The sequence below is a fragment of the Spirosoma jeollabukense genome, assembly GCF_054777855.1.
Genome location: NZ_BAAHAD010000002.1, coordinates 115344 through 173014, shown reverse-complemented (window position 1 = coordinate 173014; position 57671 = coordinate 115344). Strand labels below are relative to the sequence as shown.

Here is a 57671-nt window from a genome sequence, read left to right as displayed (position 1 = left end):
TTAATTGCGGCCTGGCTTGGCTGGCAGTGGGTATTTTTTATCAACGTACCAGTCATTCTGCTCACACTGATGCTGGCCTATCGCTACTTACCCAAAGACACCGCCCGGACGGAGCCGCTGCCCGACATCCTATCGGGATTACTGCTGACACTGGTCATTACGGCTTTGTCCTACGTAGTGCATGAGGTAGGCGACTGGGCGAATCAGGGCGAATTATTGCTCCTGCTGACCTTGCTGGTGGCTGGGGGTGGCTGGCTCTTTGCCAAGCGAAACAGCGCTCAGCCTTTTCCGTTGGTTTCGTTTCCGGTCCTCAGGCGCTCTCTGACCCCAATTGCAGGTATGGCAATGCTGGGGGCCACGTTTACGGGCTACCTGTTTCTAATTTCACTGGTTTTGCAACAGGACCGACAACTGGACGCAGCGCAGGCAGGCTTGCTACTTTTCCCCTTCAGTATCCTGTCAGCCTTAACGGGCAAATACCTGTTACCGGTGCTCCTGAAACGCTTTTCTGTATATCAGACAGCTATTTTAGGGATGGCCTCCTTACTGGTTGGCACCCTGTTTCTGGCCTATTATATCCAATCGACAGCTCATCCGCTCATTGTCTTGCTGATTTCCATTCTGGGGGTAAATAGTGTTGGCATTGCGTTGAGCTTTTCTGCCCTGACGGTGCTCTCTCTACAACCGGTCCCCGAAACTCATCATGGATTGGTATCGGGGGTGAACACTACGGCTTATTTCGTCGGAGGTGGCTTTGGCTTGTCGATCGTATCGCTGTTTCTGGGCGAATCCCAGCCGGGTGGACGGGGTATGGGAGTCCTTCCAGACGTTATTTTGGGGGTATATGCGCTGCTTGGACTAGCCACGCTTCTGGTCAACTCCCGAAACAAACCTGGCAAGCAGTCGCTACCCAAATCGTCCAGCAACGTACCGAATGACCTGCATCCTGAGCGAGCTTAGCCGCTGTGCACTGGTGTTCTATCATCGCTGGCAGCAGATTGAAATTAACCGGAATGGCGTTAACAGGCTCTACATTCAGAATTTTCGGAAGCTGAGCGAATCGGGCAATTTCGGCGAATCTGAATAGTAAAAACCAACCTTCACTCGCTTTTCAGACAAGGTAGAAAGTTAAGTTTTACCGTACCCTCTCCTTTGCAGTCAGCGGGGTCTTTCTGTTCCTTAAACCTTTATTAAAGATTAGTTATGAAACCGTCAAGACGTAATTTCTTACAGTCACTCGGCGTTGGCGTCGCCGGTTTGGGCGTAACGCAACAAGCCTCTGCGACTACGTTGCTTCCGCCAAAACTCGCAAAACCAACTGGCGATGATCAAATTCTATTTGTAGGCGACAACATTGCTATTGCCAACACGGAACATGGAAAAGTCAGGGGGTTTATTCTTCGGGGTATTCACCAGTTTCTAGGGGTTCCTTATGGCGCCGACACGTCGGGCAAGAATCGGTTTATGCCCCCACAAAAACCCACGCCCTGGACCGACATTCGGCCTACCCTTTGGTGGGGAAACTCCGCTCCCCAGATTATGGAGAAACGATACGCCAATGTCTATGCCTCCTTCGTTGACCACTGGAACTACGACGATGTTTCGGAAGACTGTCTGAAGTTAAATGTATGGACACCAGCGCTGGATACCCAAAAACGTCCGGTAGTGGTCTGGTTGCACGGCGGTGGCTTCGTCAATGGCAACGCGATTGAACAGGATGGGTATCATGGCGAAAACCTGTCTCGTCTGGGTAATATCGTTTTCTGTTCCATCAATCACCGACTTGGTTCGCTGGGCTATACCCATCTGAAAGCGGCTGGTGGCCATGCGGCATCCGGCAACGTAGGAAATCTGGATATGGTGGCCGCCCTTGACTGGGTAAAGGATAACATTGCCAATTTTGGTGGAGATCCCAACAACGTAACCATCATTGGCCAGTCGGGTGGAGGAGCCAAAGTGACCACCCTGATGAATATGCCATCGGCGAAAGGGTTGTTTCACAAGGCGGTGGCGTTGAGCGGTAGTTCGCTGTCGGGTGTCAACAAGGAGTATGCCGAGAAATTAGGTCTGAAAGTGATGGAAGAGGCTGGCCTGAAACCCGGCGAAATCGACAAACTTCAGCAGATCCCGTGGCGTCAGTATATTGACATTGCCAACCGGGCCGTCGAAAAAATGGCCGATGAAGCCAAACGGATGAATATCCAGCGGGGCGGGTTTGCTCCGGTAGGCGACGGCGTAACCATGAACGAAGGGGCTTTTTTCACGGACCCGACCCATTTCTCAGCCGACATTCCCCTGATTCTCTGCACTACGTTTCATGAACAAAACCCCGATCGGACGGATGCTACGTTAGAAAGCATTTCGCTGGCCGAAGTGAAAGAGAAAATCAAGCCCCGCTTTGGCGATAAGGCTGGCGAAATCGTGGAGGCTTACGCCAAAAACTTCCCCAAGGCCCGCCCCATTGAAATCTGGGCGCTCATTGTGTCTAACCGGAAGAATGCCGTTGCCACCGCTGATGCCAAAGTAGCGAAACAAAAAGGGCCGGTGTACGTGGCTTGGTTTGGCTGGCAGCCGCCCCTGTTCGATGGTCGGATGCGGGCGTTCCACTGCGATGATATTTGTTTCTGGTTTTACAATACGGATTTGATGCTCACCCATACAGGAGGAGGCAAACGGCCCAGAGCCTTATCAGATAAGATGGCCCACTCCTTTCTCAGCTTTGTTAAAACCGGCAATCCAAACGGGGGCGGCTTGCCCAACTGGAAGCCGTACACGACGCAAAATGGGGAAACCATGATTCTGGATGATACCCCCGCCCTGGCCAATGATCCCGATCGCGAGGCCCGCAAAGCGCTGGCCTAACGTAGCGATTCCCATTTGTTAAGAACCAGTTAATTTGTTGTCACGCCTGAAAATTGGCGGACACAAAGTAGCTGGTTCTTTGCGTCCTAATGCTGCATAGACTCATCAGAGAAGCCTTTCTCACTAGTCGATTCGAATTCACATTGAGACTGTCCGAATTCACATTGATCTCCATTGGCGCCAGAAAAGAACCTTTTTTTGATGTCATAATGTCGACAACATGAAAAAGGCAGCCTTCTTACTTATTGGCGGAATACTTACCTTTGCTGCTGCACAGGCGCAAATCAACTGGGGCGACTACTCGCAAAGTTTTGCCCACAAGGTCAAAGAGAACCCATCAACGGTGGGGTTAATTTTAGCGATTCGCAAAGAGAATAACGCCTTTTGGGACCTACGGGAGACGAGTAAACACTTCCACACGCTTGAGCATGATGCGACTTTTCGACGTTTACGGCCCGCCCAAATCCTAGCGCGCACCACCTTCGATACGGCTCGTGCCCAATTCTTTTTGCAGGGAGTTGGTCCACAAAATGCCAACCTGTTCCAGTTTCGGGTGACTGAATACCCCAGCAAACGCATTTTGGTCCCCTGGCATAGCCTTAACCAGTTTACGGATTCAACCCTGATCCACCAGTCAGGCTTGCCCAGAATGGCCTATCTGGGCGGTTACAGAACCGGCTTAGGCAGTATGCTGATTATGGACGTAAGGAAAACGGCAACGGACCAGATTGTGGCCACCTCAATGGTTGCCTGGGAGCCGATTAAGCCGGTTATAACGAATATCTACACGTCCGAAACTTTCGACAAATTCCTTCAAAAACTGCAGTCGCCCTGGCTACCCGACAACCAGCCCGTTGGTGCAATGCCGCCTGTTCTGAACATATCGTCTACGAATACAAACCTTGTGTTTTTACTGGGAAATGGCCATTTCAGCAAAGAGCAGATACAATACGAACTGATCCGGAATGGCAACAAGTATATACCCTGGCGGTATAATGAGTATGACAATAATGTTGTCTGGATTAAAAATTATCCGCCAGGCCAGTATATGATAAAAATCCGCTATTCGGCTCAGCCACAGAACATTGCCGAATACCGATTCGACGTAGCACCTGTCTGGTATCAAACGAACCTGTTCCGCATTTTAGCGGGCATTTTCGTTGCTGCTCTACTGGGTGCCTGCCTGTTCGTATTATTATTTTTTGCACAACGCCGAAAAACCAGACAGGAAGAAGTTAATAAAACCAAGTTGCAACTCGAATTAAAAGCGATTTACGCGCAGCTAAATCCTCACTTCGTCTTCAATGCGCTCAGCTCAATCCAGGGGCTTATCAATAAACAGGATATTAACGGAGCTAACAGCTACCTGTCAGACTTTGCCCGGCTGATGCGGGAGTCGCTCAACCATAGCCACCAGGATGAACTGTCCCTTCACGAAGAGATCCAGACGCTAGACACGTATTTGAAACTGGAGCAACTTCGGTTCGGGTTCCAGTATAAAATCACGGTCGACCCGGCGATCAATGTGTATGAAACGGACATACCCCTGCTGCTTTTACAGCCTTTGGTTGAAAATGCGGTGAAACACGGGGTCGCGTCACTACAGGAAAAAGGCTATATTGACCTTAACGTGAGCCGATCTGACAACGCGATGATCATCACGATAACTGACAATGGGAAAGGCTTTACCGACGATCAGCTAACCCCTGGTTTAGGGTTACGACTAACCCGTGATCGGATTGACCTGTTAACTAAACTTCGCTCCGAATGTCCGATTGCCTTATCTATGCGTCATTCCAGTCCGGCGGGCACGCAACTTATTCTTACGTTTGACCACTGGTTTTGATGGGAACGAAAGCACTTTTAATCGACGATGAGCAGCCTAATTTAGACAACCTGCAAGCGCTGCTAAAGACGTACTGTCCCCAGGTGAACGTATGTGGTACGGCACTGAATGGTGAGGCTGCTAAACGCTTGCTTTATGCGCATCAACCCAATTTGCTGTTTCTGGACATCCAGATGCCACAACAAAATGGATTCGACTTTTTGCGTAGCCTGCCTGAATACAACTTTGAAGTAATTTTTGTAACGGCTTATGGTCAATACGTGCTACAGGCGTTGCGGTTTGCAGCAGTTGATTACCTGTTGAAACCCGTTGATATCAATGAATTACAGGCAGCTGTCGAGCGAGCCACCAAACAGCACCGTCTGAAAGAACAGAATCAACTCCTTCATAACCTGATGCAGGTATTGAAAACTGGCCAGAGTCAGGACGAGCCGCGTATTGCCCTGGCGACGGCAAAGGAAACGCGTTTCGTAAAAACCAGCGAAATCATCCGGTGCGAATCGTCTAACAACTACACGACCTTTTACCTGGCCGATGGCGAAACACTGCTGGTATGTAAGCCCATTTATGCGTACGATGACGTATTAACTCCGTATGGTTTCATCCGCTGCCATCAGTCGCACCTGGTCAACAAATCATTCATCAAGAGCTGGAAAAAGGAGTTTGGCGACTTCCTGCTATTGACCGATGGTTCCGAAGTGCCGATATCCAGAGGGAAGAAAGAAGACCTGAAAAAGGCGCTGCATGTATAATAAACTAGGCAGTACTATAATAGCGTTTAGGATAGCTGAAAATCAGGCTATCAAAATACAGCAAAAGGGCAGTAACTGTAAGTAAGCAGAGCAGGAATATTCCCACATAGACGAGTCCGTGTTTCCTCAGGAAAACCAGTTGACTTACAACCAATATCAATAATAGGACGCTGCAAACCAAGCCTAAAAAAGGATTCAGGTTTGGTATAAAATGATTGATGCATAAGGTAAGAAAAACGCTCCAAAGTAGAATTTGAAGCCCTGGACGTAGCCGATCCTTAGTCATAATAATGGTTATTTATATATAGGTAATAGTATGAATGATCCTTACTTTGCCCTGGTCCAATATCTGTTTTTAAGTATATAGCCCCACTTGTCAGGCGGGAGCGAAAACACGATTTGCAGGCGTAAATTGCCCTGCTTAACGCGCCCATGACGGTAGGTCACCCTGGCTTTAGCATCGTAAAAGTCACTAGTATACAGCTGATTAATTTCCCCTCCAGAAGGCTGAAGTTCACCGGCTCGGGCGGGTGGTTTGGTACAATCAATCAGAATGGAGGCCGTTGAATCATCTAACTCACCCGTTGCTAACAAAGAAATATAACCCATTCTGCCTCCGTCACTTTCGGCTCTTCCGACGTAAAACGTAGTATCTCTAGCCACACTCGTTAACTCCATGTCCGTATCAGGAACGTGATGGAAGAACAAAACGACAGTTAAAGCCATTATCGCCACGACTACAAGGATAAGCAAGGCTCGCAGTGCGCTTATAGCCATTTTACCAGCGGTCTGAATAGGGGGCTCGGTTTCCATGCTACGTCAAAAGCGGCTCAATATTCACCCAGCATAAATATACACCTTTAGTCTTAACTAGCGCCTGTTCGATGACCTGCGTATCGAGCAGGCGTGGAAGGCTACTATAACCTTGAGGCCCCACTATTTACTAGTCCCAGCCTCACGGGTCTACATGCTAAGCTACTGGACAAAACTTCTCTTACTTCGTCGATAACCAATCGCATGCGTATGCGGTGATTTGACCCCATTTTTCACATTTTCATGCGATTGATGAGCATCAGTCAAACGGCCAATTTTGCCTCATCAGTAAACACAACATACGATGAGCAATCAACAACCTTCCTCCCCCATTATGGCTGACCTGTACTCTCCCATCGCGTCCCTTCCTTACTACTGGGTAGTCGTTCTGCTGTTAGCCACCAGCCTGTTTACCAGCACCGTTTACGCGCAAAACCTGGCGCGTATAACCGTATCAGGTCAGGTTCGAAACGCAACCGGAAAGCCGGTCGAATTTGCCACGATGGTTCTGTTACGTGCCGATTCCTCTATGGCAAAGGGCGCCGTTACCGACACCGCCGGACACTATGTTTTCGAGAACGTAGCGTCAGGTACGTACCGGGTAGCCGCCACGATGGTTGGTTATCAACGTGTTATTTCACCGCCATTTACGGTCAAAGATGACCAGCTTACGGTTCTGGTTCCAAGCTTGCTGGCGCGGGAAGACAGTCACACGCTTGGGGAGGTAAACGTGACCGCGAAAAAACCGTTTATCGAACAATTGCCGGACAAGACCGTCCTCAACGTCGAGAACAGCGTCATTGCCAGCGGTGGTACAGCGCTCGAAATCCTCGAACGAGCACCGGGTGTGCTGGTCGACTCGCAGAATGAACGAATCACGCTCAAAGGTCGTGAGGGAACGCTCGTCATGATCGACGGCAAACCCACCTATCTCTCCGCTCAGGAAGTGGTCAATCTACTACGTAATACGCCCTCGAACAGTATCGAGACCATCGAACTGATTACGAACCCGTCAGCTAAATACGACGCGGCCGGAAACGCGGGTATCATCAACATTCGGCTCAAACGAGGCAGCCGCGTAGGTGGAACCAGTGGCAACGCCAGTGTTGGCGGAGGGTATGGCCGCGTTCCGAAAGCAACCGTTGGCCTAACCGTAAACCATCGAGCGGGGGGCTTAAGTCTGTTTGGGAACTACAATTACGACTACCGCGAAAACTTCGGGTCGATCGATGCGACCCGCCGGTTTGGCTCGGGTGATACGTTGACCTCAGTACGCAACCTTGGCTATCGGCCCAGCACCGATCGCAACCACACGTTCAAAGCGGGCGCTGATTATGCGTTCGGAAAACGTACATCGCTAGGCCTGATGTTCAATGGCGCCGTAAATAACAACAATGCCCGAATCGACAACAGTAATCTGGTTTACGACGCCAACGGGCAGCTTCAGCAAACCGTTACGATGGTCAATGCCTCTACGCGGGCTATGCAGCGGTTGTCGGCCAATGCCAATATCAAGCATAGTTTCGATACGTTGGGCCGAGAACTGACGGTGGATATGGACGTATCGCAGGTGAGAATCCAGCCGCAGGACAACATGCGTACCAGTTACATGAACGCACTGGGTGAAGAGGTTCGGCCTATGGTAATCCAGCGAAATCTGCCTCCTTCAACGGTCACGATCCGGGCGGCCAAAGCGGACTACGTGCATCCGTTGGGCAAAAATGCCAGACTCGAAGCGGGTGGTAAAATCTCCTACGTAACGTCGGATAATGACGTGCGTTTCGAAACGCTCACCGAAAAGGGCTACGTCCCCGATCCGCAACGGACCAATCATTTTCTGTATGACGAAACCATTACGGCTGCCTATCTGAACGGTAGCCGCGACTGGGGCAAATGGTCGGTGCAGGGGGGCTTGCGAGCCGAACATACGCGATCGCTGGGCAACTCCGTGACGCTCAACAAGATTGTGGATCGCAACTACCTTAACCTGTTTCCAAGCGCGTTCGTCACCTACAACGCCAGCCCGAACCATCAGTGGCGAAGCTCGTTCAGCCGACGTATTGACCGACCTAACTATCAGGATCTCAATCCCTTCATCTATGTGATGGACCCGTACACGTATCGCGAAGGAAACCCGTTTCTGCGGGCTCAGTACACGAATGCGTTTCAGGTTGGCTATACCTACAAAGGCGAAACGAGCATCAGCCTGAGCTACAACCACACCACCGATGTCATTACGGGGGTCAACGATCCACAAGGGCAAACACTACGTGCCACTACGGTCAATCTGGCAGCTCTCGATAATGTCAACCTCGCCATCAGCCTGCCTATCCAGCTCACCAGGTGGTGGACTATCCGCCCCAGCGCGAACGTATTCTGGAATGCCTACGACGCCGAATACGCCGGGCAACGACTCGATTACCGGCAACTGTCGGCCAACCTGACCATGAATCAGAGCTTCGTGCTTCCTCACGGTTTCATAGCCGAGTTATCCGGTTTCTACAACTCGCCAATGGTCTACGGACAAATGCACTTTAAAAGTCAGGGGCAACTTAGCGTAGGTGTCCAGAAAACCCTTTGGAAAAAAGCCGCTATGGTACGGATGAACGTTAGCGACCTGCTGCATACGATGCGGGGGGCTGGGTCTGCCAACCTTCCCAACACCCGGCTTGACTTTGTCAGCCGGTGGGAAAGCCGCGTCGCCCGACTGACCTTTACCTATAATTTCGGCAACCGTAACCTGAAGGCCGCTCGCCAGCGCCGGTCGGGTGTGGAGGATGAGCAGGGACGTATTGGCGGGAATTAATTTTGATGTAACTTTTACGTCTTACCCCCAACCCCCTAAAGGGGGCTTAGGTTGAGAATAGTCGAGCTAAGCCCCCTTTAGGGGGTTGGGGGTAAGACACAAAAGCGCAGCAAATGATTAATACGTTGTAGAAAATGTACCTTTTATAGGCTAATGCCGTAGCAGTGACTGCTACGGCAATAACTCATTATATGTCAGCTCTAGCGACTCTTTTATCGAATTTCGCTTCCAAATCTTTCTTTTCCAGTACTTTACCCCTCTCCGCATAATATTTCGAGAGATTGATTAGCAGCACACTACCCAGTATGATGACCAGTCCAGTGATCTGCAACAGGGAGATTGGCTCATGCGCAAACAGCACCCCGAGAATAACCGCAATAACCGGATTCACGTAGGCATACGTACTGACCTGCGTGGCAGGGCGCACCTGCAACAGCCAGACATAGGCACTGTATGCCGCAATTGATCCAAAGAGGATAAGATACCCCAGCGCCAGCCAGGCCTGCGTCGGTATGTGTGTCCACTGCACCCGGGCAAATTCGTCGTTGAGCAGGCTACCGGGCAGAAACACCAGCCCGGCGATGATCATTTGCCAGGCTACATTTACCGTTGGTGAACCTTCGGAAGGGTGGTGTTTTGAGTACAGCGACCCCGACGACCAGGCGATTGACCCGATAACCAGCAGGCCCATGCCTATAAGTTTAGATTTGTCGGTGTTGCCCGCAAACAGATCGTTCAACTGCTCACCAAACAGCACGAGTACCCCTATAAACCCAATGACAAGCCCCCCAATCGTGGCTTTGCTTTTGAAGTTGACGCCCCAGTTCGGCTTATCGAGCAGGACAAACCAGATCGGTGCCGATGACACTAAGATGGCCGCCAGGGCACTGGGTAAGGTTTGTTCAACCCAAATCACGACACCATTGCCGACCACGAGTAGCAAGATGCCAACCACAGCCGAGGTAATAAGGCTGCTTTTTATAAAGATCCGGTCTCCTCTGCTAATGCACCAACCCAGCAGCAACGTACCGGCCATTAAAAAGCGAACGCCCCCCAACAACAGCGGAGGGAAACCGCTCATGGCCATTTGTATGAAAAAATAGGTAGATCCCCAGACAATATAGACCGTGGCGAACGCCAGAATAACCAGGGCTGGGGAGGCTGCTGGGCCGCTGGTTTGTGTTAAATCCTTTTTCATGTTCAGGGTTGATTAGTAGAGACCCGTCTACCGGTGCGACAAGCCATTTCGTCTCTACATGACATGGATTAATCAAAGGTAATATACCGCTGTGATTCAACGGTTGGAATGTTTACTACTTCGACCCGGCGAACGATTTTATGTTGATTATCAGTGATTTCAAACTCATATACACCCGATTCGATTTCAGATTTGTCGAATTTAAACTTGCGTCGGTACGTAGTCGTGTTCTTCCTCAGGTACTCTCTATAAAGTACGACTCTTTTTTCATTCCGTAGCGTAATCATGATCCGCTTCGGCTGATGAACGGCCAGCATCAGGTTTATCGTCCATTCAGCTTCCATAAATATACCTACCTCAAACGAACGCTCTTTCGGCGTTGACTCATCCGGGTTCTGGATAGCAGCTTGCGCATTAATTCCACTGACTGTCATGAGCAGGCTCACCAGCAATACGTTCATTATGTGTTGTGTAGTAGTTTTCATTTTGTAGTGTTGTTTTTTATTGGGTGATTGATCAGGTCAAAGGTGAGACGTTTTGATATATTAGCAAAACGAATTATTTTTGACCAAATCATGAATATTATTCATCATGGAATTACGACATCTCCAGATGGTAAAGGAAGTAGCGACCGTCGGCAACCTGACCAAAGCCGCCGACCGACTCTTTCTGACCCAATCGGCGCTGAGTCATCAGCTGAAGGAATTGGAAAGCTATTTTGACACGCAGCTTTTCATCCGTGACAAAAAACAGATGCTGCTGACTCCGGCGGGGGCGGTCGTCTTAGAGGCTGCCGATAAGATTTTGCAGACTGTGGCCGAAACGAGGGCTAAAGTCCGATGCCTGGCAGATAAAGAAGCTGGTGAAGTGCGGCTTTGTACGCAATGCTACACGTCCTACCATTGGCTGGCGGGGTTTCTGCGGGAGTTTCAGAGCCTTTATCCAAAAGTGGATGTCAAGGTTGAAATGGAAGCCATTACCCATAATGCGAACCAGTATCTCCTGGATAACAAGATCGACGTCGCTATCACGGAAGGCAATGAGAATCCTAAGTTTAATTACACATCGCTTTTTCAGGATGAGTTTATGGCCATCGTTCCTCCCGATCATCCCTGGGCCAATCAGCCGTGGGTCGAAATCGATCAGTTTGCTGAGTATAACTACGTTATGTACAATATTCCTGACGAGGAAAGCGAGAACTTCATGATGCTCTTTAAACACCGCCGACCCGCGAAGGTGTATAAAATCACGCTGACGGAAGCTATTCTGGAGATGGTAAAAGCGGGTCTGGGGGTGGCCGTACTACCCAACTGGATAGTCAGACCGTACTTGCAATCGGGTCAACTGACAGCCGTCCCGGTTACGAAGGATCGAATACTGCGGACATGGTACGCAGCTATGCTCAAGACAAAACAACAACAACCGTATACAACCGCTTTTATTGAGCAACTGGCCTGTTACATGAAAGAAATGGATGGTTACGCGTGTCCTGTCTAAGTTTATGCTCTTTAACCTAGTGGAGTTTGATTTTAACAGCCATCAGCACCAACGCACTGCCTATTAGAGCTATCTAATATCGTTCAACTTACGCCTGATACAACTTGAAAGGCAGGTACTTGTCCATTTGCAAGTACCTGCCTTTCTGACATGTTTACCAAACATTGCCTCCTACTATTACCCGGCGAGTCATCAGCCATTTATCAGTTGCTCACTCGGCCCGGTTCGCGCACGTTAGCGCCGGTACGTTTCTGAATATCATCGCCCAGATCAGCGCGGGCTTCTTCGGCCAGTTTTTCCAGCTTGGCAACGAGTTCAGGATGTTGTTCCCGCACATCATACCGCTCGCCCGGATCACGACGGAGATCATAGAGCGCGACGGGGAATTCGTGCGTTTCGGTGCTGGGGCCCGGCTTGCCATTCTGGCCCGGCAGGAAGCCTTCATACGTTCGGCCAGGATGCGCGAACACCAATTTCCAGTCGCCTTGACGAACAGCTTCCAGGCTGTTTTTGCGGTAGTAATAATAGAAATGATCGCGGGGTGTTACGGTATTATCGCCTTTCAGCAACGCAATCCAATCAACGCCATCGATACGTTGTTTGGGCAATCGGGCCCCGCAAAGTTTGGCTACCGTCGGCAGAATGTCCATCGTGGTCAGCAGTTTGTTACTCACCCGGCCGGCGGGCACTACGCCCGGCCAGCGTACTAGGCAGGGAACGCGGTGCCCACCTTCAAACGAGGTCCCCTTTCCTTCCCGGAAACCACCCGCCGATCCCGCATGATCGCCATAATTCAGCCAGGGACCGTTGTCGCTGATGAAAATGACCAGCGTATTTTTCTCCAATCCCTGCTGCTTCAACTCGTCCAACACTTTCCCAATCGACCAGTCCAGTTCGGTTAGTACGTCGCCGAAAATACCCCGCGCGCTTTTCCCTTTGAACTGGGCCGAAGCGGCCAATGGTACGTGGGGCAGCGGGTGCGGTACATACAGGAAAAACGGTTTCTTCTTGTGGTTCCGAATGAAGGAAATCGCCTTTTCCGTAACGGTCGACGTAATGTGACTGGCGTCATCTAAATTCTTGATCTCTTCCTTCTGTTCATTGCCCTCGATCCAACGGAGTGGCGGGTAATTTGCCTGGGCCTGAGCGGGATGCAACGGCCACATGTCGTGCGAATAGGGTACGCCGTAATACTCATCAAAGCCTTGTTGTAAGGGCAAAAACTGCTTTTTATCGCCCAGATGCCATTTGCCAAAAATACCGGTTGCATAGCCCCGTTCTTTCAGCAGATCGGCCAGGGTTTCTTCGTTTGGATTCAGACCGATCGGCGAATTAGGCCCCAGCGCGCCCGAAATACCTAAGCGATTAGGGTAACAACCCGTTAGTAAAGCCGCCCGCGACGCGCTGCACACGGCCTGAGCCGCCAGAAAATTCGTAAAACGGGTTCCTTCGGCGGCCATGCGGTCCAGATTGGGTGTCGTGTAGTCCAGCGCACCCGTCACAGACAGGTCGCCGTAGCCCAGGTCGTCCATGAAAAACAGGACGACGTTGGGCGGTGATGCTGGAGCCGGTTTCCCGATCCAGGAACTGATCAGCAAGCCAAGGCCAATCAGGGAAAAGATACTCAGTACAGTACGCGACGAACGTTGGGGAATAAATGCCATACAATCTATTTTAAAATATAAGCGGCTGCTTCTTGAAAATTATGCGCGATGATTTCTGTCCTGCTGACGAAAGGAAGCATCTTAAAGTGTCCTGATTCATTTACAAGGAAAACCTAAGATGCTTCCTTTCGTCAGCAGGACAAAAATGTGTCCAGCAGGACAAAGTAGAATCCGTTACCAGCCCGGATTCTGGGTGAGCGTTGGGGTTAGGTTTCGCTCCCGCTGTGGAATTGGCCACAGATAGTGACGGGCTTTGTCAAACGTCCGGTTAACGGCCGTTACCTGAATCGTCGCCAGCGCGCCAGTCGCATCTTTGTAGGTGATCCCGTAAACGGGGCCGGGCACTACAGTTTCGGCTGTTTTCCAGCGCCGAATATCGAACAGATGAACCCCTTCAAAAGCGAGTTCAACCGTACGCTCCCGACGAACGATAGCCCGCAAGTCGGCCTGGGTTGCCGTGCTGCTGACGGCTGGTTGCTTTACGTCTGTTCGTCCATTACGTACTGTATTGATGGCTGTTATCACACTCGCATCCAACTGGTTCAGTTCAATTTTTGCTTCGGCATAGGTCAGCAAAATCTCGGCATACCGTTGCAAAATGATATTAATTCCACCGTTGACGGGGTTGGCATAATCCTCGGCATTGATGTATTTTTTAATATTGAAACCCGTCGTTGAAGCAATGTACGTATTCCCAACGGCATCCGCCGTCCCGCTGTTGGGCGCGGGTTGAAACGTAATACCGCTGGGCAAGGGATCGCCCGCCAGAAACACCGAAAACTTAAGCCGGGGGTCCCGATTCACATACGGATTTGCCGGATCGTAGCCACTGGTCGGATCAGTAATGAGCTTGCCCGCCGTCGTTTCATACATGTCCACAAGAGCTTTTGTTGGCACATACGTACTCTGGGCGTTTTTCTGACTGTAAGGTCCCAGCAGGTTAAAGACGTTGATTGGGTACGTGTCTTTAATGAACTGCCGATCCAGCAGGACTTCTTTGTTGTTTTCAGCCGCTACAGTGAACAGCTTTTCGTACGTATCGTTTAGCCCATAAATACCCAGCTTCATCACCTGATCGGCGGCATCGGCAGCTTGCTGATACCGCCCGGCAAACAGATTGGCCCGCGCCCGTAAACCAAGCGCTGCGCCTTTAGTCACCCGACCTTTGTCGACGGCGGCATAGGTGGTGGGTAAAAGGGCAGCCGCGTCAGCCAGTTCCTTGTCGACAAAATCCCAGATCTGCGAAACTGGTGCACGGGTCAATGTGCGGCTTTCGTCCAACGTAATAGCGGTAGTAATCAAGGGGACATCGCCAAACATAGCAGCCAGTTTCAGATACTGATAGGCCCGCAGCGCCTTGGCCTCGCCCTTGAACTGGTTGATGAGTGCGGTATTGGTCGACGTCACTTTATCGACGTTCTCCAGGTAGTAATTGCAGGCCCGGATTCCTTTGTAAGCGCGTGTCCATTCGCCAAAAACCTTCGAACTGGTAGCGTCATACTGACCCAGTTCGACATACGCCTGCACATCAAACGGCTGGTTGGTGTGGGCAATGTCTGTCATGGCATCCCAGCTGATGATGTTGGTACTGTCGAGATCCGTATAGAGGGAATTCGCGGCCAGTCGGGCATCGTTCTCCGTTTTCCAGAACAGACTTTCCGACAAGCGATCGTTGGGAACGGTCTCCAGCAACTCCCGATCGCAGGAGGTGAATGCTATTCCCAAAAGAACAACCAAACCAGGGAATACAGGAAATAATAGATTCTTTATTCGTTTCATGATCGTCAATGTGAATCGAGGTGGGTCACGTTAGAAATGCAGGTTGAGCCCGAGTGTATACAGCGCCGTTTGCGGATAATAAACGCCCCGCCCCGATCCGGCTTCGGGGTCCAGATGCCACTCATTCAGTTTCGAAATGGTAAATATGTTCGTCGCCGATACGTAGGCGCGAATCCGATTCAGCCGCACTTTATTGGCCAAAGCCGTCGGTAGCGAATACGCCAGTTGAACGTTCTTCAACCGGACATACGAGCCGTCGATAACCAGCCGGTCGGAGGTTGCTACGTTCCGCAGATCAAACTTGAGGGGTCGGGCAAAGCGAGCGCCGGTGTTCTCAGGCGTCCAGTAATTGTTGGCGTAAATCGACGCCGTAAACCCTTCCTGATTGCCCATCTCGGCCAATGCTCCAGCCAGCCGGGTATCTACTTTGGCGGCTCCCTGAAAGAGCAGGCTCAGCTCAAAATTCCGGTACGAAAAATTGGAATTGAGCCCGAAGGTGAACTTGGGAAACGAGTTACCAATGTTGGTCATGTCATTGGCGTCGATCTTGCCATCCCCGTTTAGGTCCACGTATTTCACGTCGCCGGGTTTGGTGTTGGCGGCATAGGTCGCTTTGTATTCTGTAATCTGCTGCTGCGTCTGAAACAGCCCGTCAGTCTTGTAGCCCCACAACGTATTGATAGGCAAACCTACGGCGATGATGTAGCGGGGATCAATATCTGAGCCCGTGATGTAGGGACCGGTCCCTTTCAGGTCAACGACTTTATTTTCGTTGATACTGAAGTTGGCACCCAGATTGTATTGCAACGCCGACGGATTCTTACCACCCCGGTAGCTGAGGCTAAATTCCCAGCCCTTATTCTCCACAGAACCCGCATTTTGCGGAGGGGCCAGCAGGCCAACCGTCGCCGGAATATCCAGGTTTAGAAGGATGTCTGAGGTGAGCTTTCGGTAATAATCGACCGTCAGATTCATCCGCCGGTTCAGGAAAGAAGCATCTAACCCCAAATCCAGTTGCTTTGTCGACTCCCATCCCAGGCTGGTATTAGCGAGGGTCGTCTGGCGATAGCCTTGTACCGAGGCTCCGTTGAAATTGTAGCCACTGGCTGCGAGTGCGGCATAGTAACTGTACAAATTAACGGACTGATTCCCCGTTACACCCCAGGAACCGCGCACTTTCAGGTCGTTCACTGTCGATTGCAATCCCTGCCAGAAGTTCTCTTTCGAGAGTCGCCAGCCAGCCGAGAAGGACGGAAAGAAACTGTACTGTTTTTCGCCGGTAAACTTGGACGAACCGTCGTAACGGCCGTTGACTTCAACCAGGTATTTTCCATCGTAGTCGTAATTGATACGTCCGAAATACGAGCGTAATCCATAAATAGCATCACTCCCGCTGTTGCTTTTCGTGCCGTCGTTGGCGCCCTGGCTGATGGACTGAATGTCGTTGTTATAGAACCGTTCCCGATAAGCAGTCAAAAACGTTTGTGTGTTGCCAATCTGCGAATAACCCAGAAGTCCTTTAAAATTGTGGCTACCCAAACTCTTCTCGTAGGTGAGCAGGTTGATCAGCGTGTATTCCCGTAACGTATTGCGCACTTCGGTCAGGCTATTGTTGGCCACCGTTTTGGTGATATTCGTAATTTTATCGACGTTGGTAAAGGCGTTAGTGTAGTTTTTCTCCGACGTAAAAAATCCCCGACCCGCCAGTTGCGTCGAGAACGTCAAGCCGTCAACAATTTCCCATTCGGCCTTTACATAGCCCGCCAGATAGTCCGTGAACCGCTTGGAGTCCCCCCCGATTTCGGCGTTCATGAGTGGATTATTCCCCTGCGTACTCAATCCATACGTACCATCGGCATATTTGGGTACAGCCCAGAGCGACCCGTGGTACAGGCGATCGATCGGGTCGACCGTGGGCGCTACCGAATAGTTGTACCGGTAGTTAATGTCCCCACTGACGCGAATTTTGGGTGAAATCGTATAGTCCGTATTCAGGCGAATTTCGCCGATTTTGCTGGCGTAATGCGTAATGATACCCGCCTGGTCCTGATAGCGCAGGCTCAACCGGGTACGTATCGCTTCGTTGCCGCCCGACACGGCGATGGTATGATTTTGCTGCGGGGCCGCGTGCAGCACCGTTTGAAACCAGGTATTGGGTAGCGGGTACTTCTCACGGTCGGTAGCAGTGATATACGCCTGAATAGAGGCTTCTGTGAAGCGGGCGGGCAAGGCAGAGCCCGCGTTCGTATAGGCCGCGACCTGCATCCGCATGTAGTCTTCCAGCCCCATCATTTGCGGTTTATTGATCGAATTCTGAATGGCATAATAGCCGTTGTAGTCCACCTGAACCTTGCTACCCTTTGCCCGTTTCGTTGTCACGACGACTACGCCGTTGGTAGCTCTGGACCCGTAAATTGCCGTAGAGGCCGCATCTTTCAGCACCGTAACGGTTTCGATATCATCGGGGTTAATATCCGATAGCCGCTGCTCGATCCCGTCAACAATCACCAGAGCGTCGTTCTTGCTTAGGTCATAACTGCCGGTGCTCCCGCTGGTGCTGTTATTGATACCGTTGGAATTGGTGCTGCCGATATTGAACGTAGTGATACCCCGCACGCGGATCGCCGTGTTGGTACGACCGGGGGACCCACCCTGATCCAGTACCGTCACGCCCGGCATTTGCCCCTGCAAGGATTGCTGAATGTTGGAAACCGGTCGTCGGGCAATTTCTTCGGCCCCAATCTGTGAGACCGAATTGGTCAGGCTATTCCGTTTCTGAGTCCCATAACCCACCACCACAACTTCGTCAAGCTGCTTGTTGTCAGTCAGTAAGGCGACATCGAGTTTGCTACGTCTGTTGACGGAGACCTCCTGCGTCGTGAAGCCAATCCCCGAAAAAACCAGTATCGCATCGGCGGGCGCGTCGATCGTAAACTTACCGTTAGCATCTGTGCTGGTGCCTTTCGTCGTGTTCTTAATCACTACGTTAATGCCGGGCAGCGTTTCGCCGTTTTGCCCCTTCACGGTTCCGGTAATTGGGTCGGCTGCGACTTCCGTTCTGGTTACTGCCAGCAACGTAGCCGGTTGGGCTTTAGCGATGGATTCCGCAGATGGATTCGGTTCCTGACCGGACGTCGATTCGGGGAGTGGGCCATCAACGAACGCCACTTTCTTCGCTTTTTTGTCGCCCAGAATCAGGTAGGAGTTACTGTTTACTTTTTTGAAGCGTAGCCCCAGCGGTTGCAGTAAGTTGTCCAGATTCTTTTCAAGCGTCGCTTTCGAATTCAGGCTTTCCGGCGTGACAGAAATACCTTCCACCGTTCGCAACTCAAACATAATGTTGACACCATACTGCGTTTTCAGATCGTTTAATACGTCTTTTAGCTGACGACTGACCGCTTTCGCCTGTGCCATCTGGGTTGGCTGGACATTACTGGCGAGTACAACCGACTGCGACCAGCCCGGCTGAATACCGGCGAGTAACAACATCGACAAAAGACCCATAACTGGGGTTATTCGTAAAGGATTTCTCATAGAAGTGAAAAAAGTTAATTGATTGGTGTCCTTACAGCGGACATACGTAAGTTATCAGCAGGTAGGTCGTTGTGTGCTTTGCCTCCAGGTAGGCTTCAGGCAACAGAAATCCCTATTGTTTCCAGGGCAGCATGTACATTGGTGAGCGCATTGACATTGGCAGAAACACGATAAGTATTGTTAATTGATAGGCAAAGGTTAATAAGCGGCAGTAGTTTTCCAAGCAAAATTTAAAAAATTGACTATCAACTATTTACCCTTTAGTCTATCGAGAATTACTGTTATACATAACCCAATCCGTTACCTACCTGGACCAGGAGAACAGCATTCCAATGAGACTGAGGCTGTTAGTTCACAACCTACTATTTGTCCATGATTTGAACCTGATTCCCCTGCCGTACTACGTTGACGTCTAATAATTCGGAGATGGATTGCAGGAGTTGATCAACGTTATCTGCCTGGAATGAACCCATGAGTACCCGCTCGGCCAGGGCCTGATCGTTGATCTTAACCTGAAGTCCATAATTTTCTTCGAGCATATAAGAAACCTCTTCCAGTGTAGTTTCTTGGAAGACGAAACGCTTCTCTTTAGCAACGGGTTGAATAGTTTGCAAGTGCTTTACCGTTTTCAGCGCGATATGATTCTCGCGATCGAGGGTGACCAGATCACCGGGTTTCATGGTTAGCTGACGGGCAGTCTGGCCTTCCTGGTACTGAAGCTGTACTTTCCCCCTGTTCAGCACAACCCTTGCGCCCCGCTTCCGGGCAAAAACGGTGAATTCGGTGCCCAGCACCACAACCTCTAGCTGGTTGTCCGTTTTGACGACAAATTTCTGGTCGGTGGTCGTGTGCGTCACCGAAAAATTAGCTTCGCCCGTTAGCATCACGTCACGGGTTTTCTGCCCAAATCCCCACCGGGGCACACGCAGCGTCGAATTCGCCTGGAGCGCCACTGTACTTCCATCGGCCAGTCGAATGAAACGAGATTCGCCAAAGGGCGTTTGATAGGTCTGGTACAGAATCTGATGGCGAAATAGCAGCGCACCAAGGCCAAGGATCAACAACGCTGAAGCCGCTACCAGCCAGCTCCGATTATACCAACGTACTGGCAACGGGGCAATTGGCGGCTCAGAAATCTCTTCTCCTTCGGCCGTGTGTGGGTTCTCCGCTAAAAAACGGCTGTACCGCTGGAGACTCCGTTCTGGTTGAGTCAGATACTGGGGATGCTGAATTTCCCACTCTTCCAGCCATTCGTAGTATTGCTCTTCGTTCTCCCGCTGCTGAAGCCATTGCGCAATCAGCTCACGCTGTAGTGGGGATGTTTTCCGGGCGAAATGGCTAATTAGTAACTCTTTGTTGATTTCCGATTCCATGGCTGCGTCAGTCTGCTACTTGATAAGACAACTTTTAGGCGAACTCCCCTTATTCCGTTAAAAGGGGAACAACCGCCAGACAGCCACCATAACCATCAACCAATGGTCTTTCAACCCTTTCCGGACAATGCCCAGGGCTTTACCAATATGGACTTCGACCGTTTTAATGGAAATCCCTAACTCGGTGGCAATGTCCTGGTACTTTTTGCCTTCGAATCGGTTCAGCAGAAACACTTTGCGGCATTGCGGGGGCAGTGATTCGACCAGATCCTCGACCTGGTGAAACACTTCTTCAAACTGTAGAATCTGATCGGGCCGCTGGCTGAATGCATCCTCCCGAACGGCTGCGGTCTCGATATCGTCCAGTTGCTGAAATTCTAAACGGAGGTAGTTGTAGGCTTCGTTGCGAACGCTGCGGAACAAATAATACCGATAAGACGACGTAACGGTTTCGTAGGCTTTGGTTTTCCAGAACTTGCAAAAAACCTCGCTGACAAGATCCTCAGCCGTTTCTTTCGAGTAAACGAATCGTACGGCATGACTGCACAACGCCTGATAATACCGGCGAAAAAGCAGTTCACATCCTTTTTTGGGGCTTTCGGCAAACGTTCGCCGAATGAAAAGTTCGGTGTCGTTACCTGCGGGGTTTTCTTCGACTACCTCAACCGGTTCAGGCAAACGCTGACGGGTTAAGTTTGCCTGAGCCGGTTGATCAGCAGAATCAAGTAAGGATCGAAGTTGCATAGCCTGTGCCTACGTTGACAAGTCGCGAAAAAGTCAATCGTATACTATACAAGACAACTTTTGGTAAAAATCCCCTTAGTTGATTTTAAATTTTTCTAAAATAAAGTCAATAATTTTCTTTCAATCTAGCACGGGCCGGTCCGGCACCCGAAAAATAACTGAGTCAAGCGATTTCATCAGAAGCCCTTATCAAGGTTGTGTCGATCGAATGTTGCTCACTACCCGTTGAATCCGTTGGTCTTCGGCGAAACCAGTTTGCCAATGCCGAACCGGTTACGTTTTGTAGCGGACCAAATATGGCGGACGCAAGCCCTACGGTAGCGACTTTGCCCATCTGTAAAGCTAATCCTGTAGCCACTCCGCCGTTTTGCATGCCAACTTCGAAGGCGATGGTTCGGCGGTCTTTCTCAGGTAAACCCAGCAACCAGGCGATAAAGTAACCCACGCTGAAGCCGGTAAGGTTGTGCAGTAAGCAAGTGATGATCAGCAACCCGCCAACCTGAAGCAGATTGTCGCGACCCGACGCTGTAATAATCACCGTATTGACCACGATACCAAGCATGGCCACAAATGAGAGGCCATTTTCGATCATTGCCCGATTAACACCCGACCAGTTTTTCAGCAAAATAGCCGCCAGCATCGGCAGTATATAGAACCAAAAAAAAGACGTAGCCAGTGTTATCAGGAACGCGCTGGTGGAGCTGTTCATCACAAATTTCATCAGCACATTTGTTACAAGAATAATTCCTGCAAAAGCAAGTAGCTGTGCTGTTTTAGCGCGTCTGGTTTCCTGACCAAAATAAAACAAGTTAAAAATAAACCCGGCCACAATCGGGATGATGATCATGTTGGTGATGTCGATCATCATGTGTGAGATATCAATGTCAACGTACTGACCGGCCAGCCATTTCATCAGGAAAGGCGTGATGAATGGCGATAGTATGGTTGAGCAGGCCCCAATCGTGACTGCCAAAGCTAGATTCGCTCCTGATAGATAGGACATTACATTAGACGCCATCGCACTGGAAACACAACCAATCAGAATGACCCCCCCGGCGATTTCAGGCGAAAAATCAAAAAGATTCGACAACGCAAGCCCCACCAGCGGCATGATGATAAAATGACAGCTCACACCGATAAAGACGCCTTTCGGCATTTTGATGACGCCTTTGAAATCATCGAAACTCATGTGCGACCCCATACCAAACATGGTCAGTTGCACGAAAGGGACGATCAATCGTTTGAGTTGAAAATCGCCGACGGTGAAGAAATACGTCGGATAGAACATCGCTGCCGTCACCGCAGCCAATATCCAGATGGTGTACGAAAAACCCTTCAAGTACGGAAAGCCCCGAAACGCCAGCGCCAGCATAACCAGCGCGATTATCAGCAATGGGCCTGCTATAACCAGCCTATCAAACGCGTACAGGAGTCCGGCACTTAACAGGAGCAACGTAGCAAGAGTGAGCAAAAAGGGATAGACTCGATGCATAACGGGGAGAAAGTCAGTTGAATTAGGGTTGATTAGCAGTACGCATAAATAGCCTGGTTTGGCCATTTATACTTCCTAGCTCACGGTATCGATAAGCTCATGGCTGGCGTTGGGATACTCATGACACAGGTAACAGGCACGGGCTTCGTCTTCCTCTATTTCGGGGAATCGAATGCCATAATCGACCAGAAAAACGTTATCGTTCAGGTCATCGCAAACGCTCGAAATCTCAGCGCTGAGCGTATACCCAACCCCATCAATTTGCCAGCCGGTGCCTTCTTCGCCCCAGAACTGGTGAATGGTCCGCGGATGAATGGTCAGGCTCTCGCCCGGATGCAGGCGCACAATATCACCGGCCCCCAGTCGACGCGTACACCCGTCTACCTGCGTCGTAAACAGTTCGTTGGACGGATTGCCTTCGGGATCGGCTTTCGTGAGCTGAACCAGTACGTTTCCGCCCGCCCGACAGATAATATCTTCCCGTTTCGACAAATGAAAATGGGCAGGTGCCCGCTGATTTTCAGGGTCAATTAACCATTTTTCGGCGTATTGCTTTGGGTAATTGGGTTGGTTCATTCGGCCATTACGGACCGTAAATAACGTTCGGCCAATGTTGTGAAAATCCTTGCTACCGAAATCCGTTACGTCCCAGCCCAACATGCAATCCCGGATTTCATTGCAATCCGGTCCCATCTGGAGCCATTGCTCAACCGTCCAATGAGCGAAGGGCGGCAGGTGCATACCAAAATGAGCGATGACTTCCTTTGCCGTGTTGATACTGGCGTTTACAATGGAGCGTTTCAAGTTCATAAAAATGATTCGTTAAGGGGTGATTTTTTGACGAAGCGATGCCACAACTCCAGATTTGGGAGCTTGATCTATCGCGAAAAATAGGGTTGAACGATAAGTCAGGAAGGGGAAGAAAACTGTCACGCCAGTGGGTGACGTTTTACCGGTGACCTAATCCTATGATGTCTACTTACTAGTTCCGTGGTTTTATTGATTTTTCTGATAAGCGTTGTAATTGCCAATGGCTTCCGAAACGCGGATGGCCCGATCATAGACCGTCAGTTGTTGAACCGACCCGTTCAGCTTCGTACCAATTTGCAGCGTCGGAGCACCCGCGACGGATTTCAACTGCGGGTTGAACCGGCCCCAGCCAAATTGACGGGTATCGCCCCCGTCGTTCAAAACTCCATCGACCACGAAGGCAATGATTTTGGGACCACCATCGACAATAATGCTGACGTACTGTTTTTGATTGGCTTTCAGCAAGCCTTCGTCACAGGCCCAAACCGATTGGGTTCGCCCATCGTTGAGGACGATTTCCAGCGTTTTTTTATCGGTAGTACGTAGCAACCAGCCTTTCCCATCCGGCGTCCGCGTGTCGGCCAGTAGTTGATTTCCAGACAGATCACGTAGCGTATAGGCCATGTCGATCGTAAATCCGTTCGCTACACTCATGCCCGGCTGCTCCAGCCGCTGGGTGTCCCGTTTATAAAATTCGGGCAACACCGGGGCCGCTACCGATTGGGGGAAATTACCGTTTTTATTCGACCAGTTCAGGACAATGCCCGTTTGCGTTTTCGCCTGATTATCAAACTGATTCCAGAGTTGCGTCAGCAATGTTTCGTCCAGTTTATGGACGCGGGCAATGTCTTTCTGGGTTTCGGTAACGTAGTACGCGCCTTTGTCTTGGATCAAATCGGGGTAGCTCATCCGGATCAATGGATCATCGTCGTACAACAGAATTTCGGGTTGCGTCCATTTGATAATTTTGCCCTTTGGCGAATCTGCTTCGATGCCTCCCAGCACCCAAGCCGGATTTCGGTCTTCATACGCCATGCTACGGCGGTTCGGGTGCTCGCGAATAAACCGGCCGCCATGATTGTGAAACCAGTACAGGAATTTTCCATTTTCGCACTTCCAGGCAAAATTGGCAGCTCTCGGGTGCTTCACCAATCGCCCATTCGCGTAGCGCAAATACTGGGGCGCATCCCAGGTGTGGCCCCTATCCCGGCTATACGTGTAGGCCGGATGTCCATCGATGGTCCGGTAAACGCAGTAAAAAGACCCATCGCTCAGCACAGATACGCTCTGCTCTTCGGCAATGGGACCACCCACGTTGGGCGGAGTGCGTAGTCCAATTTCGCCATCCGGCAAAGTAGTCCACTTCGCCTGAGCGGGGTCCTGAACCTTAAACAAATCGGAACTTTGTAGGATCGCCCCTTCGCTCGACGTAAAGAAGCCCTCGCCAAACCCACCGACTTTATGCACGGGAACGTAAGCCGATTCGTTGTAGGCAAACGCGCGTCCTACGTTCCAGAAATACTGAATTTTACCCTGATACGGGTTTTTCCGGTCGATCTCGAAGGTGCGAATGGGGATATCGACCCGCTTGTCTGACCAGGTTTTGCCATGATCGTCCGAGTATTTGAAGACAAAATGGCCCTGGCTATCCACGCGTTTCACCAGACCATCTTTATATGGCGGATTATCTCCTTTTACGGCTCTCGTATTGTCGGTATTGTGGTTGTAGAAGACAAAGATTCGGCCCGACGGTGCTTTCAATAAAACGGCATAGGATGCTTCGGGACCGTCGCCGGGTTCCACATCCCGTTTATCTACCCACGTTTTCCCCTGATCGAAACTCCGCTCCGAGATAATGTGCTGACCGGAAGCCCCTTCGTGGCCCGTCCCTGTCGTTAGCACACAAAGCCAGGCACCGTCGTTGGTTTTCACGATGTACGGCTGATCGCTGTAGGTTTCGTCGGGAATAATGGTACCGCTTTTAATATGGCGCGTATCCTGCCCATACAGATGCCCTGTAAAGCTCCCCAGTACCATTACCAGTACGCTAACCTGCCGGACAAATTGTCTTAGAGTTACTTGCATAAGTTGACTGTTTTCTTTCGTAAAAAATTCCGCTACCGACCTGCTTTCGTCGATAAACTTGCGGTCATTATGAGTTTATCAGCCTTGAAATTAGACACGGCTTCACTGGTGGTTAAATAGCGGTTGTACAGTCGAAGCTGCTGAAACTGACCATGAAGGCTGGGCGCTATCGTTGCCTTTTTGTTGCCATTAATGTCGTCAAAATCAGCGCGGAATCGGTCCCAGCCATACTGTCGGGATTTCCCTTCAAAGCAGATGATACGTAACGACCGCCAGTTTCAATTGCATAGATTTAAGTGATTTGAGTTCTGTCTGAGAACCCCCAACCCCCTGAAGGGGGCTTTGCTCGCCAATGAACTAAGTCCCCTTCAGGGGGGGTTGGGGGTGTTTTTTCAATAGCCCGGATTTTGCGGCAACAGATTGGGGTTAAGCTGAATTTCGGTGAAGTATACCGGCAGTAAGGCTTTTTTCTCAACGCCCAGTACCGCTTTCGCCCGGCCCGTTCTGAGCAGGTCATACCAGCGCTGGCCTTCGAAGCAAAGTTCAACGTAGCGTTCCTGTTCAATGGCCAGTAAGAGAGCCTCTTTCGACGTAGCGGTTGTGTTAGCTAGCCCAGCCCGGTTGCGAATTCGGTTGACCAGGGCCGCCGATTCTGCCGTTTTGCCCAGTTGAGCGAAGGCTTCGGCTTGCATCAGTATCACGTCGGACAGCCGTAGAAGGATGAAATTGCTATCGCTGAAACGCGTCGTCCCTACCACCGTTCCCAGGTATTTCGCGACCGTCGGCAAATTAGGAAACTGATCTGTGGCCGGATTACTGGTGTAAATGCTGGCCGCTTTACGAACATCGCCCGGTTCAAAGGCGTCGACAAGCTTCTGGGTCGGAATCAGGGTTTGGTTACCACCGGTCGTTACTTTGCTACTGCGCGGTATGAAGTAGGCCGAAAGCCCGTTAGTTTCCTGATTATTGTAGTTGAACTGAAGCTCGAAAATGGATTCGGTTGTGTTTTTTGCTGTAAAAATAGTTGCATAAGCAGGTCCGGAAACCAGCGAGTAGGTCGAATTGGCGAGCACTTTGGCGGCATAGTCAGCCACCAACTGCCATTCGCCGGTCTGGTTATACGAACTGCGCCAGAGATACACTTTGCTGAGCAATGCCTGAGCGGCTCCCTGGGTCGCCCGTCCCCGCGTTTCAATCGCGGCTGCATACGTAACGGGCAATAGTTTTTCGGCCTCTTTCAGATCGGCAATGATCTGCTCCTGAATCTTATCGGCCGGTGTCCGGGCGGGTTGTAAATCCTTGTTCAGCGAAAGCGTCGGCTCCAGCACCAGTGGAACGGCACCCCAGATCCGCACCAGGTGAAAATAATTGAGCGCCCGTAGAAAATACGCTTCGCCCATAATTCGATTTTTCACGCTGTTAATGGTTGGGCTTTGAATCATAGGCACCTGCGCCAGCACATTATTGACCTTATTGATGCCCGAATAAAACCGACTCCAGGTAGCGTAGCCACTACTGGTGCTGATGTTATCATTCTGAAAGTCCAGTACACCCCCATCAGTTATACCAATCTCATTGACAGGCACTCGGAGGTTATCGGCCCGCGCATCGCCCCAGGCAATATAGCGCACCTCATCGCCCTGAAAAGCGTCATAACCGGCCAGAATTGCCGCTTCCGCATCGGCCGCATTCTGAAAAAAAGAGCCTTGCGTAAGCGCACTCGCAGGTACCTGATTGAGTACGTCGCTGCATCCGCCAGCCAGTACACCGATTGTAATCGTCAGCGTCGTATAGATGAATTTTTTCATGGTCAAGAGAGGTTAGAAGCCTAGATTTAAACCAAATGTGAGCGTGCGTACCAGCGGATAGGTACCCAGATCAATACCCTGAAGCAGGGGTAACGTGCTGCGGAAATTCACCTCGGGGTCCAGCCCCGAATACTTCGTGAAGGTGAACAGGTTCTGCCCCGAAACATACAGGCGCAGGTTTTCAATTTTAACCCGCTTGAGCAGCGCCGACGGGAAGGTGTAGCCCAACGTAGCGGTTTTCACGCGCAGATACGAACCATCTTCAACCCAGCGGCTGGACGCGAATCCGTTGCGACTGATGGTACTAGGCGTGCCGCGGGGAACATCCGTAATGTCCCCTTCTTTGCGCCAGCTACGCAGCACTTCGGTGGTGGCCGCATTGTACACGAAACTCCGGTTCGAAGCCTCACGCGTCTCGTTGAAAATATCGTTTCCGTAAGACCATTGCAGGAAAATCGACAGGTCGAAGCCTTTGTAGGAAAAGTTATTCGTCAGCCCACCCGTGTGTTTTGGGTTCGCATTCCCGATGATCGTCCGGTCGGCGTCATTAATGATGCCGTCTCCGTTTAAATCCTTGTAGATCATGTCGCCAGCGACATAAAGGGCGCCAGACGCACTGCCATCCCGCATGTTGGCGGCTTTGGCCTCTTCGGACGTAGCATACACACGGCCCGTATACACCTGCCCAAAGAAAACGCCGATCGGCTGACCGACCCGCCCAAGACCCTGGGGCGCAGTACCGTAAAACGTTGCGTCGGCACTCGTCTGGATAATGTCGGCGTTGTTATTCGATAAGCTGATGATCTTGTTGCGGTTGAAAGAGATATTGAAGCTGGTGCTCCATTTAAAATCGGTAGCGCCTGATCCAACAACATTCTGGCTATAGATACTGAATTCCAGCCCTTTATTCTGTGTATTGCCGACATTTTGCAGGGCCGAACCAAAACCCGACGTAGTGGGCAGATTCACCGACAGCAGCAAGTCATTCGTCTTTTTCAGGTACGCATCGGCGGTCAGGGTAATCCGGTTATTGAGAAATGAAACATCTAACCCTACGTCAGACTGCGTCGTCGATTCCCAGCTTAAGGATGGATTCGGAACCGCCGACAAGGCAATCCCCGCTTTGCCGATGTAGTTACTGCCCGTGCTGTACAAGCCCTGTGAACCGTAATCGCTGATGGACTGGTTACCGACGACCCCGATGCTGGCCCGCACTTTCAGGTCGTTGATAAAGGACAAACCCTGCATAAACGACTCCTGCGACACACGCCACCCAGCCGACAGCGAGGGGAACGTACCGTATTGATTGTCTTTCCCAAAGCGCGACGAACCATCCCTGCGTACGGTTGCCGCCAGCAAATATTTATCATTGAAACTGTAGTTCAGGCGGGCAAAGTACGATACCAGACCCCAGGCCGATTTACTGCTGGAAGCCGCGGTGGGTGAGGCAGCCGCATTCAGCGTGGTAATATTGTCGGTCGCTCCCTGATTGGCCGCAGCCGACAGGTTAAAAATTTTGGACTCCTGCACGCTGTAGCCGAGTAAACCCGACAGGCTGTGCTTCCCAATAGAATGGCTGTAGTTCAGCGTATTTTCATTGACCCACGTAAAAACATCCCCATACGACGCTGTGCCGGGCCGCGCAGATCCACCCTGAATAGTACTGGGTGTAAAGCGTTCGTCGCGGGTGCCCGAATAGTCGATGTTGAGTGTCGAACGAAAGGTCAGCCCCTTCCAGAGATCATAGTCGCCATAAATATTACCAACCAGCCGATTATTAACCGTAAACCAGGACGTTAGCATGGCCAGCCCTACCGGGTTTGGGCGCTGAATCTGATCAACGAACGTAAACGAACCATCGGGGTTGTAGACTGGCGAGAAAGGCAGCGTCCGCATGGCGTTGGGTATGATCGCATTGATATCGTCGCCTTCGGGAACGCGGTCGCGTTTGGCGGTCGAGAGTAAAATATTGGCTCCCGTTTTGAAGCGGTCCGATGCCCGATGGTCGATGCTGAAGCGCCCCCGATACGTATCGTATCCTGAGCTGATGATAATTCCTTTCTGATTAAAATACCCCAGACTGGCGGCATAGGTTGTTTTATCGTTGCCACCCCGCAAGGACACTTCGTAGTTGGAAACCGTCCCCTGGCGGTAAAGCTCATCCTGCCAGTTGGTGTCATAGACGGGAACACCATTTCGGAACAGCGTGTCCAGCCCCAGCCGTACTTCGGCAACGCCCGCGTTGGCTACGGCATTGAGAATATAGTCCCGCTCCTGAACGGCATTCAGCATGGAGACTTTCTTTCTGACATCCATTATGCCGGTGTACGTACTCAGGCCGATGGATGTTTTTCCGGCCTTCCCACGCTTGGTGGTCACAATAATGATCCCGTTGGCACCTCGAGCACCATAAATAGCGGTGGCCGACGCATCTTTCAGCACTTCCATCGACTGGATATCGTTCGGATTCACTACGTTGATGCCACCCGTAATCGGCACGCCATCCACAATATAAAGCGGATCGTTTCCCGCGTTCAGCGATGTTACCCCCCGGATTCGGACATTGGGACTTGCCCCCGGCGACCCACTATTCTGAACAATCTGCACCCCAGCCACCCGGCCCTGTATAGCTTCGAGCGGCCCCTGAACGGGCAGATTTTCCAGCTCTTTCCCTTTCACCGACGCCACCGACCCTGTCAGGTCCCGGCGCTGCTGGGTTCCGTAGCCGACCACGACTACCTCACTCAACGCTTTCGTATCCGCTTTCAGCACTACATTAACGGTGGTTCTATTGCCAATCGATACGTCCTGCTTTTCGTAACCTACCGAACTGAATACCAGCGTAGTGCTACCGTCTGGAACACTCAGGCTGTATTGGCCGGATTCATTGGTGGTAGTGCCAATGGTTGTCCCTTTTACGGCAATTGTCACACCGGGCAGTGTCTCGCCGGTTTCAGTTGTTACGGTTCCTTTAATCGGTATTACTTTGGGCATTTTACCCAACGAACCATGCGCCAGGAGCTGTGACCTAACAGCTACGAAAGCCAGAAAGGCGAGCAACCATCCTACTTTTGTTAGATTTATTTTCATACGTGTATCAGGACAGGAATAGTTATATTTTTTTCAACAGCCAACATTGACATATACCAGGCAGAGCCTCAAGATTGACCGCTTACAAAAGCCAGTCTTATTTTTTAATTACTTCTCGAATTTATAGTATTTAATCCGGCTATCGCAAGTAGAATTGACCATTTTATAGGTTTTATTGTGAAAAAACGTTACCGGAAACGTTATCGGAAATGAGAAACTGCGGAGTTCATTTTGATAAAAATTCAGCTGTAACGACAGGTACTGAGTCGATTGCCTTAACGTAACTTTATGTGGAATGCTTTATCAGATGTGCAGAGCAACCACAAAAAGTACAATTTGGTGATCTTTCTTACCCCTGAGTCATCTATGAGAAGCAAACAACCTACTATCTGGGACATTGCCATAAAGCTGAATGTCTCCATATCGACCGTTTCCAGGGCCTTGCGCAATGCACCCGACATCAATCCGGAAACTAAAAAAGCGGTGCTGGATCTGGCCCATCAACTGGACTATCAGCCCAATACGATCGCCACAAGCCTGCGAAAGAATAAGACGGATATTATTGGTGTCATGGTACCCGAATTTGTCCACGCCTTTTTTCCGGGTATTATTCTGGGTATCCAGGAAGTAGCCAATGCCGCTGGCTACAAGGTGATGGTCATGCAGTCCGGCGAATCCCTAGAGATAGAAAAACACAACCTGCAGGCAATGGTATCGAGCCGGGTCGATGGGTTGATTCTGGCAATTACGCGCGAAACCAATGATTACGAGCACATTATCTCGGCCCAACGAAAGGGGCTACCCATCGTCTTTTTCAACCGGGTTGTCGATGAGTTACAAGGCTCCAAAGTCATGGTCGATGATTACAAAGGCGCTTACATAGCTGTTCAGCACCTTATCCAGACGGGTTGCCGACGTATTGCCCACCTGGCCGGACCCGAAAATATGACGATCGGCCGCAATCGACTGAACGGGTATTTAGATGCACTGAAAGCGCATCAGGTTCCCATTGAAGACGAATTGATCATGCACTGCGATTTTGTGGATGGACGGGCCAGAGCCTGTACACAGACGCTGCTGGCGATGGAAAACCGTCCCGATGCGTTGTTTGCAGTCAATGATCCGACAGCCATCGAAGCCTTGATCTGCATCCGCGAGAATGGCCTGTCGATTCCAGATGATATAGCGCTGGCTGGCTTTTCCAACGCCCCTCATGGTGCCTTTGTTACGCCTTCTTTAACATCCGTCGTCCAGCCTATCCACGAGATCGGCGGCCTGGCGGCCCAACTTCTGCTACGTCAGATAAAAGCCCCGCAACAGTTTATTCCAGAAACGCATGTATTGGATACAACACTGGTTATCAGGCAGTCAACGCGCGTGAAAGGGAAATAACTTCTACCATAGCGCATCTTTAGGCGTATCGCTTGTCTCGCTCGCAGCCACGGGTTGCATATAGGCATGTTTGATTGCCGGGAATGACGCCTTTACAGACGCATGAATACGCACGATCGCTTCGTTGATCTCATCCGTCGTCAAATTTGCCTGGAAGGCTACACCCTGCGCCAGTGTAATTTCCTCCGGGCCCAGGTAGATGGTGGCAATGTGTATGGCTTTCTGTACCGCCGGGTCGGCCTCGGTTAGCGCCTGTAGCTGATGCCGGGTGTCCGGGTCGACCCCTTCGCCCATGAGCAGGCTCTTACTTTCGCGAGCCAGCACCATAGCCACGCCCACCAGCAGCAGGCCGATCAGGATCGATGCAAGACCATCGAAATAGGGATTCTGGAGTTCGTGCCCCAGAAATACTCCTAGAAAAGCAATGATCAGGCCCAGCACATCGGAGGCATCTTCAAACAGCACCGTGAACGTAGCGGAATCTTTACTCTCTCGTATAGCCGACCACAAGGACTCATTGCCTCGTTTTTCGTTGAAGGCCCGCCAGGCCGTAATCAGGGAATAGCCATCCAGCAAAAACGCCACCCCCAACACAATGTAATTCCAGAAAGGATCTTTGATTAATTCCGGGTGCTGGATATGCATCACGCCTTCATAAAATGAAACCCCGCCACCAACCGCAAAAATCAGCAGGGCCACTACGTACGACCAGAAATACTGCTCCCGACCGTAACCAAAAGGGCGCTTTAAATCGGGAGGGCGCTGACTCCGGGTAATGCCCAACAGCAGGAGCAGTTCGTTTAACGTATCAACCAGTGAGTGAATACCCTCGGAAATCATGGCGGAACTCCCCGTAATACTAGCCGCCACAAATTTGGTAGCCGCAATGCCCAGATTAGCCGCCAGGGCGGTATACAATGCCGTTTTAGATGAAGCCATACGTAAGAAACGGTTCCCGGATTATAGATGTTCGACGGTCACCTACCCGGATTGAGCCGAACATATAGTCAGTATACGCTAGTGATACGTCATTGCAGACGCTACCGGATGTCTGCGCCAGATTTTATGGTGACGGCGGACCCATCGGCCAGAAACACCGAGAGGGGCGGCTGTTCAAAAAATGGTGCAAACGCGTTGCCATACAGGGTTGCTACATCGCAGCGCACATCATAGCTAGTCACCGGATAGATAGTCCAGGTTGGGTGAACGACTTCATACTCTGATGTCCTGCCGATACGTCGGCGTGTGTATCCCCAGTAATGTTCGGTTATAAACGCTTCTTCGCTGTCAGCCACCAGCGGATGACCAAGCCGGTCAGCACTCACCTGGATGTGATTCCAGTCCCCGCCAACTTTCCACTCGTATTCAATGTGCTGGGCCGGGCCGTCGACTTCCCAGCGATGACGCATGGCATGGGTGGCATAGGGTTCGCCATACAAGATTTTCGCCACCAGCGCAATGGCCCGTTTAGGGACGATCTCCTTAACAAATACGACACCCCGTTTCCAGCCCGTTTCAGTTTTTCGCCGGACATAAAATCGCAGGTTGAACTCCTCAAATTCGCCATGAAACGGCACGGAGATATGTCCCAATAGCTTGACGCGCTGAAAATAGAACCCAACCAGACTTCCGTAGCAGACTCCGTTAAACTCGTCCAGTTCAGTACCGTAAGGCAGCAGCGGTTCCAAAACCTGGCGATCCACAATATAATTGGCAAAAATCAGATTTCGCCATTCGGCGGTCAAAAAGGTAGTGGCCATCCAGTAGAACAAGGGCTTTACAGGCTAACAAGGCTTTCTGAGGATGGTTCAGAAATGAATAGTCTGGCCTATTCAGAACGTGACTACGTACAATTTTTACTACGGCAACAATGAAGATTTTTTCATTTTCCACATACAAAAGGGTACCCAACCCCTGAGTTGGATACCCTTTTTACTACCTCTTTCTAACCGCTGTTATTTAGGCAATAACACGCGGTCTATAACATGAACGACGCCATTGTTGGCTACCAAATCCGCCTGTACAAGATTAGCCGCATTGGTACCATTGCCTTTGCCGGTAACGGTTAATTTGCCTCCACTAACCGTAAACCGAACGCTGGTCCCCTGAGCCGTTACTACCTCGGCCCCATTCTGGAACGTCTGCGAAAAGGCACGGTAGTTCAAAACATGGTAAGACAGCAAATCGGCAAGCACCTTTGGATCGGCAGCCTGAATGGCCGCAACATCTGCATAGCCAGCGGCTTTGAAGGCAGCATTGTTCGGCGCAAATATGGTAATGCCGTCCTGCGAGTTCTGGCTCAACAATGTTTGCACCGTAGAACCCGCCCGGGTAACAGCGGCCGCAAACAACGACAGGTCCGTATTCTTCTGGATTAAATCGGAGGCACCGAGTGTTGGTGGCATCAGCACCTGATTGATAATGTGCACTACAGTATTTGTTGTGGCGATGTTACCTTCAACAATCTTGGCCCCGTTGACGCTAACATCGGTATTGCTGACTTTGTAAACCGTTACCCGGCTGTCAGTCAAGGTTGTCTGATAGGACGTATTGACGTTCGTCGGGAAAGCGGACAGGTCGATGACCGAGCCTACTACGTGATACTGAAGGATTCGTTTCAGGTCGGCAGCCGGAGCGGCACTCACCGCGGCAACACTGGCATAACCAGCGGCCTTGAAGGCATCATCAGACGGCGCAAAAATAGTTAGTCCGCCTTTGTTTACATCAGCGGCTAGTCCCGCCTGTGCGATAGCCGCGCTCAGAAAAGTCAGATTACTTTTTTGCTTGATGTAATCAACGGCCCCAATAACGGTTGTACCCGGTGTGGTGGTACCCGTTCCCGGTGCGGTGGTCGTGCCAGAGCCTGGGGTTGTGGTGGTACCCGATCCAGGCGTAGTAGTGGTACCAGAGCCCGGTGGCGTCACGACGGGGGCTGGCTGAGGATCTGGACTACTGGTACAACCGATAAAAAAAGGTGCTGAACCGACGAATAGAACGAGTAATAATTGCCGGAGGGCTACAAAAATGGGTTGAGTCTTCATACGTTGAGCTACATGTTTTATTAAAAAAATAGATTCCTGTCCGTTGGTATGAACCGCAGACGAGAGGTAGTGAAAGCAAGAACGGCTTACAAAAAAGAATGTTGCCCGTATATTATTTACCGGGAACGGCTCACCGGCATCAACGTTAGTAGCTACTTAGAAGGCAATTCGGCTAAGATAAGATCGAATTTCGGCCAGAGAAGGGCATTTTATGATTGGCCTCTGCGGATGACCGGGCAAAAAAAACTCGTCTGATCGGATGGCCAAATATGATTGAACGGCCCTTACTAAACTGACTAATCCCTGCGGCTTTTATGGGCATGGCGGCTCACGCTGCCAGTCCGGCATTTCCGTATTACCCAAAAGTTTTATACTGGTAAGTTGACATTACCGGTTGTTTGGGGGTACTTATTTTCGACTAGTTTTATTAGCCGTCCACACAGCTCGTGCTACGTTGTCCCGTTCAATAAGGATACGGCTTACTTAGCTATTCTGCGTCGGGTTGTGTTACCAATCTGTGTAGTTTGTTCGTTGGTAGACTAATATTCCAACTGGTATGAAAACAGCTATCATTACGGGAGGTGGCCAGGGTATTGGCCGCGTTACAACGCAGTATTTGTTGACACATGGGTACCGCGTGGCTATCTGGGAAGCCGACACCGACGCGCTTACCGAACTCCGCGAATCCTTCAAGGCCTCTGCCGCCCAGATTCTATTCGTATCCTGCGACGTATCGAGCGAGGTCAACGTTCGCAAGGCCGTCGAACAAACAATGGCCCACTTCGGCCAAATTGACGCATTGATCAATAACGCGGCCATTATGATCGAGAAATCGCTCGACAAATTCATGCTCGATGAGTGGAATCGCGTAATCAGCACCAACCTGACCGGCCCATTTTTATGCGCCAAACACACGGCTCCTTACCTGGCTATGCAAAAGGGGTGCATCATTAACATATGCTCCACCCGGGCATTCCAGTCAGAGCCCGATACGTTTGCTTACTCTGCCAGCAAAGGCGGCCTTCTGGCATTAACGCACTCACTGGCGGTTAGTTTAGGGCCCGATATTCGGGTCAATGCCATCAGTCCGGGCTGGATCGACGTATCGGCCCTGAAGAAAAAAGCCAAGGCCAAATCCGACGAACTGCGGCCCGAAGATCATAGTCAGCATCCGGCGGGCCGTGTGGGTCAGGCAGATGATATTGCCCGCATGATCCTGTTCCTGATTGCCCCCGAGAACAGTTTTATTACCGGTCAGAATTTCGTGGTCGACGGGGGTATGACCCGAAAAATGATTTACGTTTAACGCGTAAACATCGACTGGACTTCGTCGGTTTATGAGGTAATCAAGCCCTTACAGACAAGCTCTTTTATGGAAAATGTAAATCAGGATGCGATGCTCAATGAGCAGTCGCAGACGTTTCGACCCGACACAGGCGGCCCCGCTTAAACCCCGGATGAGAGCATTATGATCAACGAAGACTATAATCCAACGGATCTGGTCGGCAATGTGGACAGCGGGCCGGATGGCATGGGAAACGATTCGGGGAGCCCGAACATGGAACCCGACCACACCAACTACGGCAATGGGGATTCCCTCGGCAATAATGATGGTACCGAACCCGATCCTGCTTTGAGCGACGAAGGTTATTAGCCGTCCAGACCGGTTGACACGTATTAATTTTGATTATACAGCGATACACGTAACTGCCCAGGGTGGTTTGTGTATCGCTTTTATTTTGCCAACCGATCAACGTAGCAACGATCGACTAAACTGCTCATATACTGCACGTTACCAGTTCTACCGATAGACTTTACCAAAAAACAAAGGACCCTTGCAACCCTTTTCTCAAGCAAAGAATCTATAAGCCAGAAAACGTCCTTTATGCCCAGAACCAGCTTATGAAACTCTCCAAAGCCCTTCTTCAAACTATTGCAGTAGCCGTGGCAGTAACCACACTCAGCTCCTGTGACAAAGGCAAAGTCATCGATCCCAAAAAAGATGACACCAAACAGCAAATACCTTATGACTGCCCAGGCTGCGGTTTAGGCTAATAATGTCCACTTCTGTACTACGTGCCTATGACGCTCATTCGATCAACCCTGGCCTGTAACTTAGACACCAACCTCCTGTCGGCTTCTTTGCCCCTTTTCGAAGCTGAGAGGGTGCAGGCGATTGAGTGGTCGTTCGATACACTTTACCAGCATAGCCAGTTGCCGGACTGGTTTGTCGAACTGCTCACTACGTTCAGTGATGCGGGTTGTCTGATTGGTCATGGTGTGTTCTTTTCGCTGTTTCGAGGCCAGTGGACGCCCGATCAGCAGGCCTGGCTGGACCAGTTAAAAGCACTGGCGTCGACCTATCAGTTCGATCACATTACGGAACATTTTGGCTTCATGACGGGCGCTGACTTTCATAAAGGTGCTCCGCTAAGTATTCCACTTAACGCGTCGACACTGGCCATCGGTCAGGATCGGTTGCGACGAATACAGGATGCCTGTGGCTGCCCGGTTGGACTGGAAAACCTGGCTTTTGCCTATTCAGTCGACGAGGTAAAACGACAGGGTGATTTTCTCAATCGGTTACTTGAACCGATCAATAGCTTTATTATTTTGGATCTGCACAATCTCTATTGTCAGAGTCAGAATTTTGGCGTGAGCGGAGCTGATTTGCTAGACCTGTACCCACTCGACCGGGTACGGGAAATTCATATCTCCGGAGGCAGCTGGAGCAACTCGACTATCGAACCGGGACGTATCATCCGACGCGACACGCACGACGACTCTGTTCCTGCCGAGGTGTTTGCCTGGCTGGAGAAAGCAATTAATCGCTGCCCGAACCTCAAATACGTAGTACTGGAGCAGTTGGGCCCCGCCCTGGCGACGGAGAACGAACGTTGTCTCTTTCAGGACGATTTCAGGCGGATGGACCAACTGGTACAGGCAGCTAATCAACCGTTGCCGGTACGCGAGACCAATACGTTTCTGCCCGCCAGCTCATTAGCAAACCCGGCTGTTCCTGTAGAAGACACGTCTCTTTTTGACCAGCAACGGACGCTTGCCACTATTCTGGAAACTGCTACGGATGCTCGGGAGGCACAGGCTATGCTGGCGAAGTCAAGCTTAGCGAAGTCAGACTGGGCCATCGAACAGTGGGAGCCTTCTATGCTGGAAACAGCCCTGGCGATTGCCCAAAAGTGGCGGAATGGGTTTAATTGAATTCAAGCCAGGCTTGAATTTGTTTTGGCCCGTTGGAGCCGTGCCACGGTTACTTTTGGACTCATGGTAACCGTGGCACGGCTCCAGGCGAAAGTAGTAAAAGCAATCGCCCGATAGTTTCTCAACTATCGGGCGATTGCTTTTACTACTTTCGCAGCTAACTCATTAATACGAGTCTATTTTCTTAATACGAGCCTATTTCCCACTACCTAATTTACCGGCTTTGTTGGCCTGTCCGGCCGTCGTTGGGTTTTTCACATATTTGTCCAGCCAGCCGTTCATTTCCCACAGCATATGCAGTAAGGACTCTTTAGCATCGTAGTGATGGCTTTCGTAGGGCAGGAAAACCAGACGTGTTGTGGCACCGAATCCTTTGAGCGCGTTATAATAACGTTCCGACTGGATCGGGAACGTACCGGTATTGTTGTCGGCCTCCCCGTGAACCAATAACAACGGCGTTTTCATTTTATCGGCGTTCATGAACGGCGACATATTGTTGTACACGTCTGGCGCCTGCCAGTAGCTACGTTGCTCATTCTGGAATCCGAACGGCGTCAACGTGCGATTGTAAGCGCCACTACGGGCAATACCGCCTTTGAACAGCTTGCTGTGTGTCAATAAGTTGGCAGTCATAAAGGCTCCGTATGAGTGCCCGCCAACGCCGACACGACTTGAATCGACCACGCCCAGCCGAACACCTTCGTCAATGGCTGCTTTGGCGCTCGATACCAGCTGTTCAACGTACGTATCGTTCGGCTCTTTATCGCCTTCACCCACGATGGGAATGCTGGCATTGTCCAGAACGGCGTATCCCATTGTGGCAAAAGCGGCTGCGCCCCAAAAGGGTCTATTCCAACCGAACTGATAGGGTGATCCGGATATCTGACTGGCGGCATCTTTACTTTTGAATTCGGCGGGATAAGCCCACAGGAATGTTGGCAGGGGTCCCTGCTCTTTCTTGTAGCCAGCTGGCAAATAAAGCATAGCCGTCAATTCAACACCGTCAGCCCGTTTGTAGCGAAGCTGTTTTTTCTCAATACCTTTTAACTGCGGATAAGGGTGAGGGAAAAAGGTCACCTGAACCGGAGCAATACGTGCTTTGAGGTTACGAACGAAGTAGTTAGGACTCACTTCAGGCGTTTCCTGTGTTGTCAGAATGACCTGTTTAGCTGCGTCCAACACAGCAATAGGGCGCTCAAAAAGGGGCGCTGTCGACCGCCAAAGTTCGCGTGTCTGCTTGGTTTTCAGGTTCAGCAGGCTCACAAACGGGCGATCGCCTTCGGGCGATGAACCCTGCCCATTGATCATCAGGATTTCGTTGTTTGGGAGCAGATTGAGCACCTCGCGGCCATACTGATTGTGCCTGGTATCGGGCTGGCCGGGGTTGGTATAACGATCTTCGTAGGAACGATCGAAGAGCGTAGCCGTTTGCCAGTTGCTGGGATTAACGGTCTTAGTGATCGTTTTCCGGCTCTGCCACCAGCGTTCTGTTGCCAGCGCCATCGACTCATTCCCCCAATCGAAGGTCTCGAGACGAAACTGAGCAGCATAAATTTCTTTGGGTTGAGCCGAGAACGGTGCATCGACCAGAAATACTTTATCCCGAATGTCGGCTTTCGTCTTTGGGTCACCATTGTCCTGGGCTACAGTGTAGTAGATCGAGGCAGGAGCATCGGCCCGCCAGTTGAAATCCCGTGGTCCCGTAGGAACACCATCCCGGCTATAAGGTACACTCTCCTGTAAGGGACTGTCATTGAGGGTTTTCACCAGCGAACCGCCAACCGCGTAGACTTCTGTCTTGATCGGAAACCGACGAACGGGTACCAGGTAAGAAAACGGCGTATGAACCGTCTCCACCATAACGTACTGCCCATCGGGCGACGGCTCAGCCGAAAGGATAATACCTGCTGGGCCAATGTTGGTTGTCACACCATCAAGCCCCATTCGAACGACCTGAGCCGTTGTGTAGTAAGCGAATTGTTGCTCGTCAACTGGATTTTTGAGCAGATCCTGAAACGTAGGTGCCTGACCGCGAGAGCCTTTCACGTTTTCCTGCGTCGTTGGTCCGGCGGGAACACGACTTAGTTGAGGAGCGGGTCCTCTTCCGGCAGGAACCATTTTGACAATCAGCCCTTTGCTGTCAGACAACCACTGAAAAGGGGTTCCCAACGTAGCATTGAGCGCCAGCGAACCAACTTTTTTGGCGGTGGCGGTGGCCACATCGACCATGTAGAATTCGATTTGAGTGTCGGTCGAATTAGCGAAGGCAATCTTAGTCTGGTCGGGCGACCACTGTACGTAACTAAGCTGGGGCGTTGCAGGCAACCCCGCAATAGGTTTTGCTTCCTTATCGGTCAGTTTTTTTAGCTTAAGGTCGGTTATGTAAAAGACCCGGCTGGGCCCATTGTTCGCTGGATTCAGGCGTAAGCCAGCCAGCTTAAGTTCAGGTTGAGACAGTTCAGCAATGGTAAATACAGAAGCTTGTTCGATAAGGAGCATCATGTCTCCCCTGGGCGACATCCTAACGATAGGTGTTGGCGGCATACTAACCAGGTCGGCCAGCGCTTTCGGCGGAGTTTGGTAGGTTGGGACATCCTGGGCGTAACTGGCAAACGAAAACGCAAGCCAGGAGATTAGCAAAACCCATCGGCTTTGGCGAATAGTTGTTAGGTTGTGAAGCATATATTGAGCGATTGTTTCAACGTTGTAAAGATACGGGAAAATACAACTAACCCACTGGCAATGACCTTACTTTGCAAAATTTTATTCTGCAAAAGCGACAATGCGTAGGTAAATAAATTGCCATTTTTCGCTATTTATCAGCCGCTTATCAACAATCGCTTATATAAAAAAAGCGGCAACCCAACATTGGGTTGCCGCTTTTTCTAGTATGTATGATACTGCTTTCCTTACAACACTCGTGAGCCACCTAACAAGGTAGCATCGTCGTCAGCGCTATAGCTCGTGTTGCCATAGCGGGTACCATCCGAATTAACTACGCTATCGCTGTACTGACTGGAACCAGACGATGTATTGTCATCTTCCGATGCTGCCCGCTGATTAATAAATGATTCAGCGAGTTGGGTCAGTTTTCTATCCGTATTTTTTTCTTCGTCAAGGGTCTGTTGCAACAGGCGGGCAGCATCCGTGTATCCCAGCACATTCGCCAGTGTCACAACCGATCCGTAAGCGGCAATTTCGTGGTGTTCAATTTTCTGTCCAGCAATAATCAGCCCGGCATCACGGGTTAATGAACCAGACTCCGTATCGGATACAACTTGCTGGGCGTCATCCACTAATCCATCAATGGCCGCGCATGTTTTTTCGTCGGCGTCAACACCTACACTTTGGAATACACTCTCCAGGCGGCTAACCTGTTGACGAGTTTCTTCCTGATGTTGGAGAAATGCATTTCTTACTTCGTCTGTTGTAGCAGCATCGGCTTGTTCGCCAAGTGCATCAACCGCCTGTTTCTCAGCGTAGTATATTCCCTGTAGTTCATTGACAAAAAGGCTGTGCAGCCCTTCCCGGGTGTCATTGTCATTACCACTGAAAAAATTGGCGATTTGATTTCCTAAAGAAGCCATTTGATTTATTGGTTTAAGGTTTAACGTTGAATTATATCCACCTTTAGACCAAAACCATGCCAAATCCTGATAGCCTGTCACTTACAGGTTTTCGTCACTACGTTGTGTATATGCTTTTCCACAGATTTTGTAGAGTATTCCTCATTCATCCCCAGAATACCCCAGACGTCGGGAGAGATGCAGTCTTATGATACTGCAAATTCGATTTATGAGTAACTGAAAACATTGCTCAAAAAACTGTTTCTTTGTATTCATATGCACGTGTTTATTACCTCACTAAATTCAGGCAGCAACGGCAACTGCTACTACGTTGGCAACGAGCGGGAAGCGGTTTTAATTGACGCTGGCCTCTCCTGCCGACAAACCGAAATGCGCATGCAGCGGCTGGGCTTATCGCTTCAAACGGTAAAAGCTATTTTCGTTTCGCATGAGCACAGCGACCATATCAGTGGCCTTACTCAACTGGCCGTCAAGTATAAACTGCCCGTTTTCATTACCAGCAAAACGCTACAGAACACCCGTTTACCCCGGGCGTCCTTTCCCATTCGCTCGTTTCAGGCCTATGAGCAAGTCTGGATTGGTGAGCTAGCCATTACCGCTTTTCCTAAATTTCACGATGCCAGCGACCCGCACAGTTTTTTGATTGACTATCGGGGTACCAAAGTGGGCGTGTTTACGGATATTGGCGCTCCCTGCGAACATGTTATTCAGCATTTCAGCCAATGTCATGCGGCCTTCCTGGAGGCCAATTATGACGATGATTTATTAGAGAAAGGTCGATATCCTTATTTTCTCAAGCAGCGTATTCGGGGTGGGAAAGGCCACCTTTCCAATCAGCAGGCGCTGGACATGTTCATCACGCACCGACCATCCTTCATGAGTCATGTGCTGCTCTCTCATCTATCGAAGGACAATAACTGTCCGGACTTGATCCGGGCTATGTTTGCTCCCTGCTCGGATCAGACAGAAATCGTTGTCGCGTCCCGCTATCAGGAGACGCCGGTTTATAGGATTGGCGCAGAAAGAGCCGTCGCCACGGTATAATTGAACCTGCATCTCACGCAGTTCAACCTCACTTTTAGACAAGTCAGCCCAATGGCCTTGTGTGGTTGGGGGTACTACGTATATCTTTGGTATACAAGAAGTAACCCTAAACGAAACATCACTTGAACGAGGTTAATGATCGGTGGATTCGCATCAGCGGCATCAGTCTGCTGCTGTTACTCGATCTGTATTCCTACCAGATCTTCGTTAAACCGATTGGCCTGGATACCCTTAAGTACTTCATTGAATTTCTGGTATTGACGGCGCTTACCTGGGAAACGAACCGCTGGATTATGGGCCGGTTTCGGCAGTGGTATCCGCACCTTTCCCAAACCCGGAAGCGCATACTATTGATCCTGCTGGTGTGCTGGGTATCGTCTATTCTGATCGACTGGCTGGACATGATCGTCGTCAATAGCCTCGACTTTCACACCCCCTACCCTGTTTCGGCTTACCTCAATTCGATACCAGGCGCGTTGCTGACCAGCGTCCTGATTGTAGGGGCTCAGGAAGCGGTGTATTATTTCGACCGGCTGATTAAATCCGAGAAAGAAGCAGAAGCCCTGAAGAAAGAAAATCTGCAAACGCAGCTGGACAGTTTGAAGCAGCAGGTCAATCCTCATTTTTTGTTTAACAGTCTGAATACATTGTCCTACCTCATTGGCGACGATGCCGATAAGGCCGAGGAATTTCTGGATGAACTCTGCAAAGTATATCGCTATCTGCTACGTACCAACGAACACGAACTCACCAGTTTAACGACGGAACTTCAGTTTATACGCTCCTATTTTCACCTGCTCAAAACCCGATACGGCGACAGTCTGCAGTTGAAACTGGCGATTGAGCCGCACTACGAAACGTATCTGCTGCCGTCATTGACCTTACAGTTGCTCATCGAAAATGCCGTTAAGCACAACGTAATAGAGAAAACGCAGCCGCTGATCGTAGAAATCAGGACGCAGCCAGATGGCCTGTTAACGGTTAAGAATAATCTGCAAAAGAGACCTCAGCACATACCATCCACGCAAATTGGCTTGCTCAACATTGCCACAAAATTCCGCCTGCTCAAGCAACGTGACATGCTGGTTCAGGAGACAGAGAGCGAATTTGCTGTAACGATTCCGCTTATGACAGCCGGAAATTTGAGCGCTTATTTGTAAGGCTTTTATCAATCCCTCACTATGAACATTCTGATTGTTGAAGATGAAGACATGGCGGCTAAAAAGCTCATCAAAACTGTAGCCATTGTTGACCCATCGGCGACCGTTGTTGGCGTCACCTGCAGCGTTCGGGAAACCGTTGCGTGGCTTCGCGTCAATGGGCCGGGACAACCCGCTGCCCCCGACCTGATTCTGATGGATATCGAACTCGCCGATGGACAAAGCTTCCAGATCTTTGAGGAAATAACCGTGACCAGTATGGTCATTTTCACGACGTCTTATGACGAATATGCCATTAAAGCCTTCAAAGTCAATAGCATCGACTACCTGCTCAAGCCCGTTCAGAAAGACGAGCTACGGACATCCTTCGACAAATTCCGTAGCCTGAAAGCCCGGTATCAGCCAACGGGGGCAGAAACGGCGCTGACGATCGGAAACCTGGTAAAAGACCTCCAGAAACAGCTTCATCCCAGAGAATACCGGCAACGGTTTCTGGTTCAGTACGCCAACAAGCTGATGTCGATCGATACCCGCCAGATTGCCTATTTCTTCACCGATAACCGCATGAACCAGTTCAGGACTGTTGACGGTAAAAAGATGGTGGTCGATTACAGCCTGGACGAACTGGAAGCTATGCTGGACCCCCATCAGTTTTTTCGCGTGAGCCGTTCATTTCTGGTAGCGGTCAACAGCGTCGATCACATTCAACCTTACCTCGGCAACCGACTGGCCTTGAAACTCAAACCAGCAATCGACAAAGAGGTCATTGTCAGCCGGGAAAAGCTGACGCCCTTCAAGGAATGGATGGGTAAATGAGACCCGTTCGCATCCGATAGAGAAAGCAGACGAGTACTCATTGAGTCAAGGCCGTTACTGCTGCTTGTGTTGTCGCTTTAAGTTGATTGAAAGCGTCTTGGTAAGGCTTCACTCGCTTGCTCTCGTAGAAATCCAGCATGGGACTCGCTATTTTCCAATTTGCTTCATTCAGTATATCGAAAGCCTGAACAAAAGGCAGGTTATCCGGATTGGCTTGCAAGAGATCCAGACAGAAGGTTTTGATTTGAACGTAGCCTACGATCAAAGCAGTAGGCCCATTGATGGGTTGCAACTGCTGAAGCGCTACGTTGGCGGAGTGGATTTTAGTGATAAGAGACTGATCCATAAAGGGGTGGATGACCACCCACATGCTTTGTAGGCATTGAGTTGGGGGTAGTATCCAGGTGGCATTTTTGAGGGTGCTAATCTGGAAAGGCGAAAAGCAAGGCAAGAATACTCTACAAACGCCATTAAACCGATAAGCGATTGAGTTATCGGTGAGTGTTGTTGTCGTGAAAACGCGAGGGAAACCCTCGATGCATCCAGTAGTGGATGGGGAATTGATATCAGCTAGTGGACCGGATAGGACTTGCCCCCTCTTCAGTCAAGTGTTTCCATACGGGCAGAAGCTCCCGTGTCTCCCAAGTTACTTATCCTGAAGAACTGGAACCCTACTGACCTGAGTCTCTCTACGTGTTTTGGGCGATTGAGTCAGTAAGCTGAATAAGAAAGTAATTATCAGCAACGTAATTACTCCTACCAGAAAGGCCATCTCAGGTTTAGTCTGGATGTGATTACTCAGCGCGAAAAGAATGAAGTTGCTCACAAGCAGGTAAAATAAGGTATTTCTGCCAATGGACAGGAGCCAGTTTAGGGGGTTAGGTCGATGTTCCAGCCATTTTGCCGCTACGTAGTATCCATACAGAATGCCGTATGAGCCGACCAGCCAATACACGGAGGGCAAAAATTCGGCGGGCATGGCCTGATGCCAAATGTAATAACTTATCAATAACCCGGTACCGAGCAGGGATAGGGCCAGAACTGCCCGGCTCCAACCGACTCGATAGTTTGAGAAGTAAATGCCGATCAGGAAAATAGGTAAGTATTGAATGACCGGGAAAATAAAATAATTTTTAGTGCCAATAAGCAGTGCCATTGGCTGGGGTACAATTAAATCAGTCGGCAGCAACCAGGCTATTATCAAACAGACCAACCCCAAACAGAGCATGGCTATGGGAGAATGGGCCAATTGTTTAAACCCCTGAAAGAAAATCAATACCAGCCCTGTAATTAAAAAAAACGTGAGTAGGAACTCCGAGAACCAGGCTACTTTATTAAACGTAATCAATTGCAGGATTTCATCAAGGGTAATCGGGTAAGGCTTGCCCAGAAAACGGGGGCTAAGCAGTAAATAGGCAGAAAAGCCTGACAGATAATAGGCAAATAATGACTTGATGGCAGTTTTAGCCATTTTTAGGTTTACGTCAGCAAACGGTTTGGTCAGATAAGAGAGGAAGAAAACATAACCGAAGCAGAAGAAAAACCCCGAAAAAGTGATCAGATTGATGGTGGTTGAAAATAGCCAGAATATACCTCTGGGTTTGCTCAATAGTTGCAGCGCATGAGCCAGGACCATGCCAATGACAAGCACGCCTTTCATGTAATCAATTGAGGTTTGGCGAGGTTTCACCATCGTGTAATTTACTGTAGGTTGCAACTGTTTACTAACGCCCATTCCGGGTTGTGTCTGGTTTTCAACGGCTTCTCTGCCCGGTTCACCTAATCCATCATTTACTCCGAATATCAACCTGAGCCTGGTCGTCTTCGCCATTGGCAAAGCCATTACCCGGTACCGAATCAGGATCACCAATGGTTGTTTCACTGACCTGGACTTGATCGATCCAGTGACCCGGCGTGGTTAAGCGGGCCTGAATAGGCCGACTTACGGTCGTATTGGCGGCAATGTTAGTCAGTGTAATGGTGAGTAGCCGCCCATTCACTGTCCAGCCGCTTGCCTTTACCAGCTCAAAGCCATCGGGTAGCTTGTTTTCCAGTTGAACAGTATTCGCCGTCTGGCCACCGGCATTACTCACATAAACCGTGAACGTAATGATCTCGCCCACAGCAGGTACTCGATTATTCACATCCATTCGCAAACTAAGATCGGCCTGATTAGGAACCGGTATCGGCTGATTGGACACCACGGCTGGAAGCAACCGCTGGTTCGGGTTGGGCGACTCGAATACAGTTGTCGCGGATCCAGGCACACGAAAATCGACCGATGCTGCGTCGTCTTCTCCATCGGCCGTACCCGAATTGGGCGTACTGTCAGGGTCAGGCGAGGTAGCCGTTGTTAGCTGAGCGGCTGTCCTGAACAGCCCGGTTGCAGTTGGTCTGACCAGCATCGTAAAGGTAGTATCGGCCAGTGGGGGCAGTTGGTGCACCGTTCCCGTCATCACGTTATCGCTGTATACTTGCCCATTGGTATCAATAAACTGCAGATTCGCTGGCAATCGATACGTCCATCGGGCCAGGGCAGCCTGAGTATTGCTTTGATTGGTGACCCGCAGCCGGATCGCAATGGGTTCATTAACCTGAACGATCCGTTTCGCAGCCTGTAGCGACAGGCTCAGATCGGCCTGAGATACGGGTAGCGTATCCTTAAATAAAACAACAGAAGTAAAAGGACTAAGTACAAAAGACTGGGTATAAAGCTGGTTTTTCACATCCCGATAGGCACCGGATAACGTAATAAGACTGTCTTTCAGGGTTGGGTTGTAAAACAATTTAATAAAGTCATCCGGATTATTCTGGATAGGCACATCCTCCTGAAAACGGACATTGTCGAGCCAGCAGGTTGGGCCTTCTCCATCAAGCTGTAGCAAAACAACAGCGTCCAGCCCACTGCCTGACACGGTGAAGGGCAGCTCGTAGCTGGTACGGGTTGGGCTCAGCTGCACGGTATACCGCCTGTCATACTCTTGAAAAGGTGGCCCATTTTGTCGTAGATACACCAGCGCCGATACAGCACCAGATGCCACGGCATCAAACCGAAGAACGTAGGCTTTGCCGACCTGTAGGTTACCAACGTATCGACCAGCCTGCATATAGGAATTGGTCTGGCCCGATGAACTCGCAAAACCGATTCGGAGCGCTCCCCCATCCAGTTGGCTGGTGTTATCCTGAGCGACCACGCCATTATTGTACCGGCTATAGAGTATGGACCAGCCATCGCTGTCCGTATCGAAACTACTGGCGAAGCGGGTGGTACCACCAGCCCCCTCATTTTTATAGGGTTGATAGGTAATCGGGCTACCGTGGGAATGAAGATCCTGACCGGAGAAACGTTGCCAGCCGGTAAGCGAATAAGCCCCCGCCTGATAGGTGTTGATACTCCCCCAGATTAAATTGGTGTCATTGAACGGGCGGGCATAATAGTTAGAATCGATCACCCCGTATTGCAGCAAATCATCCGCGTTGGATTCATACTGGCCTGCTAACTGGGAAGCCCATTTACTAACAAAGACATTCCGCTTGATCACATCATTTCGAATTGGGCAAGCTCCTCCATTATGGTACACCACCAGTTGCGCAGCCGAATTATCGAATACTGTATTATCGGTGAAGGTGATCCCCGGTGCGCCGTGTAAAAAGGCTCCCCACTGCGTGTTGCCGAATATTGTGTTGTTTTGTATCGCTACGTTCTCCACGCAATCGTCCAGAAATATACCGATGGAGTAGTCTGCCGCAAAATATTTGCCCCGTACGTTAGGACTGGCGTAGATAATATTAGAGAGGATATGTACGTTCGACATGGCCGACCTATCGCCGTTCCAGCCGTAAATGCCTCCTCCGTCAATTTTAGAAATGCAGTAATTAGAGATGACATTCTGCCGGATGGTGGCTTGACTGCCGAACGTAATACCCGTGTAGCCAATGCTATCGATCACGTTGTTGGCAACAAGTACGTTCGAATTAGACCTCAGTTGTAAGCCGTTATACGTACCATCTCCACTTTTGCCCCGCCCAGCTATCGCGCCAATATGACGAATGGCATTTGACCGTAAACTAACAGAGTCATATCCCGTAATTTGTATGGCATTATTATTAATGTCGAGGAGGGTGCTGTTGGTCAGCGACAGGTTCCTGCCAAACCCGTCAATCATGATACCATCTTCGCCCGCATCGGTTATGTCGAGCTTGCTCATAGATACGTTCGACACGTTTGTGGCATAAAGGCTGGTATGGAGAGTTTGACTTAAATTCAGGTTGGCCAACTTAATGTTGGAAACGTTGGCCATATCCACGGCACGGTCCAGAACAGTGGCCATGAGTGCCTGCCTGGTAAGATTACCCGTATCATCATAGAGCTGAAACCGTTTGGTAGCCGACTCATACGACCATTCCCCGTTGCGATCCAGGGTAGCAGGATGATTTTGAAAGAAAAAAGGAGAGCCGTCTTTAAGGTAATACGTTGATGTATTCAGCAGGTTCAGGACGTCGCCGTTCTGTTCACTCACAATGGCCCGGTCAATGATCCACGCCGTTGGCACCATGACGACCTCGGCCCCCTGCCAGTTCCTGGATAAATGATCCTGACTAACCAGTTGGTATTTTTCGGTATGCGACAGAATGGTGAGCGTTCCTTTATTAGGTGCATCAGGATTGGGGTAACGACCCAGGGGCAAGGAAACATCCCCGTCGTAGAGCCCTGTAACGCTGCTGCCGCAGGCTGAACAGGTAGCCTGCCAGATATTCCCCCCCATGTTGGACCAGGCAGTAACGGCCACCGAGCCAGCCAGGGTTGGTTTTGGTCCATTGCCATAGGCATCATAAACAATAGCCTGGCTTGATGAACCAGATTGTCGGATCTTTAGTGTTCCCCGGAAAGTATCACCCCGGCGAAACAGGATAGCGTCCCCCGGCTGCAACGACAAACTATTCACTTTGTCCAGGCTTTGAAGCGGTCTGGCCGTTGACCGGCCATCGTTGCGATCATTGCCTGTGCTGGCAACATAATACGTTGTTTGGGCAACGTTTACTAAATACGTTGAGAGTAACACATATAGCGTTAAACTCCAACGTAGTACGACTCGGTTACTCACTTGAACTCGTAATTATAAATCAGAATTTTGGCTAATCAGCGGCAGCGAAACGACTTCCCACCAGTAGCGCCGGAAGGTATAGAAGCAGTTCAGCCATTGGTGGTAGGTATCCGGCTTAACAATGTAGGAGGCAATATTATACGTGTAGGATTTGGCGATATCTGCGCTGTCCTGCGAGGCACTCAGGATGATAACCTGTGGCTTTCGTTCGAAATTATAGTTGCCGATAAAGTCCAGCAACGCCCAGCCATCTTCCCGGCGGGGTAAGTACAGATCGGCTAAAATCAACCTTGGGCATTTGTTGGCATCCTGGGCATTGGTTTCCAGATACGTAATCATCTGAGCCGTATTATTTACCCAAACAGGACTCACTTCTGGAAAACACTGCGTCAGCGCCGAGCGAATAATAAGCCATTGATCTGCATTATCTTCAACAACCATAATAGGTATCTGGCGTTGCTTTCGACGTCTAGGTGTGGCGATCTTTGTCATTGACTTTAATGTTGAGAAGAAGTTGGTTGTGCTGATTGATTAAAAGGTAGCTTGTAGGTTGCACGAATCAAATCGGGTTATTTGGTTCTGGGTAGACAAGTACACCCAGGCGGCAGGTATCGTCACCACGTGTACGTAGCTCCTTTGGCACTAGCCGATTCGTATTCGCAATTGATCGTTTCCAGGAATTTATTGGCGGCCCAGCGACTGTCTGCTTTTCAAATAAAAACAAACCTCTCTGGTAACCCGCCGTTGTAAGCCCTATAAATGGCTTCGAGCCATAACGCTCTCGCAATGAGTTGCTTTTCATTAATAGGGTAAAGAAGTTGCAGACTCTTTAAAGTTGTTGTACGAAGCCCGTTCTACAAGACCGATTGACTCACGTGATGTATCTCCTTCACGTAACATATTCGCCAGTTTGATGAAACGAATGGCCGGTGAGCGACTACCAGCATTCTGAGCAAGTACCGTTGAGAAACAACTAAAGAAAGCCACGGCTTGAAAGAAGATGTGCTTCATAAGGTAAATGGCTGGTTATTGTTTTTGATTAAGCACACGTTCTAATTCACTTTCCTCGGAGGCAGAAACAGGGGATACTCGCCGACTGGCCCGATTATCTAGTTGATTAACAGCATTCGGGTTCGTTGGTTTTTCACGGGCCGTTGTTTTATTCCTGTAAGCGCCCTCTTTTTCAGCATCTGTTTTGTTCTTTCTGAGGATCCTGGCTGGTTTTGCCAATGCACTTAAAAACGGCCGATTAGTGGGTTTGTGCGCCGGCAGTACAACCTCTTCGGCTTTTGATGGTTCAACTAGTTCTGTAGGTACAAGGACAGCTTTTTCCGAAGCGTCAGTCACATTAGCCAGGGTAGAAATGGGTAGCTTTTCCGGAGTCTGAATCGGGCTTATCGCTTTGTCATTACACAGGGCTGGAAAAAGCTGACAACGATTACTGTAGCCAGCATAAGCTAATCCCACCGCCATAACCAGCGCCACAACGAGCGGCAACCGCTGGGGTATAGATGGCCGAACAAGAGGACGTAGCGTGGCCGGTGATAACGCACGAATGCCTGGTAGAAAGCCTGCACTATACCCTTCCAGCGCTATCGTTCTTTCTTCGTCTTTACTCGAAATTGTTAATTGCCCCCGATTAAATCCGCTTGTGCTGGCAGCATAACGCACGTGCACATAAGTAGCCTGGGATGAAAGGTTGAGTGTAAGTGTAGGCGAAAAGGTAGGTCGACTATCACAGGCCAGCTGAAAATGCTCTGGGGCGTCTGTCGTCAATGTTACGGGAGAAGACACTCCATTGGCCTGTTGCGCAATTGTCAGGATACGAAAGCTTGGTTTATCAGGAGCCGTTTGAGAAAATGTCAGCGCCGACTCACTAACAAGTAGTGTCGAGCGATTGGCCAGGCCCACCACTTCTGAGGTTGCTTCGATGGATAGCACAATGGCTTCAGCAAGCGGATTTCGAATAACGATTGTGCCACTAGCGGGCGATTCTCCTGTGGCAATCACAGTAACCTGACCGGTGGCGAGCCAGCTTCCATCAGCTTGCTGACGGTGCTCGACGATCTGTTCCCGTTTTGGCTCTTTATTAAATGATGTAGTTAAGAGATAACCCGGCGAGACACTAAGTATCAATAAACCAGTACGTTCCTGAGGCTCCAGCGTCGACTCAATAGTAAAGCTGTATACCTTATCCAGAAATTCACTGGCATAAATGGTCCTTTGCTTAGGCTGACGGATCGGCATTACTATTTTTTGAAGTTTATGTAGGACGCACAATGCGCAGGAAAAGCTACCTTACGCTATTACTTACCAGTTGGTCTATAGGAAAAATAGAAAAGAGATTCCAAATTACGTACGAATTCGCCACTTAAACTGATTTGAAATGACTAAAAACACGCCTGTGTAAATATGATTTTTGCTGCATTTACTAAATTAGGGAAGTCCCAAACCGAAACTAAACGAGCTACGTACGTATGATCAATAATTACCAACAAACTCTATATGAATACTATTCAATTAATTGGACACCCGCAGCCGGTTGACATAAGCACCATTGTTTGGCTGGAAGGCGAAGCTAATTATACCCGTGTACATTACAGGAACGGTACATTTTCAATCGTTACCCAACCTCTTCAATGGTTTGAAAACCACCTTAATTTCCTTCGTATTCACCGCTCAGCCATTATCAATCCAATGTATGTACAGGAATTCGAGTACATAAACGGTCGATCTGGATGGGTTCGGTTACTAGGTGATAGAGTAATACCCGTATCGCGCAATCGACTTAAGCATGCCAGTGTAATGTTGGCTAACAGACTTACACCACCTGACATGAGTTAGTCTAGTCCCAACAACTGATTAGGCTCTTTTTCATAAGGGTCTAATCAGTACAAATATAAATCGTTGGAAATCAGAAAGAGCAGTTAATTTCTAACCGGGAATTCCTTAGTAATATCCTATTTATCATCTTATTGATTATCTAAATATGTTACTTAATATTTTATTTTATAAATAAATTATTGACCAGCATTGTTTTCTATTTTACAACAGAAGCTTTCTTGTTAAGCGGCTGTATGACCGGCGAGGCAGTAGCTTTTTGTCATCGAAAACTAGCCTTCTACATTTATACTAAATATGGGCAAACAAGCCATAAGTTACCCTTATCCAAAAGTAGACATATTGCTGCAACGAGTCCATCATAAATAATAGGTTCTTTCTGCTCGCTTTTATACATATATGTCCTTCTGACAGCACATTACAGGAGGCTATCTAATCACATAATTATTGACTATTGGTTCTACAGCTTGTAGTTGTTTACGTTATGAATGCACCCATAATATTATTTGCTTACAAACGTCCCGTTGAATTAAAAGCAACTCTGAAGGCACTTCAGGCGAATCACCTGGCTTCGGAAAGCGACCTATACATTTTTGTAGATGCCCCCAAGAAGCCGGCAGATGCGCCGAAAGTAGCCGAAGTCCATCAATTGCTGGATGACGTCTCCGGTTTTCGCACCATCCATCGGGATTATGCCAAAACAAATATTGGTTGTGCCGATTCGGTCATTCGGGGCATATCGCTTGTTCTGGCGAAACATCCTTCAGCGATTGTTGTCGAGGACGATCTGATCACGTCTCCGAATTTCCTGGATTTCATGAATCAGGGGCTGGTGAAATATGCTGACAGTAAGCGTGTCTATTCGGTAGCTGGTTATACGTTTCCGTTTGAACGCCCATCCAACTATCAATCAGACGCCTATTTTATCCCACGTCATAGTCCCTGGGGCTGGGCCACCTGGGCCGACCGCTGGGCGTCCATTGACTGGGACATGACCGATTACCCTGAATTCGAAAGAGACCGACGCCAGCAGAAAGCCTTTATGCAGGGTGGTTCCGATCTGGTTGGTATGCTACGTGATCAGATGGAAGGCAGGGCTGATGCCTGGGATATTCGCTTCTGTTATAACCGCTTCAAAGCAGATGGCCTCACGGTTTACCCGACCGTCTCTAAAGTTGAAAATATAGGATTCGGCGAAGAAGCGACCCATACCAATATTTTTAATCGCTATAAAACGCAACTGGATAGTGGCGCTCAGCGAGTCTTTGATTTTCCTTCCTCAGTTCAGTCTACGGATTATTATCACCGCAAGACCTTACAACGTTACAGTATTCCTACCCGGATTTATAACCGCTTTAAGACGTTAGCCGGTATGCGCTAACGCTCTCTTAAAATCTGCCTCATCTGCGTCAGATACCTACCAGTTTTTGACAGGGTCAGTGTGCTCATTTAATTATACGTATCGTTATGAATCCTTTCGTTTTGCTCCGGTTAGGTGCTCTGTTACTGGCGCTTGTTGTATTTGCTCATTGTAAGCCCACAGACCCGGCCCCTGACAGCGTCGTGCACCGGGTCGACACAATGTCCATCACTCAATTGCGGACGCTTACTGCGTCTATCATCCCCGACAAAGTTCTGATTACGGATGCGGGAAGGGAAGGCGAGTTTATACTCGATGAAGCCGATCTGACCAGCATGGACAACATGGGCGTTACACTGGTTACGGTTAAAGGACACCGCTATAAGCGGAATTTCACGGGACCTGCCAACGTGTTCTGGTTCGGGGTAGAACCAGCGGATGCCGACATCGGCCCCGAGTTGCAGATTGCCGTGAAAGCTACAAATGAGTTGATGATTCCTGACGGAAACTATACCCAGCTAACGTCCGTCCGGATCAGAAGTAATCTGACCATCCAGGCCAATACTGGAAAAGTACTCATTACGTTACCTCAAACATACGTAAGTTTCGTTAATGCCGAAGACCCTAGCCTCCCATTACAACATGTCTTGTTCGATGGTCTATCCTGGAACGTAACATCCAGGCAGACGGGCACTTACGGCGTAATTTACATAGACGGCCCTACAGTTTCAGACCTGACGGTTCAGAACTGTACCAGTTCCGACGCTGCGGCAAAAGACAGTACGAACTGGATGACACTCAAGATCCAGGCGGGAAAAACAGCAACCAACATTGTAGTACGTAACAACAACGTGCAGGCTAAACGCATGGCCTGTGAGATCTTTAATCATGACAATTACAATATCTACGCGGGAAAAAATATAACCGTCAGTGGTAATAACTTTCACGATTGCCATTTTGGACTCTCCCTCTCAGGCCCGTTGACCGGCCTAACGGTCGATAATAATTTGATAAAAAATTGTAGCCTGTTTGGCATTGAAATAGCGGGTGCCGCTCAAAACGTAGCGATTACGAATAATAAGTTTGAAGGCGTGTTTGATAAATTTCTCGAAGGCTCCAACGATGGCAACGGCAATGGGACTATTGTTGGTGGAATGATTATTACGGGCAATTCAACAGTAGGACTTTGTACGGGCGGTGTGCAACTATACAATGCCGGGGCTGCTACGTTCAGCAAGAACGATTTTCACATGTCAGGAATGCTGGAATTGACTCATTCATCGGCGGGTGGCATGTACACCGAAAATACGATTGAAAGCTTATCGAACAAAGCGGTAATATGCGACAATACGCCTAATAATACATTCAGTCGCAACACCCTGTCCAATAAAGGGAATGCGGAAAACCAGGCTACGTTCGTAGCGTACGGCAGCAAATCCATCAACAACACACTTACGAACAACAAGCTGATTAAAGGAAATGGGGGTAAGCCATACGAAGCTGTGCTGGGAGGAAGCTTGGCCGCTTCGATGAATTATGACGAGTCTGGAGCCCCAATTCCCTGATAAATCGTCATAAATGGGTTCGTTTAGTTAAACAGGGTGTTGATAGAAAATGGCGCTATCAGCACCCTGTTGGTTTTTTGGCCTTCCCTAAGAATTGTGCAATGATCATGCATTCACCTTAAAATCCTAATTAATATAGAATACACAATCTACCTAACCAATGAAGTATTTTTCATGTATCAGTTTGACCTGTCTTATTGCCATCTGTTGAAGGCCGTAGTTTGGGTCTACCGGTCCGAAAACTGAGTTAATTTCTTAAGTGGCATTACTACTAATTTTCACATTTGTCATCAAATTAGTTTTATAAGACTATTTATAAAACTAAAAATAAGGCAACAAAAATAAATTTTATCAGCAAAATCAGCCCAGGAAAAGTAACTAAAAAGTGCCTATACCGCATGGTAATATCATCCATTACTGTTTGTTCCCAGCAAACTACTCTTTTAAATTTATAGTAGATACTGGCAGACACTGAATGATATCTATCAGCATGATAAGCTATTATTTACTGTTCTTTTTCGGCTAGAAATGCAGCAGAAAACGAACAAGTCAACCTAATAAAAAAAGTAGCGTGGTAAAAAAAGTACAAGAAACACCAATCCGTTTTCTAGCTATCCTAACTGCTATAATTCTATGGATGACTTTACTGCAAAGCTGTACATCAGCCAAAAAACTGGTTTACTTCCAAAGTTCGACGAGTCGCGAAGATACGGTTGCCATGCCGGAGCAATTTACGCCGACGATCAAAAAGGGAGATATTCTTTCGGTACAGGTGAGTAGCCTTAACTCCGAAGCATCAGCCTACTTTAATCCAACAGCGGTCGCCGATGGTAATGGAACAGTTTCTTCTACGAATCCATTGGCGCGAACATCCGGCTACTTAGTCGATGCAGATGGGACGATTAAACTGCCACTCGTTGGTCAGTTGACCGTAGTAAATCTGACCAACGCCAAAGCCGGTGATTTAATACGTAGCAAGCTGACGACTTATCTTAAAGAACCAACGGTCAATGTCCGTAATCTCAACTTCAGAATTTCGGTGCTGGGTGAAGTGACCCGCCCCTCGCTGTTTACGATTCCCAACGAGCAGATAACCCTTCCTGAAGCGCTGGGACTTGCTGGAGATCTGACGATTTATGGTCGACGTAACAACATACTCATTATCCGGGAAGAAGGTAACCAGCGCGTTTTTGCCCGGGTGGATCTAACTCGTCGTGATGCGTTCCGGTCTCCTTATTATTCGCTCCATCCAAATGACGTCATCTATGTGGAGCCCGACAAAATTCGGGGAACCAGTGTAGACAAGACGTATTTGCTCGCTCCTATTGCAATCGGGATTTTATCGCTGATTGCCATCATCGCAACTCGACAGTAATTCGGAAGATAGAAACTACTCAACGTTATAATTTAAGTATATGGCTTTTAAAACCACACCTTCTTATACACCCTATCAGATGGTTGACTCAAACAGTATATCCCTGCGAACGTACCTGCTACCGTATCTTCGCCAATGGCCATGGTTTATACTATCGCTGTGTCTTGCTTTGGGGGGCGCTTATGTTTATCTATTGTATAAGCAACCCACTTACCGGATTCAGGCCAGCTTACTGCTCCAGGATGAAAAAAGAGGAAATGGCCAAACAACTCCTTTAAAAGAACTGGAAGGCTATTCCCCCAAGAAGGTAGTCGAAAATGAGCTGGAGGTGCTTCGTTCGTCTACGCTGATGGATGGTGTGGTCAAAAAACTTCATTTAGACGCACGCTACTTCCGGAAAACCTCATTCGGGAAACGCGAAATTTACACGGAATCGCCTGTTTGGGTACTTGTCGAATCGGGCAAACCAGAACTTTATAAAAAGCCGCTGGCGCTTGATTTTCCCGGTGGCGACATCGTACGGATCAACAACCAGCCTTATCCGCTTAATCAATCCATACAAACGCCCTACGGCAAGTTGCGTATTCTTACACGGCAGCAGGTGAGTCGCTTTAAGGAGCCCTTATTAGTACAGGTAATGCCGCAGGCCTCTGCGGTGGATATGTACCTGAGCAGCCTGAAAGCTGAACCAACCAGCAAAACGTCGACAGTCATTCATCTAACCATCGAAGATGCTGTCCCGCAGAAAGGAGAAGCTATTCTGAATGGTTTAATCAATGAATACAACCAGGCCGCGATCACGGATAAAAACCGGGTAGCGACCAATACGCTCCGTTTCGTTGAAAATCGACTACGTATGGTGGCCGGTGAATTGGCCGGTGTGGAAAAGAACGTAGAAAAATACAAATCGACGCTGGGCATTACGGACCTTAGTGCACAGGCTCAGTCGTTTCTGCAAACTACGCAGCAGAATGATTCGGAACTCAATCAGGTAACTATTCAACTGGCCGTTC

At 49.6% G+C, this 57671-nt stretch carries 44 protein-coding genes (2 of these 44 cut by a window edge); 20 read left to right on the top strand and 24 right to left on the bottom strand.

What is annotated here, in order from left to right; all coding sequences use genetic code 11:
- The 5 genes from ACYVEA_RS09095 to ACYVEA_RS09075 all read left to right on the top strand — a co-directional run.
- Positions 1-960 carry the 3' portion of an MFS transporter gene (locus tag ACYVEA_RS09095; protein WP_461113116.1) on the top strand. It extends 465 nt beyond the left edge of the window, so only the last 960 of its 1425 coding nucleotides appear in the window; its start codon lies beyond the left edge, outside the window; it ends in the stop codon at positions 958-960.
- On the top strand, positions 935-1087 hold the full coding sequence (locus ACYVEA_RS09090) for a hypothetical protein (RefSeq protein WP_461113115.1): 153 nt from the start codon (positions 935-937) through the stop codon (positions 1085-1087). The genes ACYVEA_RS09095 and ACYVEA_RS09090 overlap by 26 nt, the downstream gene beginning before the upstream one ends.
- A 116-nt stretch (positions 1088-1203) precedes the next feature.
- Positions 1204-2862, top strand: a complete 1659-nt coding sequence (locus ACYVEA_RS09085) for a carboxylesterase/lipase family protein (protein WP_461113114.1) — start codon at positions 1204-1206, stop codon at positions 2860-2862.
- A 220-nt stretch (positions 2863-3082) separates the two neighbouring features.
- On the top strand, positions 3083-4708 hold the full coding sequence (locus ACYVEA_RS09080) for a sensor histidine kinase (RefSeq protein ID WP_461113113.1): 1626 nt from the start codon (positions 3083-3085) through the stop codon (positions 4706-4708).
- Complete coding sequence (locus ACYVEA_RS09075; protein WP_461113112.1) at positions 4708-5460, top strand: LytR/AlgR family response regulator transcription factor; 753 nt, start codon at positions 4708-4710, stop codon at positions 5458-5460. The genes ACYVEA_RS09080 and ACYVEA_RS09075 overlap by 1 nt, the downstream gene beginning before the upstream one ends.
- Before the next feature lie 327 nt (positions 5461-5787).
- Here ACYVEA_RS09075 and ACYVEA_RS09070 read toward each other — a convergent pair whose 3' ends face one another.
- Positions 5788-6273: a hypothetical protein gene (locus tag ACYVEA_RS09070; RefSeq protein ID WP_461113111.1), complete on the bottom strand. Its 486-nt coding sequence runs from the start codon at positions 6271-6273 to the stop codon at positions 5788-5790.
- A gap of 304 nt (positions 6274-6577) precedes the next feature.
- On the opposite strand from ACYVEA_RS09070, the gene ACYVEA_RS09065 reads away from it, so the two are divergent.
- Positions 6578-9079 carry a TonB-dependent receptor domain-containing protein gene (locus tag ACYVEA_RS09065; RefSeq protein ID WP_461113110.1) on the top strand — a complete coding sequence of 834 codons (2502 nt, stop codon included), beginning with the start codon at positions 6578-6580 and terminating at the stop codon, positions 9077-9079.
- Between the two features lie 187 nt (positions 9080-9266).
- Here the strand turns inward: ACYVEA_RS09065 and ACYVEA_RS09060 are convergent, their stop codons facing one another.
- Positions 9267-10277: an EamA family transporter gene (locus ACYVEA_RS09060; protein ID WP_461113109.1), complete on the bottom strand. Its 1011-nt coding sequence runs from the start codon at positions 10275-10277 to the stop codon at positions 9267-9269.
- Positions 10278-10345: 68 nt separating this feature from the next.
- A complete protein-coding gene (locus ACYVEA_RS09055; protein ID WP_461113108.1) occupies positions 10346-10762 on the bottom strand; it encodes a hypothetical protein in 417 nt (138 codons plus the stop codon).
- A gap of 106 nt (positions 10763-10868) precedes the next feature.
- Here ACYVEA_RS09055 and ACYVEA_RS09050 point away from each other — a divergent pair, with 106 nt between their 5' ends.
- Positions 10869-11774, top strand: a complete 906-nt coding sequence (locus tag ACYVEA_RS09050; RefSeq protein WP_461113107.1) for a LysR family transcriptional regulator — start codon at positions 10869-10871, stop codon at positions 11772-11774.
- A 203-nt stretch (positions 11775-11977) separates the two neighbouring features.
- On the opposite strand, the gene ACYVEA_RS09045 is transcribed toward ACYVEA_RS09050, so the two are convergent.
- From ACYVEA_RS09045 to ACYVEA_RS09000, 10 genes are all read right to left on the bottom strand, one after another.
- Positions 11978-13438: a sulfatase family protein gene (locus ACYVEA_RS09045; RefSeq protein WP_461113106.1), complete on the bottom strand. Its 1461-nt coding sequence runs from the start codon at positions 13436-13438 to the stop codon at positions 11978-11980.
- A 174-nt stretch (positions 13439-13612) separates the two neighbouring features.
- Entirely contained in the window at positions 13613-15217 is a 1605-nt protein-coding gene (locus ACYVEA_RS09040; protein ID WP_461113105.1) for a RagB/SusD family nutrient uptake outer membrane protein, read from the bottom strand.
- Positions 15218-15247: 30 nt separating this feature from the next.
- Complete coding sequence (locus ACYVEA_RS09035; RefSeq protein WP_461113104.1) at positions 15248-18751, bottom strand: SusC/RagA family TonB-linked outer membrane protein; 3504 nt, start codon at positions 18749-18751, stop codon at positions 15248-15250.
- Between the two features lie 362 nt (positions 18752-19113).
- Entirely contained in the window at positions 19114-20124 is a 1011-nt protein-coding gene (locus ACYVEA_RS09030) for a FecR family protein (RefSeq protein ID WP_461113103.1), read from the bottom strand.
- A gap of 57 nt (positions 20125-20181) precedes the next feature.
- On the bottom strand, positions 20182-20868 hold the full coding sequence (locus tag ACYVEA_RS09025) for an RNA polymerase sigma-70 factor (protein WP_461113102.1): 687 nt from the start codon (positions 20866-20868) through the stop codon (positions 20182-20184).
- 163 nt (positions 20869-21031) lie between these two features.
- On the bottom strand, positions 21032-22360 hold the full coding sequence (locus ACYVEA_RS09020) for a bile acid:sodium symporter family protein (RefSeq protein ID WP_461113101.1): 1329 nt from the start codon (positions 22358-22360) through the stop codon (positions 21032-21034).
- A 75-nt stretch (positions 22361-22435) separates the two neighbouring features.
- The gene (locus ACYVEA_RS09015; protein ID WP_461113100.1) at positions 22436-23170 is read right to left on the bottom strand and encodes a D-lyxose/D-mannose family sugar isomerase; all 735 of its coding nucleotides are present in this window, start codon (positions 23168-23170) and stop codon (positions 22436-22438) included.
- A 186-nt stretch (positions 23171-23356) separates the two neighbouring features.
- On the bottom strand, positions 23357-25255 hold the full coding sequence (locus ACYVEA_RS09010; protein ID WP_461113099.1) for an exo-alpha-sialidase: 1899 nt from the start codon (positions 25253-25255) through the stop codon (positions 23357-23359).
- Positions 25256-25647: 392 nt separating this feature from the next.
- Positions 25648-27063 carry a RagB/SusD family nutrient uptake outer membrane protein gene (locus ACYVEA_RS09005; RefSeq protein WP_461113098.1) on the bottom strand — a complete coding sequence of 472 codons (1416 nt, stop codon included), beginning with the start codon at positions 27061-27063 and terminating at the stop codon, positions 25648-25650.
- Positions 27064-27075: 12 nt separating this feature from the next.
- A complete protein-coding gene (locus ACYVEA_RS09000; protein WP_461113097.1) occupies positions 27076-30153 on the bottom strand; it encodes a SusC/RagA family TonB-linked outer membrane protein in 3078 nt (1025 codons plus the stop codon).
- 366 nt (positions 30154-30519) lie between these two features.
- On the opposite strand from ACYVEA_RS09000, the gene ACYVEA_RS08995 reads away from it, so the two are divergent.
- Positions 30520-31545, top strand: a complete 1026-nt coding sequence (locus tag ACYVEA_RS08995; protein WP_461113096.1) for a LacI family DNA-binding transcriptional regulator — start codon at positions 30520-30522, stop codon at positions 31543-31545.
- Positions 31546-31548: 3 nt separating this feature from the next.
- On the opposite strand, the gene ACYVEA_RS08990 is transcribed toward ACYVEA_RS08995, so the two are convergent.
- From ACYVEA_RS08990 to ACYVEA_RS08980, 3 genes are all read right to left on the bottom strand, one after another.
- A complete protein-coding gene (locus ACYVEA_RS08990; RefSeq protein WP_461113095.1) occupies positions 31549-32484 on the bottom strand; it encodes a cation diffusion facilitator family transporter in 936 nt (311 codons plus the stop codon).
- 101 nt (positions 32485-32585) lie between these two features.
- Positions 32586-33305 (bottom strand): YqjF family protein, encoded by a 720-nt coding sequence (locus tag ACYVEA_RS08985; RefSeq protein ID WP_461113094.1) that lies wholly within the window; start codon positions 33303-33305, stop codon positions 32586-32588.
- A 195-nt stretch (positions 33306-33500) separates the two neighbouring features.
- Positions 33501-34586 (bottom strand): fasciclin domain-containing protein, encoded by a 1086-nt coding sequence (locus tag ACYVEA_RS08980; RefSeq protein WP_461113093.1) that lies wholly within the window; start codon positions 34584-34586, stop codon positions 33501-33503.
- Positions 34587-35142: 556 nt separating this feature from the next.
- On the opposite strand from ACYVEA_RS08980, the gene ACYVEA_RS08975 reads away from it, so the two are divergent.
- The 4 genes from ACYVEA_RS08975 to ACYVEA_RS08960 all read left to right on the top strand — a co-directional run bounded on the left by ACYVEA_RS08975 (position 35143) and on the right by ACYVEA_RS08960 (position 37805).
- Complete coding sequence (locus ACYVEA_RS08975) at positions 35143-35892, top strand: SDR family oxidoreductase (RefSeq protein WP_461113092.1); 750 nt, start codon at positions 35143-35145, stop codon at positions 35890-35892.
- A gap of 162 nt (positions 35893-36054) precedes the next feature.
- A complete protein-coding gene (locus ACYVEA_RS08970; protein ID WP_461113091.1) occupies positions 36055-36240 on the top strand; it encodes a hypothetical protein in 186 nt (61 codons plus the stop codon).
- A 248-nt stretch (positions 36241-36488) separates the two neighbouring features.
- Positions 36489-36641: a chryseobasin-related MNIO class RiPP peptide gene (locus ACYVEA_RS08965; protein ID WP_177236697.1), complete on the top strand. Its 153-nt coding sequence runs from the start codon at positions 36489-36491 to the stop codon at positions 36639-36641.
- A gap of 27 nt (positions 36642-36668) precedes the next feature.
- Positions 36669-37805, top strand: a complete 1137-nt coding sequence (locus tag ACYVEA_RS08960; RefSeq protein WP_461113090.1) for a multinuclear nonheme iron-dependent oxidase — start codon at positions 36669-36671, stop codon at positions 37803-37805.
- 195 nt (positions 37806-38000) lie between these two features.
- On the opposite strand, the gene ACYVEA_RS08955 is transcribed toward ACYVEA_RS08960, so the two are convergent.
- Positions 38001-40487, bottom strand: coding sequence for an alpha/beta hydrolase family protein (locus ACYVEA_RS08955; RefSeq protein WP_461113089.1), 2487 nt, complete (start codon positions 40485-40487; stop codon positions 38001-38003).
- 227 nt (positions 40488-40714) lie between these two features.
- Entirely contained in the window at positions 40715-41392 is a 678-nt protein-coding gene (locus ACYVEA_RS08950) for a YciE/YciF ferroxidase family protein (RefSeq protein ID WP_461113088.1), read from the bottom strand.
- Positions 41393-41647: 255 nt separating this feature from the next.
- On the opposite strand from ACYVEA_RS08950, the gene ACYVEA_RS08945 reads away from it, so the two are divergent.
- From ACYVEA_RS08945 to ACYVEA_RS08935, 3 genes are all read left to right on the top strand, one after another.
- The gene (locus ACYVEA_RS08945) at positions 41648-42436 is read left to right on the top strand and encodes an MBL fold metallo-hydrolase (RefSeq protein ID WP_461113087.1); all 789 of its coding nucleotides are present in this window, start codon (positions 41648-41650) and stop codon (positions 42434-42436) included.
- A 122-nt stretch (positions 42437-42558) separates the two neighbouring features.
- The gene (locus tag ACYVEA_RS08940; protein ID WP_461113086.1) at positions 42559-43596 is read left to right on the top strand and encodes a sensor histidine kinase; all 1038 of its coding nucleotides are present in this window, start codon (positions 42559-42561) and stop codon (positions 43594-43596) included.
- 21 nt (positions 43597-43617) lie between these two features.
- A complete protein-coding gene (locus tag ACYVEA_RS08935) occupies positions 43618-44412 on the top strand; it encodes a LytR/AlgR family response regulator transcription factor (protein ID WP_461113085.1) in 795 nt (264 codons plus the stop codon).
- A gap of 37 nt (positions 44413-44449) precedes the next feature.
- On the opposite strand, the gene ACYVEA_RS08930 is transcribed toward ACYVEA_RS08935, so the two are convergent.
- The 6 genes from ACYVEA_RS08930 to ACYVEA_RS08905 form a co-directional block, all read right to left on the bottom strand.
- A complete protein-coding gene (locus tag ACYVEA_RS08930; RefSeq protein WP_461113084.1) occupies positions 44450-44758 on the bottom strand; it encodes a hypothetical protein in 309 nt (102 codons plus the stop codon).
- 300 nt (positions 44759-45058) lie between these two features.
- Complete coding sequence (locus ACYVEA_RS08925) at positions 45059-46294, bottom strand: acyltransferase family protein (RefSeq protein WP_461113083.1); 1236 nt, start codon at positions 46292-46294, stop codon at positions 45059-45061.
- Complete coding sequence (locus ACYVEA_RS08920) at positions 46200-49517, bottom strand: right-handed parallel beta-helix repeat-containing protein (RefSeq protein ID WP_461113082.1); 3318 nt, start codon at positions 49515-49517, stop codon at positions 46200-46202. The genes ACYVEA_RS08925 and ACYVEA_RS08920 overlap by 95 nt, the downstream gene beginning before the upstream one ends.
- Positions 49518-49529: 12 nt before the next feature.
- On the bottom strand, positions 49530-50009 hold the full coding sequence (locus ACYVEA_RS08915) for a response regulator (protein ID WP_461113081.1): 480 nt from the start codon (positions 50007-50009) through the stop codon (positions 49530-49532).
- A 309-nt stretch (positions 50010-50318) separates the two neighbouring features.
- Positions 50319-50528, bottom strand: coding sequence for a hypothetical protein (locus ACYVEA_RS08910; protein WP_461113080.1), 210 nt, complete (start codon positions 50526-50528; stop codon positions 50319-50321).
- A gap of 15 nt (positions 50529-50543) precedes the next feature.
- Positions 50544-51764, bottom strand: a complete 1221-nt coding sequence (locus tag ACYVEA_RS08905; RefSeq protein WP_461113079.1) for a hypothetical protein — start codon at positions 51762-51764, stop codon at positions 50544-50546.
- A 258-nt stretch (positions 51765-52022) separates the two neighbouring features.
- On the opposite strand from ACYVEA_RS08905, the gene ACYVEA_RS08900 reads away from it, so the two are divergent.
- The 5 genes from ACYVEA_RS08900 to ACYVEA_RS08880 all read left to right on the top strand — a co-directional run.
- The gene (locus ACYVEA_RS08900; RefSeq protein WP_461113078.1) at positions 52023-52361 is read left to right on the top strand and encodes a LytR/AlgR family response regulator transcription factor; all 339 of its coding nucleotides are present in this window, start codon (positions 52023-52025) and stop codon (positions 52359-52361) included.
- A gap of 481 nt (positions 52362-52842) precedes the next feature.
- Complete coding sequence (locus ACYVEA_RS08895; RefSeq protein WP_461113077.1) at positions 52843-53739, top strand: glycosyltransferase family protein; 897 nt, start codon at positions 52843-52845, stop codon at positions 53737-53739.
- Between the two features lie 86 nt (positions 53740-53825).
- Positions 53826-55283, top strand: a complete 1458-nt coding sequence (locus ACYVEA_RS08890; RefSeq protein WP_461113076.1) for a right-handed parallel beta-helix repeat-containing protein — start codon at positions 53826-53828, stop codon at positions 55281-55283.
- Positions 55284-55920: 637 nt separating this feature from the next.
- Positions 55921-56658, top strand: a complete 738-nt coding sequence (locus tag ACYVEA_RS08885; RefSeq protein ID WP_461113075.1) for a polysaccharide biosynthesis/export family protein — start codon at positions 55921-55923, stop codon at positions 56656-56658.
- A 40-nt stretch (positions 56659-56698) separates the two neighbouring features.
- On the top strand, positions 56699-57671 hold the 5' end (the start) of the coding sequence (locus ACYVEA_RS08880; protein ID WP_461113074.1) for a GumC family protein. The gene runs 1325 nt beyond the window's last position; 973 of the gene's 2298 nt are visible here — the first part of the coding sequence; the start codon lies at positions 56699-56701; its stop codon lies beyond the right edge, outside the window.

Excerpts from the sequence above, each read along its gene's own strand:
- ACYVEA_RS09045 (WP_461113106.1), bottom strand. The coding sequence starts at position 13,438 with ATGGCATTTATTCCCCAACGTTCGTCGCGTACTGTACTGAGTATCTTT.
- ACYVEA_RS08915 (WP_461113081.1), bottom strand. The coding sequence starts at position 50,009 with ATGACAAAGATCGCCACACCTAGACGTCGAAAGCAACGCCAGATACCT.
- ACYVEA_RS08990 (WP_461113095.1), bottom strand. The coding sequence starts at position 32,484 with ATGGCTTCATCTAAAACGGCATTGTATACCGCCCTGGCGGCTAATCTG.
- ACYVEA_RS09090 (WP_461113115.1), top strand. The coding sequence starts at position 935 with ATGACCTGCATCCTGAGCGAGCTTAGCCGCTGTGCACTGGTGTTCTAT.
- ACYVEA_RS08950 (WP_461113088.1), bottom strand. The coding sequence starts at position 41,392 with ATGGCTTCTTTAGGAAATCAAATCGCCAATTTTTTCAGTGGTAATGAC.
- ACYVEA_RS09060 (WP_461113109.1), bottom strand. The coding sequence starts at position 10,277 with ATGAAAAAGGATTTAACACAAACCAGCGGCCCAGCAGCCTCCCCAGCC.
- ACYVEA_RS08985 (WP_461113094.1), bottom strand. The coding sequence starts at position 33,305 with ATGGCCACTACCTTTTTGACCGCCGAATGGCGAAATCTGATTTTTGCC.
- ACYVEA_RS08890 (WP_461113076.1), top strand. The coding sequence starts at position 53,826 with ATGAATCCTTTCGTTTTGCTCCGGTTAGGTGCTCTGTTACTGGCGCTT.
- ACYVEA_RS09030 (WP_461113103.1), bottom strand. The coding sequence starts at position 20,124 with ATGGAATCGGAAATCAACAAAGAGTTACTAATTAGCCATTTCGCCCGG.
- ACYVEA_RS09070 (WP_461113111.1), bottom strand. The coding sequence starts at position 6,273 with ATGGAAACCGAGCCCCCTATTCAGACCGCTGGTAAAATGGCTATAAGC.
- ACYVEA_RS09075 (WP_461113112.1), top strand. The coding sequence starts at position 4,708 with ATGGGAACGAAAGCACTTTTAATCGACGATGAGCAGCCTAATTTAGAC.
- ACYVEA_RS09025 (WP_461113102.1), bottom strand. The coding sequence starts at position 20,868 with ATGCAACTTCGATCCTTACTTGATTCTGCTGATCAACCGGCTCAGGCA.
- ACYVEA_RS08930 (WP_461113084.1), bottom strand. The coding sequence starts at position 44,758 with ATGGATCAGTCTCTTATCACTAAAATCCACTCCGCCAACGTAGCGCTT.
- ACYVEA_RS08910 (WP_461113080.1), bottom strand. The coding sequence starts at position 50,528 with ATGAAGCACATCTTCTTTCAAGCCGTGGCTTTCTTTAGTTGTTTCTCA.
- ACYVEA_RS09035 (WP_461113104.1), bottom strand. The coding sequence starts at position 18,751 with ATGAGAAATCCTTTACGAATAACCCCAGTTATGGGTCTTTTGTCGATG.
- ACYVEA_RS08980 (WP_461113093.1), bottom strand. The coding sequence starts at position 34,586 with ATGAAGACTCAACCCATTTTTGTAGCCCTCCGGCAATTATTACTCGTT.
- ACYVEA_RS08995 (WP_461113096.1), top strand. The coding sequence starts at position 30,520 with ATGAGAAGCAAACAACCTACTATCTGGGACATTGCCATAAAGCTGAAT.
- ACYVEA_RS09050 (WP_461113107.1), top strand. The coding sequence starts at position 10,869 with ATGGAATTACGACATCTCCAGATGGTAAAGGAAGTAGCGACCGTCGGC.
- ACYVEA_RS09005 (WP_461113098.1), bottom strand. The coding sequence starts at position 27,063 with ATGAAAAAATTCATCTATACGACGCTGACGATTACAATCGGTGTACTG.
- ACYVEA_RS08935 (WP_461113085.1), top strand. The coding sequence starts at position 43,618 with ATGAACATTCTGATTGTTGAAGATGAAGACATGGCGGCTAAAAAGCTC.
- ACYVEA_RS08970 (WP_461113091.1), top strand. The coding sequence starts at position 36,055 with ATGATCAACGAAGACTATAATCCAACGGATCTGGTCGGCAATGTGGAC.
- ACYVEA_RS08895 (WP_461113077.1), top strand. The coding sequence starts at position 52,843 with ATGAATGCACCCATAATATTATTTGCTTACAAACGTCCCGTTGAATTA.
- ACYVEA_RS09040 (WP_461113105.1), bottom strand. The coding sequence starts at position 15,217 with ATGAAACGAATAAAGAATCTATTATTTCCTGTATTCCCTGGTTTGGTT.
- ACYVEA_RS08900 (WP_461113078.1), top strand. The coding sequence starts at position 52,023 with ATGAATACTATTCAATTAATTGGACACCCGCAGCCGGTTGACATAAGC.
- ACYVEA_RS09065 (WP_461113110.1), top strand. The coding sequence starts at position 6,578 with ATGAGCAATCAACAACCTTCCTCCCCCATTATGGCTGACCTGTACTCT.
- ACYVEA_RS09080 (WP_461113113.1), top strand. The coding sequence starts at position 3,083 with ATGAAAAAGGCAGCCTTCTTACTTATTGGCGGAATACTTACCTTTGCT.
- ACYVEA_RS08885 (WP_461113075.1), top strand. The coding sequence starts at position 55,921 with ATGACTTTACTGCAAAGCTGTACATCAGCCAAAAAACTGGTTTACTTC.
- ACYVEA_RS08960 (WP_461113090.1), top strand. The coding sequence starts at position 36,669 with ATGACGCTCATTCGATCAACCCTGGCCTGTAACTTAGACACCAACCTC.
- ACYVEA_RS09015 (WP_461113100.1), bottom strand. The coding sequence starts at position 23,170 with ATGAACTTGAAACGCTCCATTGTAAACGCCAGTATCAACACGGCAAAG.
- ACYVEA_RS08965 (WP_177236697.1), top strand. The coding sequence starts at position 36,489 with ATGAAACTCTCCAAAGCCCTTCTTCAAACTATTGCAGTAGCCGTGGCA.
- ACYVEA_RS08975 (WP_461113092.1), top strand. The coding sequence starts at position 35,143 with ATGAAAACAGCTATCATTACGGGAGGTGGCCAGGGTATTGGCCGCGTT.
- ACYVEA_RS09085 (WP_461113114.1), top strand. The coding sequence starts at position 1,204 with ATGAAACCGTCAAGACGTAATTTCTTACAGTCACTCGGCGTTGGCGTC.
- ACYVEA_RS08945 (WP_461113087.1), top strand. The coding sequence starts at position 41,648 with ATGCACGTGTTTATTACCTCACTAAATTCAGGCAGCAACGGCAACTGC.
- ACYVEA_RS09010 (WP_461113099.1), bottom strand. The coding sequence starts at position 25,255 with ATGCAAGTAACTCTAAGACAATTTGTCCGGCAGGTTAGCGTACTGGTA.
- ACYVEA_RS09020 (WP_461113101.1), bottom strand. The coding sequence starts at position 22,360 with ATGCATCGAGTCTATCCCTTTTTGCTCACTCTTGCTACGTTGCTCCTG.
- ACYVEA_RS09055 (WP_461113108.1), bottom strand. The coding sequence starts at position 10,762 with ATGAAAACTACTACACAACACATAATGAACGTATTGCTGGTGAGCCTG.
- ACYVEA_RS09000 (WP_461113097.1), bottom strand. The coding sequence starts at position 30,153 with ATGAAAATAAATCTAACAAAAGTAGGATGGTTGCTCGCCTTTCTGGCT.
- ACYVEA_RS08955 (WP_461113089.1), bottom strand. The coding sequence starts at position 40,487 with ATGCTTCACAACCTAACAACTATTCGCCAAAGCCGATGGGTTTTGCTA.
- ACYVEA_RS08905 (WP_461113079.1), bottom strand. The coding sequence starts at position 51,764 with ATGCCGATCCGTCAGCCTAAGCAAAGGACCATTTATGCCAGTGAATTT.